Consider the following 55,362-nt stretch of genomic DNA (forward strand, 5'->3'; position numbering starts at 1 on the left):
CAGCATCAAGACCCCTGTTCCAACCATCACGCGAAACGACCAGAAGACCGGCGCAACCGGCGGGTGAAGGACTGTTCCGTCTTCTGCGTAGAAGTCGTTTAGACCCGGAACAACACCTGCAGGATCATGTTTGAGGATTAAGGACGCACCGTTCGGAACACCAATCTCAAACGCGTTCCGGCGCTTTTCTTCATCGGGAATGGCGAACAGAAGCAGAGGTACATGTGAAGAGGTGTCCCAGTTGCCCTCCATCGCGGCGACCTTTTGCGGCTGATGCTCCAGCGTGTTCAGGCCGTGCATATCACCTGCCCAGATCTGCAAGGGGATCAGGAGTGCGGCAAGCCACGCGCCTGTCTTGAGCGTCAGCCGCACGCCCTTGGATCTGTCACCGATCAGGCGGCGATAAGCCGAGACGCCGACAATGAGAAAGGCGACAGTCAGGCCGCTTGCAAGCAGCATGTGAGCAAGACGATACGGCATCGACGGGTTGAAAACGATCGCCCACCAATCGGTCGCATGCACGACCCCATCGCGCAACTCAAAGCCGACGGGCGTATGCATCCACGAGTTCAAAACCAGGATCCAGAAGGCACTCATGGTCGTGCCGAACGCAACGAGAAAAGTTGCCAGCGTGTGCAGCCAGTTGGGCACCCGCGATGCACCGAAGAGCATGATCCCCAGAAACGCCGCTTCCAAGAAGAAAGCTGTCAGAACCTCGTAAGCCAGGAGCGGACCGGCCACATTGCCGACAGTTTCCATGAAGCCAGGCCAATTCGTGCCGAACTGGAAACTCATGGTAATCCCGCTGACAACCCCAAGGCCGAAGGACAGGGCAAATATCTTCACCCAAAACATGTAGGCGGCCAGCCAGCGCTCATCACCCGTCGCGTTAAACCTCAGCTTGAAGAACAGCAGCACCCAACCAAGAGCGATTGTGATCGTTGGAAACAGGATGTGAAACGAAATATTGGCCGCAAACTGGATGCGGCTTAGCAGAAGTTCTTCCATGGCGTCTTCCTGGCTCATGTGCCGTGTCGGTTGATCACTCGAAAGGCATATGGGCCAGGGTTTTTACCTACTCAATATGAAATCGGCAGACTGCGTCCACACGTCCTGCGGCAGGCCGCCACAGGCACTCGCGTGACTGCTCGCCGGCATTGTTTTTTTCTCTGGCATATTCTCTAGCTCGGGATGCATTTCACAATCCAAGACGGAACATCAGTCATTTTTCACAGGGCGCGTGCAAAGTTATTTTCGCCGCTTTGTCAGAACGTTGCGGAAGGCAACAAGTTATTCGACCACTCCAAAAAATTAACAGTATTTTAACACCGGTTTACAAAGCACCGACGCTTTGCTATCTTGCACGCATTCGTTGATTGGAGAGTTGTATAATGTTTCGAACTGGCTGTATTTCTGCCGTTATCGCAGGCATCGCGCTTTCGGCCCTCGCCGTTGTTCCGGCATCCGCAGCAACGTTTTCTTATCTTTTGGCCGACCACCCCGACAGGGCAATCAAAGCAAGGGATTATGGGATAAGACTCGATTCGCTTAGCCCGGATCATTTTTTCAGTTTCGACACCAATGACACAAAACTACATGTCGATACTGTTGCCTCATCAGCATTTATCAACGGGACCGTTCGCGAAAACGGATCTGGAACCGACACTTGGTTCTTGGCCTACAATCTTTCTAGTGCGCTCACGGTAGATGACCCTGCAAAAGGAACATTCACTGCAGATGGCGGCTTTGGTACACTCACAAATCTGAACACTCTTGAAGTGATCAATTTGGTAGGGAAAAGCAATGGCACTGCAGAATTCCTTTTCCTTGACGACGGGCATCGTCTTCCGACAAGCGACGGGCTTGTAGGACGCGGCTGGCTGCAGGGCATGCCTAGCCCGAACGATTTCCTCTTTACGGCCACAACCGTGGTACCTTTGCCTGCCGGTATTGCGTTGCTTGCAAGTGCGCTTGGAGCATTTGGGCTTGTCGGTTGGCGGCGGAAAAAAGCGATTGGCGTCTAAGTAGTCATCTTAGCAACTGTTTATTGCTTGAGAAGCGGCCACACGAGGCCGCTTCTTTTTTGTATCCGTCCGATGGACTAAACCTGCCGACAAGTTTGAATTAATGGCCAATTTTTCAACTTGAGCGCAGTGTCGACGCCACATGCCTGCGCCACTTCAGTTCGCCGCCGCCAACTCAACATCGTTTGACAAAAAGCTTGGTTTCAGTCGCCGTTGATTTAGATCGGTTTTTCGATCACCCCTCATTACCGACGAGTTGGTCGTTACCATTTGCATCGCATCCCTCTTTACGAATTTGTCTCTAGGAGCGCGCGCAGCCGGTCCAGCGCAATTTCTGGAATGGTTGAGAGCGCCACAGTTTCATGTTGTTTCGTGACCGTGGCACAATTCACACGTGCAGGCCAGAGAGGGTCGATCTGCGGCACTTTCGTCTTGATATGTCGGGAAAACCCGCTAACGTGACCAAATCGGACCGCTTCGGCACCAGTGTTGCGAGCGACGTTCGACATCAAAAACTATCACAATGCAAGAGGTCATAATGACGAGACTCGGTCTAAAATAGACCGATACGCAGACCAAGTTCGGTTCACGTGTCGGTATCAACGTTTCATTCGTTCCGCCCGCGATCCGAATTCTTGAAAAGACTCTCCGCGCCGGTACGACTTTTTCGCAAATCTCGAACCTAAGACGGAGCACCGGACCGATGAATGCGGTCTTTTCTTATCTTGAAAGCATTGTTTCTCCCTTCAAGCAACATGACGGAACACCGCCTCCTTCCGATCTGAGCGCGTTTTACTGGCATTTCGTTCGACAGATCTGGAAGCCGCTGGCGTTGCTCATGGCGTTTGGTTTCGTCGTGTCGATCATCGAAGTCGCGATCTTCAACTATCTCGGCCGGATCATCGATTTTCTGAACACGACCAGTCCTGATCAACTGCTCACAGATCATGGTGGCGAACTGTTCTGGATGCTGGTGGTCGTCGTGTTGCTGCGCCCGATGTTCGGCGCCGGTCACGCGATGATCAAGTTTCAAATCATTGAGCCTGCGATGACCAACCTCATTCGCTGGCAGACGCACAAACACGTGATGGGGCAGTCACTTTCCTACTTCAACAACGACTTCGCCGGACGGATCGCAAACAAGATCATTCAAACGGGCCCGTCCTTGCGCGGATCCGTCGTGTCACTGATTGATGCGATCTGGTTCGTCCTGATCTATGTCGCGTCGGCAGTCTATCTGTTTGCCGGTGTCGATGCCTGGCTGATCCTGCCACTTGCGGGCTGGATCGTCATTTATGTGGGGCTTCTGAGCTACTTCGTTCCGAAGATCAAGGAGCGTTCTGCAGTCATGTCCGAAGCCCGTTCGACCCTGACTGGCCGGATTGTGGACAGCTACACCAACATCCTGACGGTCAAGCTGTTTGCAGCAGGCCGGAAAGAGGAAGCCTATTCCCGCGAGGCGCTGGAGGACCATACCCGGAAGTTTCACGATATCCTCCGGCCCCTGTCGCTAATGGTCATTCTGCTTTGGACCGTGAACGGCCTCTTCATCGCATCCTTGAGCTCGCTCGGGATCGGTTTGTGGCAGAACGGCCTCGTGTCCGTTGGGTCACTGACGTTGGCGATCACGCTTTCGGTGCGCATCGTCAACATGTCCGCATGGATCATGTGGATTACCACCGACATTTTCGAAAATGTCGGCACTGTCCAGGAAGGCATGGAGACGATTTCGCAGCCTCACAAGCTGGTGGATCGTGCGAACGCCAAGCCTTTGGCTGTTGCGAATGGCGAGATTGTCTTTGACGGCATCCGCTTTCACTACGGAAAGGACAAGGGCGTCATAGAAGACCTGTCTTTGCGGATTGAACCTGGCGAAAAGGTTGGCCTGGTTGGACGCTCCGGTGCCGGCAAGTCGACCCTCGTCAACTTGCTGCTACGCTTCTATGACCTTGAAGGTGGGCGAATCCTGATTGACGGTCAGGACATCGGCGCCGTCACCCAGGACAGCCTGCGGGCACAGATCGGCATGGTGACCCAGGACACGTCGCTGCTGCATCGTTCGGTGCTTGATAACATCGTCTACGGCCGATCTGGCGCGAGCCGGGAAGACGCTCTGGAGGCAGCTGCAAGGGCGCACGCAATGTCCTTCATTCCCGAGCTTCAGGACCTGAAGGGGCGGTGTGGACTGGATGCGCATGTCGGTGAGCGTGGTGTCAAACTTTCCGGCGGCCAGCGTCAGCGGATAGCGATTGCCAGAGTGCTCTTAAAAGATGCGCCGATCCTGGTGCTGGACGAGGCAACGTCAGCCCTCGATTCTGAAGTCGAGGCTGCCATTCAGGACAGCCTGTTCGACCTGATGAAGGGAAAGACGGTGATTGCCATCGCCCATCGCCTGTCGACCATCGCTGCGATGGATCGATTGATCATCATGGATCAGGGTCAGATCATCGAAGAAGGCTCCCACAAGTCGCTGCTGGAAAAAGGCGGGGTTTATGCGCAGCTTTGGAACCGACAGTCAGGCGGTTTTCTGGACCCGGCCGCCGCAGCCTAAGATAAATCACAAGATCACTCGGTCTTGCGGTTTGCCTCACGCCAACGGGTTGGTGCATTCGCGTCCCGTGAAGGTCAAGCGACTGTCGCGGGACGCACACCAGACGAAATTTACCCTGACCTCTTTCACACGGAGGCCTGCGGCCGGGTAACGGGTGCTCAATAGCCAATGCGCATGGACGACCCTGTCCTGAAGAGCGCCACATTCCGAACGCGCGGGTTTCGTTTCGGGGTCTTGTACTTTAACCTGTCATCAACGACAGAATTCTTCAACGTTTTCAATAGGCAGAAGCAAAGATGGAAAAACGCAAATTGGGTGCGAACGGACCCGAAATCAGCGCAATTGGATATGGCGCAATGTCTTTCACCGACATGTATGGGCCGACCAACGAAGCTGAAAGCCACGCTGTCCTGAATGCCTGTCGGGATCTGGGGGTCACCCATCTCGATACCGCAAATATCTACGGCATGGGGAAATCGGAGAACGCGATCGGTTCCTATCTGAGGGCCAATCCCGCTGCCCGTGACGAGTTTATCATCGCGACAAAGGCAACCATCACCAAAGACCAGGACGGCAACCGGGTCTTCGACAATTCCGCCGAACATCTTGAAGCGGAACTGGACAAGTCCCTCGAGCGGCTTGGGCTGGACCATGTCGACCTGTTTTATGCACACCGCCGCGACACCCGCTTCACACCGGAAGAAACAGCGCAAAATCTTGGGCGGCTTGTCGAAAAGGGTAAAACGCGTGCAATTGGTTTGTCGGAAATTGCCCCTTCGACACTTCGTCGTGCGATGAAGGCATTCCCAATCGCTGCCGTGCAATCGGAGTATTCACTCTCCACCAGAGCGCCGGACCTCGGACTGGTTCAGACGTGTGCGGAACTCGGTGTTGCAATGGTCGCTTTTTCGCCTGTTGGCCGATCGTTGCTGACAGACAATCCCATCCCGCGTGAACGTATCCCTGACCTGCCGTTCCTTGCAGCAAACCCTCGCTTCATGGAACCGAATCTGAGCGAAAACCTGCGCATCATGGAGGGCTTTCGAACCCTTGCAGCAGAGATGGGAACGTCGGCAGCCGGATTGGCAAATGCCTGGTTGCTCTCGCGCGGATCCCACGTGATCCCTATCCCCGGAACCCGATCGGTCGGCCATTTGCGCGAATGCGTCTCCGGCGCGGACATCAAGCTCTCCGAAACCGATCTTCAGCGTATCGAGGAGGTGCTTCCGGTCGGCTGGGCACACGGGGACCGGTACTCGGTTGCGCAATGGATCGGTCCGGAACGCTACTGCTGAGAAGGCCTTTGCAAATATCAAATGGGCTTTTTCAAGGTCGCCGCCTGCACAATGCCGACACTGTCAGAGCACGGCTTTGAGCTGATCCGCGATCCGGCCGGTCCTGGAAAGGTCCTCTCCGCCAACGAAAATAAAGCGAAAGTCGCCGTCCTGCCAGGCTGTAGTGGCAAGTCCGTGCAACATCTCCGAGGTCGCATCGCTTCGTTCATCACCCTCACTTCCCGTGGTGATGCACAGCGCATAGGGCTTGCCGTCGCCATCCGTGTAAACGATCTGAATAAGCGGGGCGTCGTCAAGCCCGAGCACCTGCACCCTGGCGAGCTTCAGCGAGGACGGCGCTTCCAGTGCTGACAGGTCGAGCGGACGGCCGAGTGAATTGGCGGCGGCTCCGATCTGACGAGACAAGGCGTCAGTCGATGCCGTGGTCAACCGAACCGTGTCGGCAACGTACAGCGACTGATATTGAGCAACGCGGCCGCGCCAGTCGTCGGCTCTGGGTGCGCCGAGCCACATCGCTCCGGCACCGAGTGTAACACCAAGAACCAAAACCGCGGCAAGCCTTGCAAGATGGCGGTTGTCACGTCTGCTTTGCCGTGGCGCAAGAGCCGCATCTTCAATGCGCCTCAAAACCTGATCCCCCGGCAACGCCATCATGGCATCGCGCACCGGACCAGCGACCGGATCGAGGGCCATAACGCGGCTTTCCAGATCCTGATCAACGCGCATTGTCTGCTCTATTTCGCCAGCGCGCCGGTCATCCAGCTCTCCATTCAGAAAGGCCAGAAGCTCTTGATCCGAATAGGTCATTTCTGCTCCTTTCTGCTTTCTCCAAGTTTCACGTCTGCGTATTTTCTCAAGACTTTTCGCGCTGCATGCAGGCGGCTCATCACGGTTCCGATCGGAACGTCCAGAATGACGGCCGCTTCCGAGTAAGTGAATTGCTGAACGAATACCAGCTCCACCACGCTACGTTGCGCGTCGGGCAACGCCATCACTTTCGAAATAATCTCTTTGGCAAATAGGTTCTGCTCAATCCCGGGTGCAACATCAGGCAACTGGTCGATATCGACTGTTGCAAAAGCCTTGTCTTGCCGACTTGCGCGGCTGCGCAGTTCGTTCAACCAAATCGACCGGCAGATTTGAAGGCACCAACCTTCAAAGCTGCCAGCTGAACGAAACTGATCCGCTTTCTCAACGGCGCGCAAACACGTCGACTGGGACAGGTCGTTTGTCATTTCAATGTCGCCCGTCAAGCTGAGCGCAAAGCGCCAGATCGATGGCAATGCCCTTGGCAACATATCCCTGACTGAGCGTGGTTTCATATCATTTCCCTGCCAGCCGGCGGCGCGGCGGCCGCCGGCACATGCCGGATCCTATTCCACCGTGATGGTGATGACATCCGAATAGATCGGAGGATCATGCGGAACATGATTGAGGTCGCCAAGGACAAGTTGCAGCGTGTGGGTTCCAGGCGCCAATTCGACCATCGCTTCGGTCTGGCCTCCACCATAGTGAATGTGGTTCTCGTCTGCCGGTATGTTGTAGATGAACTCATCGGCACCGTCTTCACCCTCACCAATCGGGGGGCGGTTGACCAAAAGATGGTGATGGCCGGTGTTTTCCTTTTCAACTCCCGCCGGAGCAACGCCCATACCTGACAAGCCGAAGACGACTTTCACAGGACCGGACACCTTGGCCCCGTCCTCAAGATTGACAAAATAGACTTTGGCGTCTGGATTGGCCGGCGTGTCACCGGCAAGAACCGGCGTTCCGAACATGCCCAGGGCAATCACCATCGGTGCAACAGCAAATTTCATAATAACTTTCCTCCCGTTTTCCAGCGATGCCCTGTAGACACACGGAAACTGAAATTATTCATCTCTTCGAAAAACTTTTTTTGCGGCATCTTTTTCGGGGTCGGGATTCGACGCCTCCAGCACTAATAAAATGCAGCTCCGCCAGGCCGGATGGACATGAGCAACGCCCGTTCCGGCCATGTTTCGCGTCCGCCGCGCGCGCGTATTTCGACAAGTTGAGCGCGCGCAGCTTTCAGATTGCCTTTTTCAGCAAGCCCCATTCCAAGGTAGGCCCGGGCGGATAGATTATCCGGGTTCGCCGCGAGTGCCAGAGCGTAGTAGTGTTCCGCTGCCGGCCAGTCTCCGGACTTGCGTGCAATGTAACCGCGATAAGTCAACACGACGGTGTCCGATTTATCCGTCATCGCGTCGAGCGCCAGCCCTGCGGCGACGTATCTTCCGGCGTAGGCAAGTTCCCGGGCAGCTCGATAGCGATCCAGATCGTTGAAGGAACGTGCGTCCAGATCAATGCATTTTTTGGTCTTCTCGTCCCAGGCTTTACCGTCCGGACACTGCTGCGACGTTGGCGTGGGTTCGGGTGGTGTGGTTTCCCAGTCCCCGGGGTCAACCGCGTGCGCGGACCCGAGCATGACCGCAAAAAACAGAACCGCGACAAAGACTTTCAACAGCGGGATCCTTCGCAAATACCATGTTCATCTCGGTCTCTAATTGATACCCGCACTGCCAGAGTCAACTCAAATCACACTCCGGTTTGCGCTTAATGACAGCTCTGGTCTCCACCGCACGCTACGAAAGATTCTCAACGATGACGGCAATACCCTGCCCACCACCGATACACATGGTTGCGGCGCCAAGCGATTTTCCGGTTCTGCCGAGCTCATAAACAAGTTTCGTCATCAGGATCGCGCCTGTAGCACCAATCGGATGCCCGAGCGCAACCGCGCCACCATTCGGGTTGACCTTCTCTGCCGGAAGCCCGAGCAGATCGTTGACCGCGCAAGCCTGTGCCGCAAATGCTTCGTTGGATTCAACAATATCCAGGTCTTGCGCCGTGACGTTTGCTCTTTTCATCGCGATCTGCATGGCGGGAACCGGGCCAATTCCCATGACGGCCGGGTCGACACCGGCAACACCGTAAGAGCGGACCTTTGCGAGCGGCTTCACACCAAGCTCCGCGGCCTTTTGCGCAGACAACAGGATAACCGCCGCCGCACCATCATTGAGACCCGAGGCATTGCCCGCTGTCACCATCCCGTCGCGTTTGAAGACAGGGCGAAGTCCAGACATATCCTCGATCTTGGCCTCAGGGCGTACATGCTCATCCGTATCGAAGACTTTTTCCTTGCCGCGCCGGCCCACCGTGAGCGGAACGATCTGATCCTTGAAGCGTCCTTCGCGAATGGCCTCACTCGCACGGCGATGGCTTTCAACGGCAAACTCGTCCTGCCGTGCCCGCGTGATGTCATAGCGTTCAGCAACATTCTCGGCTGTCACACCCATATGGCCTATTCCAAACGGGTCGTGCAGCGCGCCGATCATCATGTCGACAACCTGCGCATCGGCCATGCGCTGACCCCAGCGTGCTCCGGGCACCTGGTAACCGGCGCGGCTCATGTTTTCGGCGCCGCCCACAAGTGCCACGTCTCCGTCTTCCATGGATATCGCCTGGACAGCCGACACGATGGCCTGAAGACCGCTGCCGCATAGCCGGTTCATCGTCAGTGCGGGCGCATGATCGGGCACGCCGGCCTGGCGCGCAGCGACGCGGGACAGATACATGTCTCGCGGTTCCGTATGGATCACGTTGCCAAAGAAGGCCTGATCAACCTGTTCTGCCTCAATCCCGGCCCGTTCAATCGCGGATTTCGCAACCGTCGTTGCAAGATCACATGGCGGCGTGTCTTTAAGTGCGCCTCCAAAGCTGCCAACAGCTGTACGTGCAGCACTTGCTATGACGATCTCTTTCATCAGTCCGGTTCCTTTTTGTTCCGGGCGCTCTGCCGAAAACACAGCCCGCCCCGGTCATATGCTATCTTTGCCATTGCAATGTGCCCCGGACCGCGAGCGCACGCAATTTGGCCAAACAGCCAGTCAATCCGAGCGGAGGCGTGTCAAATCGTGAGTATGACAGATCCGGCTCGATCCCCGGCCGCGATCATATCGTGCGCCGAAGCACATTCTTCGAGAGGCAGAACTTTGGAAATCCGAATGTCGAGCGCTTCTTTCTCCAGAAGCGTCGTGAGGTTTTCGACGGCGGCCAAGCGCTCTGCAGCCGACAGGAGGTAAACCAGAACCAGGTCGATTGTGACCGCTTTGAACATCAGGGGATAAAACGGCAGAACAGGTGTCATCTCCCTGGCCGAGCCGAAGGCCGCAATGGTTCCCCTTTCGGCAATGACCTTGGTGTTCGTCTCGACATTCTTGCCGAACTCCACCTCAACGATGCGATCAACCGGAGAACCTGAGGTCGCGTTCAGAATCTGATCTGCCAGATCATTGTCGGAATAGTCGAAGACATGTTCAGCGCCTGCCTCGCGCGCAGCTTTTTGTCCGTCTTCGCCTCGCGCCGTGGCAAGAACCCTGGCCCCGAAGGCAACCGCTACCTGAATAGCAAGGCGGCCGACTGTCCCTGCCCCGCCGCTCACAAGAACGGTCCTGCCCTCAACAGTGCCGCCGCCAAGAACGGAATGACACGCCGTGAGACCTGGTATTCCGAGGACTGCGCCATCTTCAAAACTGACATGGTCCGGCAGTTTGACGGCTTGTTCCGAGGGCAGCGCAATACACTCTGCAGCAGTGCCGAAGGCGCGCTGCCATTGGCCGTTCCAGATCCAGACCCTTTCGCCGATCCGGCTTTGCGTAACGCCCTTCCCGACCGCTTCGATCACGCCCGCTCCGTCACTGTGCGGCACAATCGTTGGAAACGGCGGCTCGGAGACACCCGGACGACCGCCTGCGCGCGCGCGGATATCCGATGGATTGACGCCCGACGTCCTGATCCGCACGAGCACCTCGCCCTCGGCCGCTTGCGGAACCGCAAGGTCCTCCAGTTTCAGAACGTCCTTTGCCGCTCCGAAGCGGCTATATGTGATGGCACGCATTTTTTGTCTCCCGAGATGAGCGAGATCTTTCGGGCAATTTTGATCGCCTGCCAAGACCTGATTTACAGAGTGGTTCGAAAACATCCTGCAATCAGCACAAAACCGACGAAAAAGGCCCACCGGAACAACCGGAGGGCCTGATCTGATGCTTTAAAGTTCATGCTCTAAGAACCGGATTTCACCGGTTTCAGCAATTCGCTCAATGGCAGTCGGGACGCTGTCCCGGCAACAATACTTTGTCGATCACGTGGATCACGCCGTTGTCTGCCTGGATGTCGGCGATAATGACGTTCGCGGTCGAACCGGTTCCATCAGCGATGTCGACGCCGCTGCCGGAGCGCGTGATGCAGGTCCGCTCACTCGTCAAGAGCGGCTTGAAATAGTTGGACCCGACCGGGATCTGGTTGGATGTCAGCTTGCGGTCATCGACATGATACAGCAGCACGTTGGTGAGCTGATCCTTGTTTTCCGGTTTCAGCAGAGTCTCAACTGTACCGTCCGGCAATGCCGCAAAAGCGTCGTTGACTGGTGCAAAGACTGTAAAAGGACCAGGGCCCTGAAGCGCATCCTGCAATCCCGCTGCCTGCACAGCGGCTACCAAAGTACTGAACCGCTCATCACCTGCTGCAATATCAACAATTGTGTTGGCATTTGCTTGACCGGCAAAAAGACACACTGCTCCCGCAAGGGCCATAAGGCTCTTTTTCATGACATCTACTCCTAGTGTCGCTTGATTACAGTGTCACTACGCCGCATTGACTGAGGTAGATCTTATCGATTTGGAAAAAATCGATATTTATTATTGCCGTTCCTACCCCACTCGTGTTGTTGAGCGATGCAGTCGTGCTGCAATTGCGTCGCGACCAACGGAAAGCGGCCTACCAATCAATGGGCTTGCGATCCCTAAAGAACCCGCCCGTCGGACCTTCGCTGCCAAGGGTTGCCAGCCAGATTGCTGTATCAGCGCCTTCTTCGGGAGATCGTGTGGCGCCTTGACCGCCCATCCGCGTGCGAACCCAGCCCGGGCACATGGCGTTTACTTTCACATAGGATGGCAATGTGCGGGCGCTCGCGACCGTTAGTGCGTTAAGAGCCGCCTTGGCAACGCCATAAGCGCCGGGACCGGCGACACCATCTGAAAAGGCACCCCAGCCCGACGAGACATTGACGATACGTCCGTATCCGTTGGCAACCATTTGGGGAACAAGATGGTGCAACAGCTGGTAAGGGCCGTGCACCATCACCGCCATGGACATTTCAAAATCCTGCGGGTCTTCGAGCAACGGTGCGGACCCGAGAACGCCGGCATTGTTCACCAGGATATCGACAGGTCCCGCCTCTTCAAGCGCACGATTGATGCTGTCGGGTTCCGCAACATCAAGCTCCAGCGCCGCAGCTCCGATGCGACGCGCTGCGTTTTCGCCGGATGTCAGGTCGCGCGCCCCGAGCAGAACTTCGCAGCCTTGCAAAGCGAGACCGCTCGCAATTGCAAAGCCGATCCCCCGGTTTGCTCCTGTGACTAAAGCGCGTCTCATGACGTCCTCTATTCCCGTTACTTTGCGAGTCGCTCGGGAACAGGCGCCAGTTGATACTGCGACCAGAAAAAGGTGTTGGCGGTGTCCTGGTCCGCACTCAGGTTAGTCGCCTCAACGATCTTGCCATCCTCGATACGATAGACCAGCCCCCAGGTTGTATCCACGTTCGGCTTGCCATTCACGTTCGACCAGCCGCGATGAATGTCGACGACATGGGTCTCGTCGGCTCCGAAATAGATCGGTTCCGCCTTGAAGCCCGCGCTCCCCAATTGCGAGAAGAAAGCCAGGACTTCGTCACGTCCATGTTTCGTGCCGGACAAGGGGTGACGGCCTGGAATGTGCCATATCACATTCTCGTCCATGACGTCGGCAATGCCATCAAGATCTCCTGCGCCATAGGCTGCAAAGAAATCCTGAACGACCTTGATGTTCTCTTCCGGAGAGGCTGCCATGGCGCTAGGTCCTGTCAACGTAGCCGCAACAACAACGGCGATGCGTGCAAAAGATTTCATCGGTTCCCTCCAACAGATCGTGACTGCCTTGCCGGGGATGAATTTTCGACTGACCTCCACCGGCTACCATCAGCCGCACAATGGGGTCGGTTTGATTGGTGACATCCAAAATCTAATAAAGTGATCGAAAGATGATAATTGCCTCGTTTTTCATCTTATTAGTAGACAAAATCAAACAATAACACTTGAGGAGACCCCATGCGCTTGCCTCTAGCCTTGCTTGAAGTGTTCACCGCGATCGCGGAGCGTGGCAGTTTGCGTGCTGCGGCCGAAGAACTTGGCGTGAAACCCTCCACCGTCAGTCACCAACTGAAGCAGCTCGAGAACCGCTTGGGTGCCGCGTTGTTTGTCCGTACGACCCGTTCCGTGAACCTTACGGAGGCAGGACGCGCCCTGCTACGGGGAACGGCACCGTCGTTCAGGCAACTTGGCGATGCAATGGAAAGCGCGCGCGCAACCGGACACGCGGCAAGAGGCTCACTCAAACTGGCCTTGCCGGAATTTGCCTATCATCTTGTCGTCGCGAAGGTTCTACCGGCGTTTCGAAGAACCTACCCCGAAATCGAGGTCGAGTTGTCGCTGACCGACGCACTGGAAGATATTCTGGAAGCAGGTCTCCATGCGGGCATCAGGCAAGGCGATCTTGTCGCGCAAGATATGATCGCATTGCGATTGACGCCTCCCCTCCGTCTCTCCGTTCTTGGTGCCCCGTCTTACTTCGAGAAACACGGATTTCCGAACCGCCCGGAAGATCTTTTGAACCATGAGTGCATCCGCTACAGGTTTCACAGTTCGGGCAAGCTTGCACCCTGGATCTGCAAAGGACAGAACGGTGAATCGGAGATCAGCGTAACCGGCAGCCTTATCGTCAACGCACTTCCTGTTGCCGTTGACGCGGCAAGCCGGGGCGAAGGTCTGATTAATGTCTTGCACGACTATGTCGCAAGCGAAATAGAAGCTCAAAAACTCGTCCCCGTGCTCGAGGCCCATATGCCGGAAATTCCAGGCTTCTTTCTCTATTTCCCACGCGAATACCGCGCAATGGTGCCGTTGAGGCTCTTCATCGAACAGCTGCAATCAGCGACCGGATAGTTTCGTACCCTTAGCCGTTGAAGACTACTGCGATGCCTATCTTCTTTGCGAAGAAACGGGGACGCTCAGCAACGACTGAAAATGGTCTCGGAATCCACTCAGCTGGACCTATATACTGGCGAGACAGATAGTCTCCGTCCCCTTTCCGCTGCCAGGATCTTCGATGACTGCCACGCCTCCGCTCTTTCAATTCGACAACACATACGCTCGCGAATTGCCGGGCTTCTACGTTGCCTGGGAAGGAGCAAAGGTGCCGTCTCCCGCACTTGTGGTCTTCAACGAGGATCTGTCGGAGGAGCTCGGCCTGAATGCCAATGCGCTCCAGACCGCCGAGGGCGTCGCCGTTTTTGCCGGACTTCAAAGTCCCGATGGAGCGTCTCCCCTTGCACAGGTTTATGCGGGTCATCAGTTCGGCGGCTTTTCGCCGCAACTGGGCGACGGCAGGGCACTCCTGCTTGGCGAAGTGATCGACAGACATGGAAAACGGCGCGACATTCAGCTCAAGGGGTCAGGCCCGACCCCGTTTTCGCGTGGCGGCGACGGCAAGGCTGTTCTTGGCCCGGTCCTGCGTGAATACATCATGGGCGAAGCCATGCACGCGCTTCGCATTCCCTCCACGCGTGCGCTTGCTGCGGTGACCACGGGCGAAACGATTTACAGGGAAGGACCCAAGCCAGGCGCTGTCCTCACCCGTGTTGCGAGCAGCCACTTGCGGGTCGGCACCTTTCAGTTTTTCGCAGCTCGTGGCGACACGGAAAAGGTTCGTCAATTGGCTGACTACGCCATCGCACGTCATGATCCGGACTTGTCTGATGCGGAAGACGGATACCTGAAACTCTTTGTTCGTGTGATGGAGCGCCAGGCAAACCTGATTGCACAATGGGTGCTCGTGGGCTTCGTGCACGGTGTCATGAACACGGATAATACGACGATTTCCGGCGAAACGATCGACTATGGACCCTGCGCATTCATCGACACCTATGATCCGGCTGCCGTTTTCAGCTCGATCGATCACCAGGGGCGCTATGCGTTTGGCCGTCAACCGTCCATCGCACAGTGGAACCTTGCCCGCTTGGCCGAGACCATCCTGGCATTGATCAATCCGGACGATCTCGACAAGGCGGTTGAACGTGTAAGCGACGAGCTCGCACGCTTTCCGGAACTCTACAAATCGGCCTGGCTGGATGGCATGCGCGCCAAGCTTGGTCTCACCGGACGCGATGACGGCGACGAACAACTCGCAGAAGCGCTTCTCACTCAATTGTTCCAACACAAGATAGACTACACCCTGTTTTTCCGCCGGCTGTCCGGCGCTGCAACAGGTGCACGCGAACCGGTGACACAGCTTTTCGCAGAGCAAGATGGCATCAGTGCCTGGCTCTCGAAATGGACCGAAAGACTGGAAAAAGACAGTCGGAGCACTGAGGAAACGGCTGAAGCAATGAACGCGGTAAATCCGGTCTACATCCCCCGAAATCACAAGGTCGAAGAAGCCCTCGTAGCCGCAGAAGACGGCGACCTCGCGCCCACGGAAAAACTGTTGGAGGTACTTGGCTCGCCTTTCGAGGAAAAACCGGGCCTCGCCGAATTCGCCAATCCGGCCCCGAGTGAATTCGGGCCTTATCGGACATTCTGCGGAACGTAAATTACCCTTGACCAGCTCCCTTCCCGGCCAGTCTCTCAACCAGGAACATCATCTCACGATCCATCTCGTCGTCCGGCAGGCCGACAAAACGTTCTTCAAGACTGATGGCCACAAGCCCATGAAGCGCCGCAAAGCATGTCCGCGTTCGAACCGAGAGCTTCGCGTCGTCTAAGCCGGGATCCAGCTGTTTCAACGGTCCTGCGATAAAGGCCAGCAAATCGACTGTTCCCTGAATATGGCTCTCGGGGGCTTCCCGTCCTTCCGGCAACTGATGCGTAAACAGCGTCTTCCACAAATTGCGATGGTTCCGGGCGAACGCCAGATAGGTGCGCGCGAGCGCCTTCAGTTGCTCTATCGGGTCTTCAATCCCGTCGACAGCCTCTGACATCGAAGTCTTGATTCGGCCCAGCGTCACGGTATCGACAGCGGCAATCAGGGCATCCTGATCCTCATAGTGTTTGTAGACAGAGCCGACCGAATAACCAGCCTGCGCCGCGATCTTGCGAATTTGGACCGCCTCCATACCGCCGTTCTCGATTGCACTGATCGCCGCTTCCAGAACCCGTCTTTGGGTCTCTTCGCTTTTTGCCTTCTGTCGTCCCGTCATTAATCATATCTCGCACTTAAAAGTGAACTCAGTTCATTTTTTTCTTGACCTAACGCATTCGATGTGGCTTTGTCAAATAATGAACTAAGTTCACTTTTTGGAGGTAAGATGTTAGAGCCGCTTGTTTCGCACCTGAAGGCGCTGCTGGATGCAGGCGCTGACAAACGTCAACCGTCCCTCGCCTCGCTTGGCGGGAACCTGCGTGACGCTGCCGCATCAGTTCGCGCTGCGCAGGCCGCACTTGCCAAAGCCAAAGCGGAGCAGCAGCAGGATAGAAATCGTCTCAAACAGATTTCAGCATCCATTGAAGACCTGGAAAACAGGGCGCGCATCGCCTTGCTCAAGGGTGTCGACACGCTCGCCCACGAAGCTGCAGAAGCGATTGCAGTTCTTGAGGACGAGAAGTCCGAGCTGGAAACAGCAATCAAACGCTTCGACGAAGACCTTGTCGCTCTGACCGACCAGTTGCATCGCGCACAGGGAAGACTACGCGCCCTCAAGCGCGGCGAACGCACAGTCGCGGTTCGCCAGCAAATCAACAAAGCCCAGTCGCTTGGCTCCGTCGCCGGTCAGTCAGCCCTGACCAGGGCTGAGGACCAACTGGAAGACATTCTTGAACAGCAGGAAAAAGGATACCTGGCGGATAGGGCTTTCGCCGAACTTGCACCTGTGGATCAGCCGCAAGCCGTTATCGAAAAACTGGCGGAGGCCGATTGCGGCGTCCCGGTTCGCGTACGCGCAAATGACGTACTTGAACGGATCAGATCCGAACTTCCCCTTCTCATCGAAACAGACAAGTAGAAAGGAAAGACTCATGCAGGATTCACTTGTAAAGCACTCACACAACTGGATTATTTTCACATGGGCCAGTTTCGGCATCGCCGCGGTCATGATGGCACTCGGTATCTACAACCTTGAAGCCAGTTTTTCGGCCAAGGGTTTCTACACGATGTCCGCAATCATGCTTGTGCACACGGCAGTAACGCTCACCAAGACGCTCCGCGACAAGGACGAGTCCGAAAAACTGCACAACCGCCTCGAAGACGCCAAGACCGAAAAGCTGTTGCTCGACATCAACGGCCCCGAGCAGTCCTGACTTTCAATCGTAGTTCCCGGGTGGCCTTGAAAGGCCTCCTGGAAGGAGGTGACATTTGAGTAAGCCCCTTATCGTCTCGCGCCGGTTCGCACCGCTGTTCTGGACCCAGTTCCTGTCTGCGTTCAACGACAACTTCCTGAAGAACGCGCTGGTCTTCCTGATGCTGTTTCAAATTTCATCGACCGGAACGCAAAGCGGCGATGCCGGCGTGCTGATTGCAGCTGCCGGAGCCGTGTTCATTTCACCCTACCTCTTTCTGTCGGCACTCGGCGGCGAACTCGCCGACAAGTTCGACAAATCGAAAATGGCGCGGATCACAAAGGGGGTGGAAATCGGCGGTGCACTTCTGGCCGCTGCCGGGATGGCACTTACTTCCCTTCCCGTTCTCTTCACCGCTCTGTTTGTGTTTGGCGCAATGTCTGCCTTGTTCAGCCCTGTCAAATACGGACTGATTCCGGAACATGTCGCAGCCTCCGAAGTACCGCGGGCAAATGCCTGGGTTGAATCCGGCACCTTTCTCGCAATCCTCGGCGGAACCATTTCCGCAGGCCTTGTCTTTGCGACGAACGCACCGGTGATGGTGTTTGTGCCGCTCATGATCGCTCTGGCCTTGGCATGCTACGCCTCCAGCCGCCAGATCCCTAGTGCATGGCCGGCGGCGCCGGATCTGAAAATCGATTACAATATTATCACCTCTACATGGCGCATCTTGTCAGATCTCGCCAAAGACAGGCGTCTGTTCCGTGTCGCACTGATGAACGCCTGGTTCTGGCTGATCGGCGCGATGGTCCTCGCGCTGCTGCCTCTCATCGTCAAAGACACCTTGAACGGCCACGAACAAGCCGTGACCTACTTTCTGACAGTTTTCGCCGTTTCAATCGGAATCGGCTCGGCATTGGCCGCGTGGATCTCCGCTGGACGGATAAACCTGCTTCCAGCCCCTGTCGGTACATTGCTGATGGCGCTGTTTTGCCTGGACATCGCCTGGACGCTCTCCACGGTTTCAATTGCAGCTTCGCATTCAGGCCTGCTGGAGTTCTTGAGAGCAGATGGCGTCCTGCGCCTGACGATCGACATGGCGGGCCTTGCCATTTCCGGTGCGCTTCTGGTCGTCCCGACCTTCACCGCACTTCAGACCTGGGCTGCACCTGAAACACGCGCCCGGCGGATTGCAGGCGCAAATGCCTTGGGCGCTGCTATCATGACTGCCGGTGGCGCGTTGCTGGCCGGTGCACAGTCCGCTGGTATTTCCGTGCCTGTGATCATGGTTGCTCTCGGCGCACTCAATCTCGGCGCTGCTGTGCTGATGTACAGGAGCCTTCCGACCAACCCGCTGAGAGATGCCGTTTCAATCCTTTACCGTGCCTTCTTCCGTGTTGAAATCGAAGGTCTCGATAACCTTGAAAAAGCAGGGGAAGCGCCGATCCTTGCGCTCAATCACGTCTCCTTGCTCGATGCAGGGCTCGCGCTGACGCTGACTGAGAAAGTGCCGACCTTTGCGGTCGACTATGAAATTGCCAAGCGCTGGTGGGTGCGTCCGTTCCTGCACCTGGCAAACGCCTTGCCGATCAATCCGGCCAAGCCAATGGCAACGCGCTCGCTGATCAAGGTCGTGAACTCCGGGGAACCGATGGTGATTTTTCCCGAAGGCCGCCTGACCGTCACAGGTTCGCTCATGAAAGTCTATGACGGTGCCGCAATGGTTGCCGACAAGACCGGCGCGATGATTGTGCCGATCCGCATCGACGGCCTTGAAAAGACGCCCTTTTCCTACCTGAACCCATCGCAGATCCGCAAAAGCCTGTTCCCGAAAGTGAGGGTGACCATCATGGAACCGAGAAAACTGGAATTGCCGGACGACCTGAAAGGCCGCAAACGCCGCGCCGCTGCCGGAAGCGAACTCTACGAAGTAATGTCAGACCTGATGTTCGAGACAAGCCTTGCCGAAGACCAAACCATTCTGGACCAGGTGATCGCGACAGCCAACGAGCGCGGCCTGTCGGAGGTTGCCCTGGAAGACCCGCTTTCAGGGACACTGAGTTACGGAAAGCTCCTGACGGGGGTCTCGGTGCTGGGCCGCAAGATCTTGAAGTTGACCGCGAACGAGGAAACGGTAGGTGTCATGCTGCCGAACGCCAACGGCTCGGCGGTAACGGTTCTTGCCGCTATGTCCGCCGGCAAGGTTCCAGCCATGATCAACTTCACCGCCGGTCTGGAAAACGTGCTGTCCGCGTGCCGGACGGGGCAGGTCAGGACGATCCTCTCGTCTCGTACATTCATCAAGCAGGCAAAGCTCGAAACACTGGTCGATGGGCTCGAGCCGCATGTAGACTTCATCTGGCTGGATGAGTTGCGCAAGGAAATCGGTCTTCTGGACAAGCTTCGAGGGCTGGTGTCGCGCAAACGTCCAATCGTCCGGCGTACCGGAAGCGATACGGCCGTTATCCTGTTCACGTCCGGTTCGGAAGGCACACCGAAAGGCGTTGTCCTGACGCACAAGAACATTCTGGCCAATGCCACCCAGGCAGCGGCCCGGATCGACTTTTCGCCCTCCGACAAGGTCTTCAACGTCCTGCCGATGTTCCACTCGTTCGGCCTCACGGCGGGCACGATCCTGCCGCTGATCTCGGGCGTGCCGACCTATCTCTATCCTTCTCCGCTGCATTACCGGATCATTCCGGAGCTGATCTACTCGTCCAACGCGACGATCCTGTTCGGCACCGACACGTTCCTGAACGGTTATGCGCGGGTTGCCCATGCCTATGACTTCCGTTCGCTCCGCTATTGCTTCGCCGGTGCGGAACCTGTCAAACCTTCCACCCGCCAGACCTACATGGAAAAGTTCGGCCTGCGTGTTCTGGAGGGCTATGGCGTCACTGAAACCGCGCCGGTCATCGCGATCAACACCCCAATGTTCAACAAGCCGGGTACGGTCGGCAAACTGATGCCGGGCATGACCGCGCGTCTCGAGCCTGTACCGGGTGTCGAGACAGGCGGCCGGCTGTTCGTATCGGGGCCAAACGTGATGGTCGGTTATCTGAAATCCGATAATCCGGGCGTGATCGAACCGCTGGTAGATGGCTGGCATGACACCGGCGACATCGTTGATGTCGACGAGGAAGGCTACATCACCATCAAGGGCCGTGCGAAACGCTTTGCAAAGATCGGTGGTGAAATGGTGTCCCTGGCCGCCGTCGAAGCCATTGCGGGTCAGGTCTGGCCGGATCATTTGTCGGCCGTCGCCGCTGTCAAGGATCCGCGCAAGGGTGAAAAACTGATCCTCATCACCGAATGTCCGACCGCCAATCGTGCGGACTTTCTGGAAGCCGCCAAGGCACGTGGTGCTCAGGATCTGATGATCCCGGCAGAAGTCAGAACTGTCCCTGCTGTTCCTGTGCTGGGATCCGGCAAGATTGACTTCGCAGGAGTTACGAAGCTGGTGAACGATTCAGATATGTTTCGAGACGCCGCCTAAACCATGAATGGAGGTGCGTCGGGCCAGACCGGCGCACTTCTTTCTTGCCCTTTTCTGCCTCGTGCGACTAGTCTCCGGCAATCAGCCTTAGGACCGAAGCATTTGCTCGCACACAGGAACAGCACCGCATGTCTGCACCAGCCTATGACGACCAGAACGTCTTCGCCAAAATCCTGCGTGGAGAGCTTCCGAGCCACAAAGTATTCGAAGATGAAATGACCCTGGTCATTATGGACATCATGCCACGTGGTGACGGGCATATTCTGGTGATCCCGAAAGCACCTTCCAGGAACATTTTCGACATCGAAACCACCGATCTGAACGCCGTCATGGCAACCGTCCAGAAAATGGCACGCACGGTCGTCAAAGCCTTCGACGCGGACGGAACGACCATTCAGCAATTCTCTGAACCCGCGGGCGGTCAGGTGGTGTTTCATACGCACGTCCACATCATTCCGCGATTTGAAGGCGTGTCGCTGAAGCCGCATACCGGAGAGATGGCGGACAACGACCTTCTCGCGAAACAGGCGGATCAAATTCGCGCTGCGCTCGACTAGAGCGTCCGCCGGCAAATCCGATGCCAGAAGACACTGCGCGCCTGTTCACGTTCCAGAAGACGTGCATGATGGATCTCTTCGATGAAGACGGCTGCTATGTACCGTCCTGGGAAGGCACCGGTGCGCGCGGCAATCATCGGGTCGCTTATGAGTATGTCAGTGAGCACTTGCGCCACATCGGCCTGTCTCAATGTCTGGCACCACCTGTGTGGACCTTCGAAACTGCGCCGGAAGAGCTGGACCTGCTCGCAACAATGCTCTTTTCCGAACACGAGCTGGCCCAGTCAGACTTTGTCACTCTGGAGCTGGCGGTCCCCGAGAAAACCATATTGCGAACGTCTTACGGCGCGTGGTGTGATCTTTACTTCGATTGTCTCGAAACGGGCCGGATTGAAGATGACGGCAAATGGCTCGATTGCGACCCCGCCAATGACGATCAGCCCTATACTGTCCAGGCCATAATCTCCTGCATTCGAAAACAATGGATCGTCAGTGTCGAACCACTCGTCGTGGCGGAAGTCTGAGAGCCATAAACCTGAGTTTCACGCAACGCCTGCAGCCTTTGCCGCTTCATCCTGTTCCTTGGCAAGGTTCTGATCTTCCTGAAGAACCTTCACGGCCGCGGGTCGCTCGAAGAAGCGAGCCGTGTAGTCTTTGAATTCATCGAATTCGGGCACAATGCCGAACATCATGCCCCATCTGAGACCCATCGCCCAAAGGACATCGAGTGCTGTGATCTTTTCGCCCAGAACGAAGGTCTTGCCCGTAAGTTGCGCACGCATGTTCTCCACGACCGTCTCAAAACTGCCATAGGGTGACATGGACTGCGGCGGCTCTTCCCGCTTGAGCGCCCGGTCCACCAGTGCCGGTTCGAAACACGATGCCATATAGACGAACCAGCGCAGGTAAGGCCCGCGCAACGGGTCGTCGAGACCTGGCGTGAGCCCTCTTTCCGGAAAGAGATCCGCCAGGTAGAGATAGATCGCGACCTGTTCCGTGACGACGGCATCGCCGCGCCGGACAGTTGGAACCTTACCGGCCGGATTCAGTTTCAAAAAACCGGGTTGCCGGTTTTCTTCCAGTTTGACGTTCAGGACATTCAGGGTGTACGGCGCGCCGAGTTCTTCCAGGAGAACACGAACACCCGTTGCACGGGTCTGGGGCGCGTAAAAGAGTTCGACCTGTTCTGCCATGTCACTCTCCAGTGCTCGGTGAGACAGTCGATCTCTAGCCTACCCTATCAACCAGCCACCAGCCACCGATCAAGAAGGCTTCTGCGGCCAGGACGCCGACAATGACCTTCTGCCGGGACAGGAAAAAGGCCGCAAATCCGGCACAAGCAGCAGCGATACGCAGCCACATGGGTGTTTCCCCCAAGATCCCTTGCGGGAACAGGATCAGCTTGGAGATGAGGCCGGCTACCAGCGCTGTTGCAACGCAGCGCACCCAGATCAACAGCTCACTGTCTTCGCGCAGACGCCCGCTGGCAAAGACACCGATCCAGCGCCACACGTCCGTCGCCAGCCAACCGGCTACCAGGATCATCACATAAGGCCACCACCAGGTTTCCATCATGATGTCACCGCTCATCACAGGCCTCCGCGGAGGATTTTCATCCCGAAGAATGTCGCTGTGCCACCAACCAACCCTGTCCAGAGAAGATCAAGGCCCGGCAGAAAGAGGAAGAACAAGGGCCCAAGCACAAGACCGACCACCATTGCCGCCTTGTCGACAGTCAGGCGCGCCGCGCCCCAGAGCGAACAGAGAAAATAGACCGGTGTCAGAAGCACCAGCGCGCCGGCAACGACATCGGGCAGCCGTTCAACTGCCAGATAGGCAATCCCCGTCATGCAGAAGACGAAGGACGTCACAGCAGAACCGAACCCGGTAAAATAAGGAAGGCGTGCTTCGCGCGGCAGCTCCGGAAGGGTGCGCATGGCAAACACCCAGGCGGTGACCGCCACGAAATGCGAGGCAATCAGAAGATGCCAGTTCTTGGTCTTTCCAGGAACCTTCACCATGGGCATAAGGGCCATCGTCATCGGCATGAGACGAACGGAGGCAAGCGCCACGGCAATGGACGCAGGGATCAGCCCCATGCCCGACGAAAGCGCTCCGGTCAGAACGACAATAGACGGTAGAGCCCAGATGAAACCGGTCATTGCAAGAGTTTCTGCGAGCGACAGGCCGGTCTCCCGCGCCAACCCTGCAAACCCGACAAAGGCCGCAGTGAGGATCAGAGCCGGGATTGATATGGCTGCACGTGCACCCAGCAGAAACCACTCTCTGCCGGATTTGGGCGGATCTTCAGACGGCTTTGACTGCGCGGTCCCTTTGGGAACGGTCATTGGAAGAGAACTCAGACTTCAGATAATAAGGCAGCCTTACATTTTTCGGTGTTTTGTGTCCAGAGCCGGACAGCTACAAGCGAGAATTCAGCACCGCTTGAAGACGCTATTACTTTGTCAACGATGGCAGCACGGCACCACAACCCCTGCCCGCATTTCGCCTAAATTACCACACTAGATTGAGATTACTGAATGGTGACTAGAGGGTTTCAAAGTGGCAAAAAGTTTCTTGATTCAGTTTCTGTATTTCACGGTGTTTTTGGCAGTCGCGAGTGGTACGGAGGCCGAGGAACCGGTGTTGGTTCCAAATTGCGGAGGAGCGTACGATCTGTGCGGCTATGTCGAACAGCGCTCCAAAGGGCTTCGAATTCCACATTCGTTTCAGGATGCAGGACAGTTCAGCGAGGGTCTTGCAGCCGTCAAGATCGACGAAAAATACGGCTATATCGACCGCACCGGCAAAATGGTGATTTCTCCGCGCTACGACCTTGCCGGGTCGTTCGAGAAAGGACTTGCGGAAGTCTTCACCGGTCAACTGGCCGGTCTGATCGACCAAAGCGGGAAATATGTTGTCGAACCGCAGTTCGGGCGTCTCTTCCGCTTCACTGGCAACACCTTTCTTGTCACAGACTCACCCCGGTGGCGCGATACCGATGCGGCATATAAGTTAAGTCAGCAAATTTCGGTATATCAGGAGCGCGAGAACCGCTTTGGACTTTATCATATTGAAAACGGCCGGATTTCGGACAAACGCTATTTCATCAAAAAGTTTGACGATTTTTCCCGTGGCTTGATCTGGGCCTCTGAAAACGAGCTCAAGGACGCCAAATTTGGTTTGCTGCGTTCAGACGGGACATGGCAGATCACACCACGATACCGCTCGGTTTCGCAGCCGTTTAATGGCCTCGCCACCGTCAGCGGTTATCCCAGAAAGGATGGCGACCCCACCCTGTTTGGAGCCGTGGACGAAACCGGAGAACTGGTAATCCCGCTGAAATTCGGTGGTGTTGGATACCCTAATGGTCAATATGTATCGGTACGCAAGCCAGGAACGGAAAACAGGTACGGCCTCGCTTTGCGCAACGGAAATCTGCTTTCCGGGCGCTACTTCGAGAAGGTTTCAATTCCAAGAGACGGCCGGCTTCCGCGTGTCCTAGAGGGAAACCGGTGGTACAGCGTCACCCCGGACGGCGAACTCGTCACCGACGAGCGAAACGGATATGTTCACAAAACCTGCCCGGGCGGGCTGAAACTGTTCGAACAACATGGGTTTCTTGCCGTTTCCCATCCGAAAGTGCCGAAGACGTTTGTCACCAGGCAATGGGGCGATCATGTCTTGCACTCAGACCGTGGGTGTAAAAATCCTTGGTCGCTCACCTTCGGCAAAGGGCAACACAAGATCATCACACAGGATGGCCAGATATTTCCACCCACAGGCTGGTTTGACGGAGAAGTCAAGTTCCACGACGAAATGGCTGCCGTTTCGTTGAATGATAAAAAGGGGCTTATAGACCAGGCGGGCGCTTACGTCATTCCTCCGGTCTACGATTTCGTCGCTGAGGAACGCGCGAAAAAGCCGGTCGCTGGGAAAGAAAGCGGCACTGGTGAAAGTTCCAGGATCTACATGGTTCGCTTGGACGGGCGCATCTTCTGGATCGATTCCAACAACAACGAAATCGAGGTTTATGAGGAACCGCCGATATTACCCGAGAGGGAGAAGATCCTCATTTGCGGGGGTGCGCTTCAAAGATTCGAGGAAAAGGGACGATGGGGCATGAAAGGGCCTGACGGCGAAACACTGATCGGACCACGATATGTCGCTCTGACATGTTTCAAGCGCGGTTTAGCCTGGGGTGTTCCTTTCGACCTGAACAAATGGTGCCCGATAGCCCCGGACGGGGAGGAAACGGAGCGTTCCCTATGCCGTGACCACATCAAGGTCACTGACGGTATGAAGTCCCGCCCGGAGGATCTTTCGAGAGATCCCTTTCTCAATAGTCTTCTGTGGCTGCGCGCCCAACTCGACTACGCCCAGGGCAAGCGGCTTGTCCCGCCGCGTGAGTTAAGCGCCTCATCGTATTAGACCAGCCATAGGAGCGAAAATCGCACCTCGCCTTTGACACCTATTGTTGCTCAGACACAAAAGTGATGGGTCGGCATTGGCGTTGACGAACAAAAAACCCCGGACGTGTTGTCCGGGGTTTTGCTTATCAGAACCTGCTTGGGCTCAATCCGCCAGCGGCACTTTCGGTACGAGGCTTTTCTTGGAGGAACCGCCCTTCCCGCCACCTGACGACTTGGACTGCTTCGCTGCCGTTGCTTTCGCGGCAGGTTTGCGGCGCCGTTTCGGTTTTGGCTTGGCTTCCGTCTTAGCTTTGGGCTTGGGCGGTGTTGCCCGCTCCTCGACGCTTTCAAGCAGCAGCCCGTTGCCATCTTCAGAGACGGACACCTTGACCATGCCGCCCTTTTTGAGCTTTCCGAAGAGAACCTCGTCCGCAAGCGGCCGTTTGATATGCTCCTGGATGATGCGCCCGAGTGGCCGTGCGCCCATCTGGTTGTCATAGCCCTTGGTCGCCAGCCATTTAACGGCATCTTCGGTCAGCTCGAAGGTCACGTTGCGGTCCGCAAGCTGAACCTCAAGCTGCATGACGAATTTCTCGACCACCTTGTAGACCACTTCCATCGGCAGGTTGCCGAACGGAATGATGGCATCGAGGCGATTGCGGAACTCCGGCGTGAACAGCTTGTTGATCGCTTCCGTGTCATCCCCTTCTCGCTTGATGCGGTTGAAGCCGACCGGCATTTTCGCCATGTCGGACGCACCCGCATTGGTGGTCATGATCAGGATGACATTGCGGAAATCGACCTGCTTGCCGTTGTGATCGGTGAGCTTGCCGTGGTCCATCACCTGCAGCAGGATATTGAAGAGATCCGGATGAGCCTTCTCGATCTCGTCAAGCAGCAGCACGCAGTGTGGATGCTGGTCGACGCCATCGGTCAGAAGCCCGCCCTGGTCAAAACCGACATAGCCCGGAGGTGCACCGATCAGGCGTGAGACCGTGTGGCGTTCCATGTATTCCGACATATCGAACCGGATCAGTTCGACACCGAGTGAAGATGCCAGCTGCCGCGCCACTTCTGTTTTACCAACACCGGTCGGGCCGGAGAACAGGTAGCTGCCGATCGGCTTGTCAGGCTCGCGAAGGCCAGCCCTGGCGAGCTTGATTGCAGATGCAAGCGTTTCGATCGCCGAATCCTGGCCGTAGACAACCCGTTTCAGATCCTTGCCGAGATTTTCCAGAACTTCTGCGTCGTCCTTGGAGACAGACTTTGGCGGGATCCGAGCCATGGTTGCGATTGTATTCTCGATCTCCTTGACCCCGATCGTCTTGCGGCGGCGTGCCTCCGGTACAAGCATCTGCGACGCACCGGTTTCATCAAGCACATCGATCGCCTTGTCCGGAAGCTTCCGGTCGGAGATGTATTTCGCCGACAGTTCCACAGCCGTCTTGATGGCGTCATTGGTGTAGCGCACCTTGTGGAAGTCTTCGAAATACGGCTTCAGGCCCTTCAGGATATCAATTGCATCCGGAATCGTGGGTTCGTTCACGTCGATTTTCTGGAACCGGCGAACAAGCGCCCGATCCTTTTCGAAGAACTGACGATACTCCTTGTAGGTCGTCGAGCCGATGCAGCGGATGGCACCTGATGCCAGCGCAGGCTTGAGCAGATTGGACGCATCCATAGCGCCCCCTGACGTGGCCCCGGCACCAATGACCGTGTGGATTTCGTCGATGAACATGACGGCGCCCGGAAAATCCTCGATTTCCTTGACGACCTGTTTCAACCGTTCCTCGAAATCGCCCCGATACCGTGTTCCCGCCAAGAGTGCTCCCATATCGAGGGAGAAAATCGTAGCGTCCATCAAGACGTCAGGCACATCTTCATTGACGATCCGGTGCGCAAGTCCTTCTGCAATCGCTGTCTTGCCGACGCCAGGGTCGCCAACGAAGAGAGGATTGTTCTTGGAGCGCCGGCACAGGATCTGGATCGTGCGCTGAATTTCGCTATCGCGGCCGATGAGCGGATCGATCTTGCCGCTAACGGCCTTTTCATTGAGGTTGACGCAGTAGGCCTCAAGAGCATCGGTCTTCTGATTGGATTTCTTTTCGCCTTCAGAACCGGGAAGGATGTCTTCCTCGTCCGCTCCTTCGACGGGCCGGGCTTCCGACATTCCAGGACGCTTCGCGATGCCATGCGAGATGTAATTGACGGCGTCGTAACGCGTCATGTCCTGATCCTGCAGGAAGTAGGCAGCATGACTTTCGCGTTCGGCAAAGATCGCGACGAGCACATTGGCGCCCGTCACCTCTTCTCTGCCCGACGACTGGACGTGGATAACCGCGCGCTGAATAACGCGCTGGAACCCGGCTGTCGGCTTTGAATCTTCGTCACTGTCCGTGACCAGATTGTCCAGTTCGGTTTCGATATACTCCAGCAAATTGCGCCGGATCGTGTCCAGGTCCACGTTACAAGCCCGCATGACGGCTGCCGCGTCCTGATCGTCCAGCAGCGCCAGCAGAAGATGCTCTAGCGTGGCGTATTCCTGCTGACGTTCGTTCGCGAACGCCAGTGCCTGATGAAGGGCTTTTTCAAGACTGCGTGAGAAAGAAGGCACGTACGTAAGTCCTCACTTTTTTTCCATGACGCATTGCAAAGGATGCTGATGTTTGCGAGCAAAGTCCATCACCTGTGTCACTTTGGTTTCGGCGACCTCGTAGGAAAAAATCCCACATTCTCCGACACCATGATGATGCACATGCAGCATAATGCGGGTCGCTTCTTCCCGATTCTTCTGGAAGAAGTTCTCTACAACATGAATGACAAATTCCATCGGCGTGTAATCGTCGTTCAACAGCAGCACACGATAGAGATTTGGCCGCTTTGTGATCGTTTTCGTACGGGTAACGACAACGGTTCCGGCGTCATCACCGTCATCGTTGTAGTCTGAACCCGCCGACATTGCCGTATCTATCGCCTCTATCATTCCGGCTATTACCAGTGTCTTCAGGCCGGTACGTGTGACGCATGACACCCGAACCGGTTGTTGGTTCCGCAGAATGTTGCCCTGCGGGATTTACGTCTTAATGGGTAATCCTGCCGCGCAAGCCTCGCTGGCGCAATGGTCGATTTCATCAAGATTAAGGTGAACGCCCTGTTTGAAGCAGAAGCGCTACCGTCATTGACGAATGTAGGTGTCTGAAAAACGATTAAAAGGTGGGACCGAAGGCCAAATCCGCGTGATCTGGAATTCAATTCCTGTCGGACGTCAAAATGTGGGCATATCTGTCCAAATACGAAAAAACCCGGCTCGCCTGAACCGGGTTTTAGCAAAGAAACGTCGTTTAACGGCGTGAAGAGGCTTACTTAGCCATTTTGCCGAGAACGCCTTCATACGGCTTGTATGCATCTTTGGACATGTCGGTGACCATTTCGCCGAGCTTGGTCATTTCACCGACAAAACCTTCGTAGCTGGTTTTGACATAGTCAGCCTGAGCTTCGAAAGCTTTGTCCAGAGACTTGGAAGCAACCAGCTTTTCCACCGCAGCAGTACCTTCTTCGAAGGACTTCTTCTGGTAATCGGCTACTTCAGCTGCAATCGCCTGGAAACCTTTGCTCATCGTACCGAAAGATTCCATGGCCATGTCCATGTTGTCTTTGCTCAACTTCTGGAGATCTTCAAAGCTGTTCATCATCTAACTGCCCTCATCCGGCGGACCGGGTGCCAGGGCCTGTTTCAACGACCCTAATAGGCTGCCGGCGCGCGCATCGCGTTACCTACGGGAAATCGTCGTAATGCACTGCACAATAACTGTCAAGATGATTTTGCATTGCAGCAACAACCATTACGAGAAATTAATTTTTACAATCCCATAAGGCGAAAATTGTACTGCTTACACGCCCCCGGAGCACCGTCATTCTCATATGTTTGCGACACATGACCTAGAGCCTTTTGAAGCTGCTCACTCTATTCAAAGAAGGCACATCATGTTACAGCGACTCCGCGATACGGCGCGTTAACATCCTGTTTAGCAAAAAATCCAGATTTCCAATGTATCTAGTGAGGAAATACTATGAGCGTAGAATTTTTTACTTTACAGCCGATTTTAACCATTAGTTAACTCTAACAAAAAACACTTTTTTAAAGTGCTTTTTCAGCAATCCATTTACACATTCGTAACCGTGATTCCATCAAATGGGACTTACGACGAGGGGCGCCGATTTGAATCGCAGGGGGATGATTCAACGGGCAAACCTTCAGACAGAAACGTGTGACCCGGAATGGGATAGTAACTGTGTTTGGTATGCGTTTTCTTCGCAAGACAAGAATATTCGCCAGAGCGGGCAAAATACTGGTCCTCAGCGCTCTGGCGCTCAGTCTCCCTGCAGCAGCCTTAGCCAACCCCAAATACGCGGGCATTGTCGTCGACGCCAAGACCGGCAAGACGCTTTATGCTTCGTCCGCTGATGCTTATCGCTACCCGGCTTCGCTGACCAAGATCATGACACTGTATGTGGTCTTCGAGGAACTCGAAGCCGGCAGGCTGTCCCTCAGCTCACGCTTGAAAGTTTCAAAATACGCCGCTGGCAGGCCGCCGTCGAAACTGGGCCTGAAGGCTGGTAAGACCATCAAGGTCAAGGACGCTATTCTCGCGCTCGTCACGAAATCGGCCAACGATGTTGCGACGGTCGTTGCTGAGAACATCAGCGGATCGGAAAAGAAGTTCGCTGAACGCATGACGCGCACAGCACGCTCGCTCGGGATGAAAAAAACAACATTCCGGAACCCTCACGGACTGCCAAACTCCGGACAGCGCACCAGCGCGAGGGACATGGCGACCCTGGGCCGCGCGATTCAGGAACACTTCCCGCAATATTACGGGTACTTCAACACCCGTTCTTATAAATACGGCGGACGTACCTACGGCAACCACAACAAGCTGCTTGGCCGCGTCAAGGGTGTGGATGGAATCAAGACCGGTTACATCAGGGCTTCCGGTTTCAACCTTGTCACGTCGGTAAACCGGAACGGACGTCAGATTGTTGCAGTGGTGATGGGCGGAAGATCAGGTGCCTCCCGCAATGCGCAAATGACAAAGCTGATCAACCGCTACCTGTCAAAGGCGAGCCGCGGCAAGAAAACCGTGCCGGCGATCGCCAAAGGTGGCGCGGCGCCGATTTTTGTTGCAAGTGCTCTGAAGAGCCCGCCTCTTCCGCAAGCCAAGCCGGGAAGCCAGCCTGCACCCGCCACCGGGTCACCGATGGTGCTCGCATTCAACTCCTCGGCCAAACCAGCCGCAGCAGTGCCCGCACCGGCTCCTACGCCACAGTCGGCAACGTCAGCAGCGGCACAACGGCCAACAGTTCCAGGTTTCGGCGAAGCCGTTCCCTTGCCCCCGAAACTTGTCAAACAGCGCTTTGACGAGACCTTCGCTGTGGCGACGGCACTGCCTCCGATCCGGCGCGAAAACCAGGATCTTGACCTGACCACGAATTCAGTCTCCAGCAAGGTGTTGCTTGCGGCGGCACAAGAAAAGACGACGCGTAGTGCAGGTGCCGCGAGCGCACGGCAAAATCAGCCGGCGCCGCCCAAAACGATCACGGTCAAAACCGTTGCCATTGAGACGGTACCTGCTCCCGAAGTTGGTTCAAAACCCGTCAAAATCGCAACCGCTTCCGCAGCATCTCCGATCGCGGAAAGCCGTGGGGATACGGTCACGGTTGCCACCAGCGACAGACCCGACATCGAGCCGGGCTGGCAGGTTCAGATCGCCGCATCAGAAACGGAAAATCAGGCTGTGGCTCTCCTGAAGAAGGCCAAGGCCCGGACAGGTGCAGCCCTGCGTGGCCGCTCACCCTATACCGAACCTGTTGAAGCAAACGGACAGACGCTATACCGCGCGCGTTTCGTTGGCTTTGATACGAAATCGTCCGCCCGAAGGGCATGCAGAACACTCAAAAAGGCAAAATTTGCCTGCTTCGCCATCTACCAGTAACTGCGTAACGGATGCCGTCAATGTCTTCTGAGAAGCGTGTCTTTAGCCTCGTTGATTTTCGCCGCGAGGAAACCGGATCCTCCCTTGTCGGGGTGAACCCGCAGCATAAGCCGGCGATGCGCGGCTCGAATTTCCGCGTCCCCGGCATTGGGCGAAAGCCCCAGGATCTCGTAGGCCTCCTCATCTGTCATGGGGCCAGAGCTCGGCGCGCTTCCTTGCCCCTCTGTTCCATCAGACTGGAAGTGTTCACGCCATCCGGCAAGCCGGCGGTCGAGATAAGCTTCGACTAGTTTACGGCTCTGTTCGTCCTGCGCGCATTCCAGCCAGAATGAATGCAGGTCTAGCTCGGACAAATCGTCCAGCATTCGGCCTTGGAACCCGCCGGCCAGAACACTGCCGGTCATTGCCCCGGTGTCGTGGTCCAGTTCCATTTCAACCATTGCTGTGCGAACGCGGGAACGTTGACCTGATGCCTTGTTTGGCTTGTATGTACCCGTAAGTCCTCCAAGGCCCGCAACACCCAGCAGAGATAATCCAAACCCGATGAGCGGTATTGCGAACATGAATCGGCCGGTGAGCATGAAAATGCCGCCGAGAACCAGCAGCAAAATACCACCATATCTGCGCATCTTACGCGCAAGATCGGCCGGGTTGGCTTGCACGAAACCGCGTGCACCAAACACAACGGCCAAAAGCAATATCAGTCCAATCAGAAAATAAAACATCAGCCAGGCTTGATTTGCTGCAGCAGCAAGCGGGCGCCCTGCCCGCCTTTCTTTTCAAGTGCCTTGAGCGCCCCGTGACCACCGCTTGCAAACACAGCAACCGCTTTCAGAAGCTCGGCGAGCTGCTGCGCCGACCCGGCATCAAACGGACAGTAGGCACCATTCGTCAGGCGCGCCATTTCGCGGAAAGCCTGTTCGGCGACGCCGTCGCGGCCCTCCTGGAACAGGAACATCGGCACACCCAAGAGCCCGAGTTGCCCGGCCCTGTCACACAAAACGTCGACATCTTCTTCCATGCAATCGCCGACATAGACAAGCGCAGCGACCTTGTCTTCTGCAGCAGAGTTCAAAGCGGCAGTGAGCACTTTGCCGATTTGGGTGCGACCGCCCTGTACCGAGATGCGGCTCATGGCCTTTGCAAGCTCGTCGCTGCGTTCGAACCAGCGCGAGGCGCGGCATTCACCGAAGCCTCGAAAATACACCAGCTTGATTTTCAGGCCACCGATCTGTCCCGCTTCCTGAAACATTTCAGCTTGGATGTGACACGCCCTGTCCCACGTGGGCTGGCGGCTCATTGTCGCGTCCAGTGCGAAAATAAGCCGGCCACCGCTTCCCGATTGCGGTTTGATTTCCTTTGCTTTTGCCAGAAACGCCGAGATGTCGTCGGATGCAGACGGAACCTGTGCGTTCCGCCTGACGAGCGTCTCCTTCATGTCGTCCCGGTCTTTTGCCATCCCGCCTGGTCCTTGTCGCAGTCTCTGAAACTGAAAGTGGGCATGTGAGCACTTTTTGGCAAGTTTGATGCAGGACCCTAAAGGAGGCAAAGCTCAACAAGGTCGCGGCGCATACCGTCGGGCATCGCCCGCGAATCCCCCGACATTCGCATATCAGCAGGTGCGTCGGCTGCCTTTAGGTAACGCCAGCCTTGAAACGGCCGTTTAGGCTGGTACCGCGTCGTGATGAGCCTGGGCTCAAGTACGAGGTCGCATCTCTTGACCCCGGCGTCGTCGGTGAATGGACGAATGTCGATCAGGTGCTGCCGAACCTGTATCTTGCCCTTGATCACCCAGTAGAGAGACCCGCCGTCCAGAAGCTCGTCCCTGCGCGTGGGGACCATGCGTGTTGTGTGCGTGGTCACCTCTTCCCGTCCGGCAAGCCGGGCCTGCTCGACGCGGTAATCAATCCATGCCTGAAGCGATTCCGCGCTGTCAGCGCCCACGCAAAGTTTCACGAGATGCAAGGTCATACTACTGACCTAGCAGGCCTGACCACCGCGTCAAGAACGCCAAGGCAAACGGTGGTGGATTGTACACAGGAGCGCACAGCAAAAACTTGCGCGCACCTTCAGAACAGGGTTCTCTTTGAAGATGGACGTGTTCGTGACCGGTGGCACGGGTCTGATCGGTGCCGCTGTTGTGAAAGAGTTGCTTTCGAAAGGTGTCCGTGTCGTTGCACTGGCGCGGTCCGAGGCTTCCGCTGACAAATTGCGTGCGCTCGGCGCAAGTGCCTTTCCGGGAGATCTCAAAAGCGCGGAAAGCTGGGTTGGCCGGGCCGCGTCCTGTGACGCTGTCATTCATGCTGGTGCGATTTTTTCAGAAGACATGGGGCGTGTCGACCGCCTATCCATGCTGTCTCTCAAACAGGCTGCAAAGCACAGGAAACAGCCGTTAAAACTGATATATACCGGCGGCATCTGGCTCTTTCCATCCTTGGGAGACAACCAGACCATTACGGAAAAGACGCCTTTCGAACCGCTGACGGCCTTCCGTTTCATGGCGGAAACAATCCGGACCCTGTCTCATGGAACGGATCTTAATCTTGTCGTGATCCATCCGGCGCTTGTCTGCAGCCTGTTGGCTGGCCCGATTGCTGAGATGACGACCGCGCTCAAGAGCGGCACCCCTTTCAGAACGCGCGCAAAGCCGGAAACGCTTTGGCCATTGATTGAGGTCAATGATCTGGCAGCCCTTTATGTCCAGGCGCTGCAGCACGCCCGCTTCAGAATGACCCTTATGGCGGGCAGCATCTCAGGCATTCCGGTTCGTCATCTGGCGTCGCATGTGTCCGCAAGGCACGGACTGCCATTGGAAATCGAAACGGTGAAAGCAGATAGTTCAATATCGCCCGAGACCGACTGGAACGCAGGCTACGCGCTCTCCCAAAAGATCGATGTCAGTCACGCGCAACGGGCAACAGGCTGGCAACCCTATTTCTCAACGATTGAGGATATGATCGTTTCATTGTCTCGATAACGGTCAGAAAGTTCTTCCGGCAGTTTCGTCGCACGCATCAGTTTCTTTAAGAACCTGACTTAGACTATCGCGAATGACAATTGGGTACCAAGAATGAAAAATCTTGTCGTCGCACTCTTTGCTTGCGTGATCCTTGCCTGGCCCGCAGCAGCTGACCAGCTCTTGCCGGGCGGCGAATTTCAGATCGTCAATACGACGGGCTTTATCGAGAAAGACGGACGTCGGACGCCGCTTCCAGCGGACACGGGGACAGCCAAAGTCGATGTCACCCATCGCGCCAACGGCACATTGTCGCTACGGATAGGCGAAACGGAAGCCCTGTTATATCCGGTTGAGGCGGGCCTTGCCGGGCTGACCTGGAACGCCGACGACACAAACGTGCTGCACGGAACAGATTTTCAAGCGCTGAACGGATCACAGCCGCTTGAAACCATACCGGTGTGGGGTGCCGATCTGGCGTGGCCGGGACTTGGTCTGGCACGGCTCGTCGTAATGCCACACGGTCCGGAGGGGTATGCGGGTTTCCTGATCAGCTATCCAGAAGGAAAGACTGTCGTTCGACAGATGGAATTGCAGCAGGTTTTCGGTCCACTGAACCGTCCGCAATAAGCGAGCGCCTTGCGTTGAAATCCTGAAGGCTGTCGCAGAAACACAAAAGGCGCCGCCGGGGGCTGCGCCTTTTTCTGAAAGTGTCCCGTTGCCTTTATTTGGCGACGGCAACCGCCTGTTGAGCGTTTTCAACGTCGTTGAAGAGAAGGATCATCGTCAAGGCGACACCCACCGCAGCGACAGTCCAAAGAGTGACGCTCCAACAAGATTTCTGCACGTTTTCGTCCATTAAAGCCCTACACTTTTTCTGGCGCCGGTCCCCTGCACTTTTCAAATATGGCGCCTTTGAGGCGTCGAAGTAAACGAACCCTTACCAATTCGCAAGCGCAAAAATGGAGCAGCTGCCACGTCATTTTTGCAGAGCAAAATTCTTTTCATTTTTTCAGCTGCTTATGCTTTGTAGCAGGAACGGAACACCGCAGAGAGTTTACCATGCACGCCCTTTCGCACCTGGACATCGCCGCAGCCGTTTGGTTTCTGGTTGCCTGGTTCGGCTTCAATCTGATCGTGGATGTCAGCCCGCTGCGGACAAAAACGTTATCAAGTGTAATGGACACTTATCGCCGCGAGTGGATGATCTCGATGTGCCAGCGCGAAGTTCGTATCATGGACACCGCCATCATGGCTGGCCTTCAGCAGGGTACGGCCTTCTTTGCCTCCACGGCACTCCTTGCGATCGGCGGCGGGTTCGCGCTTCTTGAGGCGACCGACAGGATTGTCCAGATCGCTGGAGATCTCTCGATTCCGGTCGAAAGCAGCCGGACTCTCTGGGAAATAAAGGTGCTCGGTCTGATGCTGATCTTCGCCTACAGCTTCTTCAAGTTTGGCTGGGCGTACCGCCTGTTCAATTACGCAAGCATTGTGATGGGTGCCGTGCCCGAACAAGGGGCGGCGGATGACGATAAGATCCGGGAAATGGCCCTTCAGGCCGGCGCTCTCAACATGCTCGCCGGCCAACATTTCAACAGAGGTCAACGTGCGCTCTTTTTCGCCATCGGTTTTTTGGGCTGGTTCGCAGGACCTTTCATGTTCGCATCAACCACTTTGGCCGTGCTGTTGGTCCTGCTTCGCCGTCAATTCGCCTCTCGTTCCAGAGCAGCCGTGCTTTCGGGGCAATATCCGAACTTAGCGTCCCCGGACAGATCCGGCGAATAAACCGCCACCGGGTCGTCGAAACCTTTGACCTGATACCGCCCATAAAGACCGGACCGGCAGCCCATGATGTCAGAAAGAGCGTCGGAGACGAGCACTTCCCGGCGCAGGTCTTTCGCCAATTCCGCAATGCGGGCGGCGAGGTTCACGACCGGGCCGACAACCGTGAAGTCAAGCCGGGTTTCGCTGCCGACATTGCCGTAGAAGACATCGCCTGCGTGCAACGCAATACCCACGCTCAGATCCGGGGTTTGTGCGCAGGTGTTCGAGCTGTTGATACCGTCAATGCGCTTGAGCGTATCGCGCGCAGCCAGAAGCGCTCTTTTCGCCGCGTCGCGTGCCTGGTCTTCGGTTTCATAGGGAAAGATCGCCATCACCTCGTCGCCGATGAACTTGAGCACTTCACCGCCATGGGCTTCGACAGCCGCGGTCATTGCGCCGAAATACTTGTTCAGAAACTGAACGATCATGTCTGCCGGGAGCGTATTCGAAAGGCGCGTGAAACCGCGAATGTCAGCAAAGCTCACAACCGCCTTGATCCACTCACCCTGCCCGCGGCGTGTCGTTCCGTCCAGCACTTTCGAGCCGGCACGAGGGCCGACATAGGTGTCAAGCACCGTCTCAGCCGTTCTGCGAAGCGTTTTCAGCTCACAAACGAGAGCGAGCGGCCGGATAAGAGATTCGAATACGCCTATGTGTGCACCGCTGAAACCTGTTGGAGCCCTGGTAGCGAATGTAACAACTTTGACGGAGCCATCGGAAAACGGCATCGGCAGCGCGATATAATCCTTATAGCCTTCCTCGCGAAGATCGACTGTAACCGGGAATTCTTCCGCTTCATTGGAATGTGCAAGCCTGACGCGCACCGCGGCCTTGGTCTCATGTACACGTTTGATCGGACTGATCTGGTAGTCTTCGTCTGAGCTGTTGTCAGCCGTATAGAGCCTGATTTCGCGCGTGCCGTCGCTGGCCCAAACGGAGGCTTCTGCACGCACGTTCGGATGAACGATCCAGATCCCGGTCGTTGCCCTGTCGACAGGCACTCCGCCGTCACGCAGGCGCACGGCCATTTCGCTTACAACCTCCAACGTATCGCTGAGATACGAGGCATCACTATATAACCATTGAACAATGTCTGCCGAAACGAGCGGCGCTTCGAGGACCATCTGCCCACGTCCTTTTCATACCCTTGATAGAACCTGATATGGTGCGTCGCAGCGTCCTGTAAAAGAGGTGTTTTCAAACCAGCCTTAACGCGCCGCCTGGTTCACGGTTTCCGGGCCCGGCAACCAGGTCGTGCTCCGGCCTGTTAGCTTATAGGCAGCCAGTCCCACCCATTCCCTGAAAGCGAGGTCAAATCGCCTCAAACCCTTTGAAACGCCTGAGAACCCTAGTGAAGTGTCTTCTGGTCCACGCGTCCTGTAGTCGACCGGATAGGCGGTCACGCCCTCCCAGCCCGCTTTTTCGAAGACGCCCATGGCACGTGGCATATGATAGGCGGACGTAACCAGGAGCCAGGTCTGGCCCGGTTCTGGGTCCACAAGCTGTTTCGTGAGGACAGCGTTTTCCCAGGTGTTTCTGGATTTGTCCTCCAGAACAATCCGCTCTGATGCGATTCCGAAGTCTTCAAACAACCGCGCTGCGCCCTCTGCTTCTGTAGCCTGGGAGGAAATGACGAATCCCTTTCCTCCGGAATGGATCACCTTTGCATTTGGAATGAGCCCGGCGAGGCGCGCCGAAATGGTGATTCGCTCACCAGAGGTTGTAAGTGCGGTGTCCCCTCGCCCTCCGGTGACCACCGTATCCACAGCACCGCCTAAAACAATAATTCCATCGTACGCGACAATTTGTTCCGGACGAGGAAAACGCTCCTCCAACGGAAGGATGAGCCAGTTCGCTACCGGCGACAATCCGCAAATCGCCAGACCCAGAATTGCCAACCATACCAAGCGCATACCGGTACGCCGTCTTTTTGAAAACGTCAGAAGGGCCAATCCAACCAGCGCGACTGAAATGAGTAAATTTGAGGGCTGGAGAAAAAAATAGGCGATTTTCGAAATATAAAAAAGCACGGCGTAATTCCAAGAGCGGCAAATCAAACAAGACAATGAGAATTGTTTAAGGCGTCTTTTTTATGGCCATAGTGGAATCCAAACTCAGCCGAAAATTCGACATGGAAACACTCACAGTCTCTATCCCAGTAAAACTGACTCATGTGATTCTTGTAGGTTAATCTTCCTGATTACACAGAAGGAATTAGAAAGAGCTGAATTAACCCAGATACATAACATCCACATTATCGAAACAAAACTGTAAATCAAATGTCACATTTTGCGGCGAAGCTGCGCGCGCTCGCGGCGGGACCTGTCGTTTAATCCATATGTGAGTGAGTGTTCATACGGCGACAAAAACCTGTCTGTTTTCACAAAGGCAATAACCGTGATCGAGGTCACAGGGGCGTGAACAGAACTGCGGCATGGTGTGTGTGCATTAACAAAGGCACAGTCGAGGGTAACCAAATGACACTCTATTTGAAGCTTGGCGGACGTGATGCGGTTGTACGCGCAATGCCACGATTGCAAGCAAGACTGGAACAGGATCCCTGTTTCGATGTCGCACGGTTTCGCAAGGAATTCGAGCGCTCGGACGACCTGATGGAATTCCTGATTTTCCTGTCGGGCGGCGCACCGTTCTATGACGGCAAGTCAATCTGCGACCTGCTTGCACCGATCTGCACATGCCATGACGTTTATGACAGGTTTGTCGATCACCTTGTGATGGTTTTCTTCGCCGGAAGAAGAAACGAAAGCGACGAGGCCGAACTTCGGCACCTGATGGCGACCCTTCGCCCGCAAGTGCTCGATCCCAAGCCGATCGACCCAATCATGGTCTATTCCGTCGAACAGGAACTCATCAGCGCGTAACACCTGTCTACTTTCCAAACAAAAACGCCGGCGCATCAACACCGGCGTTTTGTTTTTCTGGAGAAGGCTTTCTCAGCCCAGCTCTTCAACGCTTGTTACGACTTTCCCGACAAGCCCGTACTCAATTCCCTCTTCAGGACTCATCCAGTAGTCGCGGTCAGTATCCTTCTCGATACGATCGATCGGCTGGCCCGTCGCGTCGGCGAAGATCTTGTTCAGCCGGTCGCGCATCTTGATGATCTCTTTGGCCTGGATCTCAATGTCCGTCGCCATACCGCCAGCACCGCCAGACGGCTGGTGTAACAGAAACCGGGTATTTGGCGTGCAGAAGCGGTTTTCCTTCGGAACCGAAACGTAGATCAACGCACCGGCGCTTGCGACCCATCCCATCCCCAGAATGCGAACCTCGGGTGCGATGAACTTGATCGTGTCATGGATCATGTCGCCTGATTCGACGTGTCCGCCGGGCGAAGACACGATCACCGTAATCGGATCGTTGGAGACCTGTGCCAGTGCGAGAAGACGGGCACAGACATCACGTGCCATGTCCTGCGTGACCGGACCGGTAATCAAAACCGTGCGCGCCTCGAACAGGTGTTTGTCGACCTGGATCGAAGGTTGGCTCTTTGGCTTGTCGTCGTCCTCTTCATCAAGGCGTGCGGGCACTTTTGTCGAGTAGTTTTTCATGCGCAGGATTAAGCTCCCTTGGCTGTTGGGCCGGACAGGCCGGCGTTATTTAATCGGCAGGCAGTTCGTACCCTGCACCGGTTTTGTCCATGTGTAAGCGAACTATCGGTCACTCGCAAATCATGAAGTCTGAATAGCGCGAAAAGTGTTATCAGAATGGGAACAACGCTATTTTGCTGGTGATTATTTTCCGCTGCCGGGGCTGCCACCAACGGATTCGTTCTTGCGCCCTACAAGGAAATGCCAAACCAGCATCGCGACGAACGGCAGCGACGGCCAAACGAACCAAAGCGTCGACAAGCCGGATGTCAGAAGGTTCAGCACGAAGAACAAGCCGACAAAAAAGACGCACGTTCGCACTCTGCGTGGCTGCACGCGCAGCCATTGGCGCGCCTGTTCAAAACCGTTTGCAACGGCTTGCGTGTCTCTTTCCCAGTTTGGTGGGCCGGAAGGTGGTTCAGGTGACTCTGCAGCTTCCTCGCGCTCAGAACCGGAATTTGCTTCCTGGGGTGCGTTGCGGCCACCAAGACGGATGGAATAGGTCTCAACCGGTTCGCTGACATTCTTGACCTGTTGTGGGCCGAGCGGATCGAAGCCGAGCGCAACTTTCGCCTTGACCTGATCGTAGACGGATTGAGACAGCATGATGCCGCCCTTGGGCGAGAGCTCCTGAAGACGCGCCGCGACATTGACGCCATCTCCATAGATGTCATCACCCTCAACCATGATATCGCCCAGGTTGATGCCGATCCGGAAATCCATTCGGTTGAGTTCCGGCAGGTCCGCATTGCGCAGGGAAAGTTCATTCTGGATTTCAACGGCACATTGAACCGCCTCGATCACCGAAACGAATTCGATGATCACCGCGTCGCCCCAGGTATTGACGATACGCCCGTTATGCCTTTCCGTCAGCGACGACATAACGTCTCTATACGCCTTGAGCCGGTCCAGCGTCCCGTCCTCGTCGCGTTCCATCAACTTGGAATATTGCGCAACGTCTGCGCACATGATCGCCGACAGACGCCGCTTCACCCGTTGCATGCTACAAACCCCTGACTGCACATGCTTAGGAATGGGAAGTCGGACCCCAAATTGCAAGGAAAAAGGCCGCTTAAACTGACACTGACGGTTACTTATGGCCTGCTTTCTGCAAGTTCCCTCAGCGTCTTGAGCGCCTCATCGGCCTTTTCTTCCGGTACGAAAACATGATCGTGAAAGTAGGCTGCGACAACGTTGGCTGATATTCCCTTTTCGGTCAAAGCCGCAGAAATTGCGGCGGTGAGGCCGACCGCCTCCAGCGAAGAATGGACCGTGAGGGTTATCCTGCGAAACCATTCGGCATCGCCCAGGCCAAGCTCACGTGCGCGTTCAACGGGCAAGATGGCTGTCGTGCCTTCGGTTTCTGCAAAAAGACCGACAGGTCCATAGTCTGCAAGGTCCTGAAAGTTCTTCGCAGCGAACGTGCAAAACACATACGGCTCTGGATCCAGCATTGGCCGCATTTGAGAGATCAGCGTCTTCAGATCTGTTTCGCCTGTCACGGTGAAATCCTTAAGTCAGCCTAAAATCAAGCGCTTCGTGCCTTGATGGCAAGCGCCATGTTGCACAGAATTTCAAACATGATGGAAACGCCCAGAAAGGCGGTTCCGCCACTCTGGTCAAAGGGGGGCGAAACCTCGACAAGATCCGCACCAACAATATTGACACCTTCAAGCAACCGCGCGACTTGCAAAGACTGGTAAGAATTCGGTCCGCCAACCTCCGGGGTACCGGTTCCGGGCGCAAAGGCGGGATCGACAAAGTCGATATCGTAGGACACATAAGTTTCGCCGGGACCGGCAATCTCCCGCGCTTCGCTCATGACATCTTCCGGCCCGCGCGCATGGAATTCCTCGATCGGGATCACCTTGATCCCGACGCTGTCAGCGAAATCCCGGTCCTCACTGTCGTAGGCCGTTCCGCGGATCCCGATCTGCACAACGCGCTTGGGGTCCAAGAGCCCTTCTTCAACCGCACGCCTGAACGGTGTTCCATGGGTGTACTGCATGCCACCGAAATAGCTCTTGAACAAATCGGTATGGCTATCGAAGTGGATCATCCCGACAGGATTGTTCCGTGCAAGTGAGCGAAGGATCGGCAGCGAACAAAGGTGGTCGCCACCCGCGGACAGTGGAACAATCTTTTGCGCAACAACCTCGTCATAAAATGAGGTCATGCGGTCCAGGCTGTCTTCGACGCTTGCCGGATTTGGTCCGACATCCCCGAGATCAGCGCAGTTGACCAGGTCGAAGGGGCGAACACCGGTCGCCCCGTTCTGAGCCCTGATCATGGTGGACATGTCCCTGAGTTGCCGTGGCCCGTGACGCGGACCCGGCCTGTTGGTCGTCCCGCCATCCCACGGCGTGCCGATCAGGCCGATATCAACGTCCGAAATCCGCGCGTCACCGAGCGCTACATGCGGCAGCCGCATGAAGGTGGGCACGCCTGCAAAACGGGGCAGGTCAAGCCCAGATACCGGACGGTAAAAGGAATCGGTCATGTATGGCACCCCGTTCTTGAAGTCATGGGATTGGGACAATCCCGGTTCCTATTTCTTGCACATACTCCGGCCCGATCAACAAAAACCGGCCTACCAGGGAACTTCATCACCCCGATAGTCGAAAAACCCGCCGGAATGAACGGGCGACAGACTGTTGATCACTGAGAGCAATCGTTTCGCGGCAAGATCAGGTTCCTGGACATCGAGACCCGATTTGGAAAACCCGTCAGTCAAGGGTGTGCGTACGGTGCCTGGATGCAGCGCAACGCAGATTGCCTCTTTTCTTTTGCGCATAAGTTCGACGGAAGCTGTGCGCACAAGCTGATTAAGGGCGGCCTTGGAAGACCGGTAGGCATACCAACCACCCAGCCTGTTGTCGCCAATCGAACCGACGCGCGCGGAAAGGGTTGCAAAAACGCTTCTCCCTTCCTTGGGCAGCAACGGCAAAAAATGCTTGAGAAGTAACGCGGGGCCAATCGCATTGATCGCATAGGATCTGGCCAGATTGACCGGATCCAGATCCCTCAGGCTCTTTTCCGGGCGTGTTCCTTCCAATACAAGCGCGCCTGTCGCATCGAATACGAGCCTTACATGGCCTGGGAGGTTTCTGATCCAATCAGCGCATTTTTCGATCGACGCCTCATCCAGAAGGTCAAGGGTCGGTGAAGACGAGCGACTTAAGCCAACGACCTCATCATATTGACCGGATGATTGCAGAGTGTCTCGCAGTGCGGAGCCAATTCCGCCACTCGCCCCAATGACAACAGCTATGTCTCTTTCCATATCCAATCCCGTTTCTGACGGGGCTTGATACGCGTTACAGAGCTGGCAGGATTATGTCGGCACCACAAAAGTTAGGCGCTGTCACACGGTTGGTTGCCAGGCGCCGGGGACGTATTCGGCTTCATCATCGCCCGGCCAGGGCGGCATCGAAATGCAAATGAACTTCAGCGGCTGCGGGCCGTTACTTCGATACTGGAAGGCGGTGCCGACAGGGATGTCGATCGAAACACCGGGCTCCAGGTCAACGGTGCTTTCTCCGGAACCATCGGAGCGCCAGATCTGCCCCTTCCCTTCAAGCACATACCAGAATTCGCTGACGGTCTTGTGGCGTGTGGCCCGGTTGATCTGGCCGACAGGGACCGTGGAATGGATCATGTTGCCGGTCGGGCCATCCATGATGAACCGTATATCCGCACCGGCTGGTGATTTGGCATCGTAGCTTTCCGGCAAGGTGGTCTGCTTCACGTTTGTCCCTTTGCGCGTCTAATGGATTTCGAAGCCCGGAAGATGGTGCTCTATCATGTCGTTTTGTTGAAGATCTCACGGCCGATCAGCATCCGCCTGATTTCGGAAGTGCCGGCGCCGATTTCGTAGAGCTTTGCATCACGCAGCAAACGCCCGGTCGGGTACTCGTTGATATAGCCATTTCCACCAAGCAACTGAATCGCATCAAGTGCGATTTTCGTTGCGTTTTCGGCCGCGTAGAGAATGGCTCCCGCAGCATCTTCGCGCGTGGTTTCCCCCCTGTCACACGCTTTTGCTACGGCGTAGACGTAAGACTTGGTGGCGTTCATCGAGACATACATGTCCGCGACCTTGCCCTGCACCAATTGGAACGTCCCGATCGGCTGGCCGAATTGCTCGCGCTCGTGAACATAGGGTATGACGACGTCCATTGCCGCCTGCATAATCCCGACGGCACCGGCCGCCAGAACGGCCCGTTCGTAGTCGAGACCTGACATCAGCACGTTGACACCCTTGCCGACCTCGCCGAGCACATTCTCTTCGGGAACCTCACAGTCCTGAAAAACGAGTTCACCGGTCTCCGAGCCGCGCATTCCGAGCTTGTCGAGTTTCTGGGCGACCGAAAATCCGGGAAAATCCTTCTCAACCAGGAACGCGGTGATGCCTTTTGGCCCGGCATCGGGATCAGTCTTTGCGTAGATAATCATCGTGTCCGCGGAGGGCCCGTTCGTGATCCACATCTTGGACCCGTTCAAGACATATCGGTCACCCTTTTTCTCGGCGCGAAGCTTCATTGAAACAACGTCTGACCCAGCCCCGGGCTCGGACATTGCGAGCGCGCCAAGATGTTCGCCGGTTATGAGCTTCTCAAGATAGCGCTCCTTCTGGCTCTGATTGCCCCATCGGCGCAACTGATTAACGCAAAGGTTGGAATGCGCGCCATAGCTGAGACCGATCGAGGCAGACGCCCGGCTCACTTCTTCCATCGCGATACAATGCTCGAGATATCCGAGACCCGACCCGCCCCATTCTTCCTCAACGGTAATGCCGTGAAGTCCGAGTTCTCCCATCTCCGGCCAGAGTTCGCGCGGAAACCAGTCTTCGCGGTCAATCCGTTCCGCGAGCGGTGCGATCCTGTCCTGACTATAGGATCGAACCGTGTCCCGCAGCATGTCTGCTGTTTCACCGAGATCAAAGTTGAAGCCTGGAAAGTCGTTTCGAATCATTTTCTTGTCTCCCAAAGCGCCGGCTTGCTAGCGGCGCACATAGCGAATGGAGTCGCTCAACTCGCCAATACGGTCGTAAAGCAATTGCGCACGCTTGTTGTCTCGATCGGTGTGCCAATAGACCTTGCCACTCGCCTCTGGCTCCTTGTCCGCGGCTTCATAAACCGCTTCGATGAGCTTGCGGCCGGCACCGCTCCCCCTTGAGGAAGAGCTCACATAGAGATCCTCCAGGTAACAGACCTTCTTCAGCGACCAGGTGCTGTCGTGAAACAGATAATGAACAAACCCGATGACCTCGCCGCCAGACATGGCCACGAACGCGCTGTGCGAACCGGCCTCAAGCAGCCGTTCGAAGATGCCGTCAGTGACTGCGGCATCAAGATCCTGCTCATAAAATGCGAGATAATCGGCCCAGTGGATTTCCCAGGAAGGCCGGTCCGAGCGTGCGAGCGCACGAATTGTCACTTCAGCCATCTTCTAGTCCTTCACGCCTGAAACGCTCATGAGTGTGAACAGGCCGGTTGCCACATGAACTTGGGTTCCTTCATCCAGTCCGTAGACATCCGCTTTTGCGATTGTGAGTGTCCTGCCCGGCTTAATCACTCTGCCCCTGGCAAGCAGAACGTCTTGTTTCGCAGGATTGAGCAGATTGATCTTGTACTCGCACGTCAACACGCCAGAATCCGCCGCAAAGAGCGTCAGTGCAGCATATCCGGCCGCACTGTCGGCAACAGAGGAGGTCGCACCAGCATGAAAAAACCCGTGCTGCTGGGTCAGGTCTGGTCGCATTTTGAGTTCGATATCCACTGCGCCAACAGACACATGCGCAAGCGTGGCACCAAGGTGACGCATGAAAGACTGCGCGGCAAAGCTCGCCTCAACACGGGTTTCCCAATCAGGATCTCTTGGAGACAGATCCATCAGCCGCTCTCCTCACGAACCTTCCCACGCAGTTCGGCAATCCGCACCCGTGCCCCCTCTTCAACTTCGTCAAGCTCAAGCAGCGTCAATTCGATATCCCGCTGTTTTTCGAGCAGTTCTTCGCGGCGGGTATCGATCTTCTCCAGAAGCAGGTTCAACTGTCCCGCTTCACCGGGCGAACTTGCATACATTTCGACCAGCTCTTTGATTTCATTCAATGAAAAGCCAAGCCGCTTGCCTCGCAAGATGAGTTTGATGCGGGTTCTGTCTCCAGGCGTATAGAGCCTTTGTCTGCCTCTGCGCTGTGGCGAGACCAGGCCCTGCGCTTCATAAAAGCGCAGCGTTCGCGTTGTGATGTCAAACTCGTGCGTCAGTTGAGTAATCGTGAAAAAACGCTGCATGCCCGCTCCTTGTCGGCGGCACCATCAAGCGTTTTTACGTTAAAGTCAATATATCTCGTTTTAACTATAAAAAACAAAATATTAGACACTATGACTGCAGATCTTGAACTGCAATTCCAGTGCCCAGGACATTCAAATCCACGTTGCCCGCCACCCCTTCAACCATGCCGCTGTCTTGGTATTGCCAGAGGGTCCAGTCTTTGGTGTAGGATGGGGAATGCCAGATCGACCGGGTCCATAACCGCCTGTTGAGCCCCTGCCCCTTCAGGTAAGCCCGATAGAATTCCTCCGGCGCATACAGGATCACCTGTTTTCCCGCCGCCTGTTCGACCATAGCGACAAAATTCGAGATTTCCCGCAGAACGTCTTCAACAGGCGGCCTTCGGGCACAATTGCCCGTAAATTCAAGGTCGAGCGCAGGCGCCAGCATTTGCGGATCCTCGGGAAGGACCGCGAGGAAGTTTGCCGCCTGCTCGCGCCCAGGCTTGCACAAACTGAAAAAGTGGTATGCGCCTCTGGCGAGCCCGACCGCACCCGCGCCGGCCCAGTTCCGGGCAAAGGCGCTGTCTTTGAAGTCTCCGCCTTCACTGGCCTTCATATAGGCAAACGCGACGTCGTCGCCCGCGACCTTTGACCAGTCGATTTCACCCAGATGGTGAGAAACGTCTATGCCGCGAATGGGAAACTCGTCCCTGTCCGGTTCCCAGTTCATGAAGAAAAACGCAGCCCCCGCGATCGAAATGACGCAACCGACGACAACGTAAAACACCGTGCGAAAAATTGCCTGCAAGAACTTCATTCTGCCACCCATCCCCTCGGCAAGGGGAATGTGACGGAAAAGTCTTAAGATTCAGGCTAAAAAATTCGGCCAGAGCGGCGGTGCAGCCAATTCCAGAACGTTTCCGTCCGGGTCGTTGAAATAGACGCTTGTGCCTCCTGCGGGCCAAACGACTTCGCTCGTGATCTCGACGCCGCTCCTTGCCAGATAGTCGCGCCAGGGCTGCAACTGCTCGACGTCAATTCGAAAAGCAAAATGACTGCGCCCTGTAGTGTCGTGTCCGGGCACGGTACCGCCGGGCGTCTCGACATCATCGCCGGTGTGGCCACGATGAAAGACAAGCAGCGCCTGTCCAGGGCCGGCGTCGTAGGCATACAGGCGCTCTCCCGCCACCATGCGTTTGAGCCCAAGACAATCTGCATAAAACGCATGAGCAACGGCCATGTCGTCAACATAAACCGCTGTTTCCAGGATGCCGGCGATTCTGGGTCTGTCCATTGCACTACACTCGTCTGGATCCGTCACCATTGTATATTCCAACCATAATGGCCGTGACAAATCGCAAGTATATTTAACAATATCAACTAAAAGGTGCAGTTTTAAAAACAAACACGAAGATAAACTAAAGAATTAATTCAAATCTGATTGGAAAAATAATTCTTGTATGGGACACTTGAGGGGAAAACTGCAGAATCATTTCAGTGCATACACTCAAAAAAGTGCGAAGACCGGACAAGTCCCCTTGGCTATCAAGAACAAACTCCCACTCTACTCTGTCGTATCGGCAGTTCTGGTGTGTTTTCTGATTTGGAATGCCCCTTCCAAGGCAACCACGATCGTGACGGTACAGGGTCCTGAATCCCCCACCGACAAACGATATGAATATGACCGCGCCGTCATTGAACTAGCGCTGATCAAGACGCGCGCGAAATACGGCGAATTCGTCCTGCAGGAAACATCGATTGGCCAGAACTCCCGGCGAGCCCTGTTGGACGCGGCGAACAACAAGTACGCAAATTACATCATCAAATATTCAATGCACAGCGATTTGCCGGACACCCTTTCGGCCATTCCCTTTCCTGTTGACCTGGGCATTGTCGGCTACCGTGTGGCTTTTGTTTCGAACAAAACAAAAGCCGAGCTTGCAAAGGTCAAAACACTAGAGGATCTCAAGCAGTTCGAAATCATTCAGGGCCTTGGCTGGCTGGACACGCGCATCCTCGAACACCATGGCTTCAAGGTCAGAACCGCGGCGGAATACCACTCCATGTTTTCAATGGTGGCGCTCAACCGTTCCGATCTGTTTTTAAGAGGCGCGAATGAGCTGCTCGAAGAGTGGAAGACACACCGCACAATTCCACAATTGACCTACGACGAAGCCGTCAGCATCTATTATCCATTGCCTCGTTTCCTGGTGACTTCCAGTGAAAACGAAGACCTTCTCAGGAGAGTTCACGAGGGGTTGCTCAAGGCCTATGAGGACGGGTCCCTATTGGAGCTTTGGGACGAGAAATATGGGGCGAGCATCGACTTTGCGAAGTTGAACACACGCAAGGTGTTTCACCTGAGCAATCCTTACATCGAGGGGCTCGACCCCTCTTGGCAGAAATACATCTACCAGGTCGGTGCCGAGCTCACTCAATAACCATCGCCATTCAAATTTGTTCAAGGCGGAGGAAACCGTCCTTCTGCTGCTACGCGATTGAGAGCTTCACGTCAATGTTGTTTCGCGTCGCATTTGAATACGGACAGACCTGGTGCGCCTTTGCCACGAGATCTTCTGCGGCCGATCTTTCCATGCCTGGCAGAGACACTTCCAGCGCGACTTCAAGCCCGAAACCGCCCGCAGATCGTGGGCCGATCCCGACCGTTGAAGTGATTGAGGTGTCCGCAGGAACCGAGACTTTTTCCTGACCTCCGACAAATTTCAAGGCGCCAATGAAACAGGCCGCGTAACCGGCGGCAAAGAGCTCTTCCGGATTGTTGCCGGCTCCGCCGGCACCACCCAGTTCCTTCGGCGTTGCAAGCTCGACTTTGAAAGACCCGCTCAGCGTTTCGGCTGTACCGTCACGGCCACCAGTGGCCCGCGCCTTGGTCTCATAAAGAACATCAACCGTCATGTGTTCACTCCATATCTTTTTGTAACAAAGAGGATTTTCAGCTTTTCTTTCATATTTTATATCGTGCACGATATAATTACACACATAAACCTGCGTGGAGCGCACGTCAACAGCTTGCGACCATATCGTGCGCGACTTATAAGGTGAGTTATGAATGAGACGACAGACCAGATGTCCCTGCTCGACGCGATTGATTTCGGTGCGTCGGAGGGGACCCAAAAACCCAAAAAAACCACCCGCAAGGACACAGCGACACCCTCCGGTGAGATGGCGGTTTCAGACGCTTCTGCCGAGCGAAACAATGTCGCCGCGTCAGGCGGACGACGCAAAAATCAGACGACGCCGAAGACAGCTGAAAAAGGCACTGAAATCCAAACCGGCCAGGTCGCCCTGGACGAGATGTCGCCGCTGACGCTCGACCGTTTCCTGTGTTTTGCACTTTACTCCGCCAACCACGCCATGCATGGCGTTTACAAAAACCTTTTGAAAGAAATCGGCCTTACCTACCCTCAGTACCTTGCGATGACAGTCCTTTGGGAAACCAACAATGTTCCGGTGGGCGCCATCACGTCGAAACTGCAGCTCGATACAAACACCCTTACGCCACTTTTGAAACGGCTTGAGGCAATGGGTTTTGTCACAAGGACCCGCAACACCAAGGATGAGCGGCAGGTAATCTTGAAGCTGACCCGAAAGGGCCGCGCGCTTCAGAAGAAAACCGAGCATTTCAGTCAGTGCGTTCTTTCAGCAACCAACGCACAGATGGACGAGATCATGGATCTGCAAAGCAGGATCATGACATTGCGTGATAACCTGCGGAATGTCGGCACAAAGTCTTGAACGATCCGTTTGCAAGTGGGATCCGGCAAGGTGCGTTGGGCGACAATAGCCCGGCACCGGCAGCAACCGCGCGACACAATGGCCACAACGGGTTTTCCGGACTAAAGCGGCAAGCCGAACCAAAGTGCCGCGATCCCCAGAAACGCGAAAAACCCGACGACATCGGTCACTGTCGTCACGAAAACGCTTGAGGCGATTGCAGGGTCGACTTTCAGTCGGTCCAGGGCAATCGGAATGAGCAGTCCGGACAGGCCGGCAAAAAGCATGTTGATGATGATTGCACCCGCAATCACGACACCAAGGCCCGGGCTGGCGAACCAAAGCCACGCCGTTAGCCCGATAAGGATCGCAAGCGCCACTCCGTTGACCGCGCTCACCAGGACTTCGCGATTGAGAACGCGGAGCATGTTGCGGGCGCTGAGTTCCTGCGTTGCAATACCGCGGACCGCAACAGTCATCGTCTGCGTTCCGGCATTACCGCCCATCGACGCCACGATCGGCATGAGTACCGCAAGCGCAACCATCGCCTCGATCGTGTCTTCGAAGAGCGCAATGACCACCGATGCCAGGATCGCGGTGCCGAGATTGACGACGAGCCACGTAAGTCTTGAGCGGGCAATCGTCACGACACTGTCAGAAATTTCTTCATCACCAACACCGGCAAGCGCACGAAGGTCTTCTTCGGCCTCTTCCTGGATCACGTCGACGATATCGTCGACGGTAAGAACGCCGACCAGCCGCTCGTTTTCGTCGACAACAGCCGAAGACACCAGATTGTAGCGTTCGAACCGGCGCGCAACTTCCTCCTGGTCTTCGACCGCGAGAACCGCCTGGCGGGTTTCCTCCATGATCGAAGTGACTTTCTCCGCACGCTTAGTGCGCAGGATCTTGTCCAGATGCACCGAGCCAAGCAGCTTGAAAGCCGGATCGACCACGTAAATTTCATAAAAACTATCCGGCAGGTCCCGCGCTTCACGCATGTAGTCGATCGTCTGACCGACCGTCCAGAAGGGCGCAACGGCGATAAATTCGCTTTGCATACGCCGGCCGGCGCTTTCTTCCGGGTAATCCAGCGCCTTTTTCAGCTGGGCGCGATCGGAATACGGCAGCTCCTCCAGAATCGCCGCCTGGTCAACCTCGTCGAGGTCTTCCAGAATGTAGACCGCGTCATCGGAATCGAGATCCCCCAGACCTTCCGCGATCACTTCATTGGGAAGGTCTTCCAGAACCTGCAGTCGAACAGCCTCATCGGTCTCCGTCAGAGCCGTGTAGTCAAACTCTGCCCCTAGAAGCCGGATAAAGGCGGCGCGCTCATCAGCATTGAGCGTTTCCAGAAGATCACCGGTGTCGGCTTCGTGCAGATCCCCCGCAAGGTCTCTCAGCGAAGTTCCGTCGTCGGCCTGGATCGCCTCTTCAACGGCCGCGATGAAATCGGGATTGAGCCGCTCTTCCTCGTCTCTAACCGGTATGTGCGGTTCCCGGGAGGCTGTGACGTCAAGCTCAGCTGCTTCGCTCATGCTCTGCCTCCCGCGCCGGATGTTTGAGGTTCTACACGCTCAGAACTAGCCTTTAGCGACCAAAAGTGCCACCGCTAAAACGGTCAAAGTCCACAGCGCCATACTGTTCTACCCGATGGGATCTAAACTCGTTTTTTTCGCAAAGTCTGCATCTGTTCAAAAACCGGCACATCCCTTGTTCCGGGCCACACTGCGAAGGTTTTCCAGATAGCCACGCGTCTTTGCCGGTAAGATGGATTCGCTTGACGCAATACATTTATCGGAGCGCCGGAACGCCCGTTTTGCGCGCTCGCTTTGCAGGCACACCCGACCTTCAGCGAGCGTTTGCTGTTCCACAAACCAGAGCTGCTGACACGTCATGGCCCCGAAGCGTGCGGGATCCGTCGACTGCGCTTGAACGAGTGACGCAGATACCGCGAAAAACGGCAAAAGGCCAAATGGGGCAAGGAATGCCTTAAGTCTGGTTTTTCTCATGCGGCGCTGACACAACTCAATCCGGCAAAGACGCTCCTAGGTGCAACAAAAGGCGCTCTTTACGCAAATGATTTCACGCGCTGCCGGCGCGCGCTTCATCAAGGATCTTTGGCGGCCGGGACATCTTGTAAAGGTGGGCTACATGCGCGCGCAAAACGTCCCATGGGGCCAGTATGTTGAGCGGGACGCCGAACTCTCTCGCAGTCCTGATCACCATCCTGCTAAGTGCCCGATTGTGCGAATGTGCGAACCGGGGGAAAAGATGGTGTGCGCTGTGAGCATTTGCTCCGCCCGTCAAGGCGATCGCCAGTCTCGAAGTCGGAGCCCAGTCGACCGCAGTCCGTATTTGATGATGTGCCCAATCGAGTGGAAGGTCACCGTCGCTGCCGGGATCGAAAAACTCTGCCGCATCACTGATATGACTGCCAACATTTATCGCGACAAACAACAAGGACGCGGAAGAAACGAACGCGATGTAATAGCACGTCAGAAACCCGATCCCGTGCTCCGTTAGAACAAGCGGCAGAACCAGGAAAAGACAGATGTGGACGATCTTTGACGCCACGAATTCAACAATCGGCCAAAGGCCCGAAAACTTACGCGGCCAGGCGCGTTTTGCTTTGCGAAGATGGTCAAAGTCCTCCACAAACGCCAGGTGTGGCAATACGAGCGCATAGAGGAAAACGGCATACCAGCATTGAAACTTGTGCCATTTGCGCCACGGTTTCGACGGTGACAGCCTGAGTAAACTTGATCCGTCCGCATCAATGTCGGTTCCGGCGATATTCGGATACATATGATGGAGCCTCAGGTGCCGTTCAGCCCAGAGCTTTCCGGAGACCCCGATGAGCGAAAATCCGGCAAACAGGCAAACCGCGTTCACCCATTTTGAAGTGGCAAACGAACCATGAGCTGCATCATGACAAACTGTTGCGATCAGGGTGTAGATACCTGCCCCCAGGACGACGGCAGAAATCAAGAGAACCCAGGGGTTTAGACCCGCATAGATCAAGCTATAGACCGCTGCGCAGAACAGAAACAGCATACTGGATCTGAACCATTGGCCGATACCGGCAAACCGACCGGTTTTGCTGCGGGACAGATATCTGCCTGCACGAGCATTGAGCCGCGAAGAAAACGCACTTTTAGGCTGGTAGTTGGGCATTGTCTCACATCACTTGGTGATTTTGATTTATTAGAACGTCATACTCCGCAATCATGGATTTTTATAGTCAAAAACTTCTCGTAAAACGGGAAACTCAACGCGTCATATCTATTGGTCAAAAAAACTCAAGCGAATTCAGATATGTGTACGCCGCGCCTTCACCGCAATGGTGAGTGCGTCCGTTTCCGCGAGCATTGGAAGGACTGACCGCACCCAGAGCGACAGGATCGGACCGGCATTTTCGGATGGAATCTGTGTGGACGCAACGAGGGCTTCTTTTTGGGACGAACCAATTGGTGCTCCGGTCGCTCCCGAAAGTCAGGAAGCAGAACATTCCTGGGGCTGCGTATCCATCGTCCAGTTCTGAACCGGCAAGGCCTTAAGCGAAGCCCGGAAGGGCTTGTCCTTGTGAATGCCTTTGCCGGTGAGAAGATTGACGTCACAGGTCCCAGACATGGCCTCATCCAGGGTGTCGTAGTAAGAAAGCGTATAGCCGGCCACCACAAAAATGCTGTTCCGGTAAGCGATTGTCAGCACTTGCTCCCAGCGGCTCCGGCCAATCGCGGAGTTTTCCGAATAAACCTTCAGCGACCCGTTCCCGCTTGCTTCAAGCCACGGCGACTGGCCATATGCGCCGCCGCGCCAGGCAATATCCGGCGCATAAGCGGCCTTGACCCAACCGTCGCCCGCGTCTTTGAAAACATAGAGATCCGAGCCGCCGTCCGTATCAACCAGAACGGCCTTGTAGCGAAAAATGTCGCCATCGACCGGCACGATCTCAACACCAGAGACATCGCCAGGCGAAACTGCGGCGTCATCCGCGTTTAAGTCGGTGGAAGCGCTAAGAAAAACGCCCGCAAATGCAATCAAAGAGGCAAAGCCTGACAAAAAGTTCTTCATTTTGAACTCCGTGGTTTCAATCGAATTCTCTTCCGGCAGCAAGGGGGCAAAGGCACGACTATCGCAGAGGCCTGAATTACGGGCAATCGGATGCGGCTTTCAAAGCGTTGCAGTCTCAGAGGCAGAATGCCGAATATCACTTTTGTTCTTGCGTCTTTGAAAGACGACCTTGGGCACTTTTTCTGCGCAAATGCAGGTTCAAACAAGCCATCCTGGACCGCACCTGATAACGAATAAATCTACAATGAGATGCTGCTCCTCACGAAAGAAGTGAGCAAGATGCGCCCTGCTTCGACAGTGACGCTTCTGGACGGGAAAAAGGAAACGGTTGCCACTAGGGAATACCAACTCCTGCGCCTACTTTTTTAATCAGCTCGTCTCGGAACGAACTCTAACAAATAGCACCTTTCACGCAGCTCATGGCCAATTTAAATGCGGTCGCGAGTTGTATCACAATACCAGAATTCAAAGCCTGTGTACCGAAGCTAGATGACCAAAAGTAAGCAGGAAACTGCACAAAGCTAAAAAACGTCGATCTGCAATTTTATCATTATGGTTTGAATAAATTTTTCGGCAAATATTTCTTCATGTCGGTTCGAGGCGTTCAACGCACCCGAAAAATCTTAATCACGCTTGACCACATGTCAGGACTGGTGAATTCTAGACTTAATAAAAACGATCATTCGCTTCGAAGCCACCAATCGAGTGAGCATTCACAAATCCATATTGGAGATTATTGTGGGGTTGCAGACAAACGCAAAAGCCTTGGGAGCAGACGTTGAAACAGGCAAGGCTGGTTTTCCGGAAAATATTGTTTCTCCCCTGCCTGAAGTTCTAACGCAGCGCGCTTCAGGAGAAATCATCTCCTGTAACGGTCTGCATTTTGATGTCCGGTGGGCCACTCAGACCTTGTCCGCACGCCGTGCGGTGTCTTGCCTTCTCGATCCCGAACCAGGTGATGTGGTTGCACTGCTGGAAACGCGCGAAGGACTGTTTATCACGGACGTGCTTTTGCGGACCGGCAGCGCTTCGGGAGAGATCACACTCAATGCGCGCGCGGAAGATGGGACAGCACGGGACCTTAAGCTGGCCGCCGGAAATCTCAGGCTAGAGGCAGGTGGAAAGGTGGAAGTCTCCGGCAAGAGCATGGCTTTGCGTTTCGACACCATTCT

At 55.6% G+C, this 55,362-nt stretch carries 59 protein-coding genes (2 of these 59 only partly in view); 20 read left to right on the plus strand and 39 right to left on the minus strand.

Annotated features, from left to right (window positions below; all coding sequences use genetic code 11):
- Nucleotides 1-1,008, minus strand: the 5' portion of a protein-coding gene (locus tag ABVF61_RS00775) for a cytochrome ubiquinol oxidase subunit I (RefSeq protein ID WP_353991640.1). It extends 369 nt beyond the left edge of the window; the window shows 1,008 of its 1,377 coding nt (coding positions 1-1,008); its start codon is at nucleotides 1,006-1,008; its stop codon lies off the left edge, out of view.
- A 383-nt stretch (nucleotides 1,009-1,391) separates the two neighbouring features.
- Here ABVF61_RS00775 and ABVF61_RS00780 point away from each other — a divergent pair, with 383 nt between their 5' ends.
- From ABVF61_RS00780 to ABVF61_RS00790, 3 genes are all read left to right on the plus strand, one after another.
- Nucleotides 1,392-2,024, plus strand: a complete 633-nt coding sequence (locus tag ABVF61_RS00780; protein WP_353991641.1) for a VPLPA-CTERM sorting domain-containing protein — start codon at nucleotides 1,392-1,394, stop codon at nucleotides 2,022-2,024.
- Nucleotides 2,025-2,727: 703 nt separating this feature from the next.
- Nucleotides 2,728-4,575 carry an ABC transporter ATP-binding protein gene (locus ABVF61_RS00785; RefSeq protein ID WP_353991642.1) on the plus strand — a complete coding sequence of 616 codons (1,848 nt, stop codon included), beginning with the start codon at nucleotides 2,728-2,730 and terminating at the stop codon, nucleotides 4,573-4,575.
- 296 nt (nucleotides 4,576-4,871) lie between these two features.
- Entirely contained in the window at nucleotides 4,872-5,870 is a 999-nt protein-coding gene (locus ABVF61_RS00790; protein WP_353991643.1) for an aldo/keto reductase, read from the plus strand.
- Between the two features lie 63 nt (nucleotides 5,871-5,933).
- Here ABVF61_RS00790 and ABVF61_RS00795 read toward each other — a convergent pair whose 3' ends face one another.
- The 9 genes from ABVF61_RS00795 to ABVF61_RS00835 form a co-directional block, all read right to left on the minus strand.
- Nucleotides 5,934-6,677: a hypothetical protein gene (locus ABVF61_RS00795; protein WP_353991644.1), complete on the minus strand. Its 744-nt coding sequence runs from the start codon at nucleotides 6,675-6,677 to the stop codon at nucleotides 5,934-5,936.
- On the minus strand, nucleotides 6,674-7,192 hold the full coding sequence (locus ABVF61_RS00800) for an RNA polymerase sigma factor (protein WP_353991645.1): 519 nt from the start codon (nucleotides 7,190-7,192) through the stop codon (nucleotides 6,674-6,676). Before ABVF61_RS00800 ends, ABVF61_RS00795 begins: the two co-directional genes overlap by 4 nt.
- A gap of 51 nt (nucleotides 7,193-7,243) precedes the next feature.
- Nucleotides 7,244-7,687, minus strand: a complete 444-nt coding sequence (locus ABVF61_RS00805; protein ID WP_353991646.1) for a DUF4399 domain-containing protein — start codon at nucleotides 7,685-7,687, stop codon at nucleotides 7,244-7,246.
- A gap of 122 nt (nucleotides 7,688-7,809) precedes the next feature.
- Nucleotides 7,810-8,352, minus strand: a complete 543-nt coding sequence (locus ABVF61_RS00810; protein ID WP_353991647.1) for a tetratricopeptide repeat protein — start codon at nucleotides 8,350-8,352, stop codon at nucleotides 7,810-7,812.
- A 121-nt stretch (nucleotides 8,353-8,473) separates the two neighbouring features.
- Nucleotides 8,474-9,655 (minus strand): beta-ketothiolase BktB, encoded by a 1,182-nt coding sequence (bktB, locus tag ABVF61_RS00815; RefSeq protein WP_353991648.1) that lies wholly within the window; start codon nucleotides 9,653-9,655, stop codon nucleotides 8,474-8,476.
- A 143-nt stretch (nucleotides 9,656-9,798) separates the two neighbouring features.
- Complete coding sequence (locus tag ABVF61_RS00820) at nucleotides 9,799-10,788, minus strand: NADPH:quinone reductase (protein WP_353991649.1); 990 nt, start codon at nucleotides 10,786-10,788, stop codon at nucleotides 9,799-9,801.
- A gap of 199 nt (nucleotides 10,789-10,987) precedes the next feature.
- A complete protein-coding gene (locus ABVF61_RS00825) occupies nucleotides 10,988-11,497 on the minus strand; it encodes a fasciclin domain-containing protein (RefSeq protein WP_353991650.1) in 510 nt (169 codons plus the stop codon).
- Between the two features lie 169 nt (nucleotides 11,498-11,666).
- Entirely contained in the window at nucleotides 11,667-12,323 is a 657-nt protein-coding gene (locus ABVF61_RS00830) for an SDR family NAD(P)-dependent oxidoreductase (protein ID WP_353991651.1), read from the minus strand.
- Nucleotides 12,324-12,340: 17 nt separating this feature from the next.
- Nucleotides 12,341-12,775 (minus strand): nuclear transport factor 2 family protein, encoded by a 435-nt coding sequence (locus ABVF61_RS00835; RefSeq protein ID WP_353991652.1) that lies wholly within the window; start codon nucleotides 12,773-12,775, stop codon nucleotides 12,341-12,343.
- Between ABVF61_RS00835 and ABVF61_RS00840 the strand changes: the two genes are divergently transcribed.
- The 3 genes from ABVF61_RS00840 to ABVF61_RS00850 all read left to right on the plus strand — a co-directional run bounded on the left by ABVF61_RS00840 (nucleotide 12,774) and on the right by ABVF61_RS00850 (nucleotide 15,572).
- Entirely contained in the window at nucleotides 12,774-12,959 is a 186-nt protein-coding gene (locus tag ABVF61_RS00840) for a hypothetical protein (RefSeq protein ID WP_353991653.1), read from the plus strand. The genes ABVF61_RS00835 and ABVF61_RS00840 overlap by 2 nt on opposite strands.
- A 74-nt stretch (nucleotides 12,960-13,033) precedes the next feature.
- Entirely contained in the window at nucleotides 13,034-13,927 is an 894-nt protein-coding gene (locus ABVF61_RS00845) for a LysR family transcriptional regulator (protein WP_353991654.1), read from the plus strand.
- A 163-nt stretch (nucleotides 13,928-14,090) separates the two neighbouring features.
- Entirely contained in the window at nucleotides 14,091-15,572 is a 1,482-nt protein-coding gene (locus ABVF61_RS00850; RefSeq protein ID WP_353991655.1) for a protein adenylyltransferase SelO, read from the plus strand.
- A gap of 1 nt (nucleotide 15,573) precedes the next feature.
- On the opposite strand, the gene ABVF61_RS00855 is transcribed toward ABVF61_RS00850, so the two are convergent.
- Nucleotides 15,574-16,179 (minus strand): TetR/AcrR family transcriptional regulator, encoded by a 606-nt coding sequence (locus tag ABVF61_RS00855; protein ID WP_353991656.1) that lies wholly within the window; start codon nucleotides 16,177-16,179, stop codon nucleotides 15,574-15,576.
- 108 nt (nucleotides 16,180-16,287) lie between these two features.
- Here ABVF61_RS00855 and ABVF61_RS00860 point away from each other — a divergent pair, with 108 nt between their 5' ends.
- The 5 genes from ABVF61_RS00860 (at nucleotide 16,288) to ABVF61_RS00880 (ending at nucleotide 21,831) form a co-directional block, all read left to right on the plus strand.
- Complete coding sequence (locus tag ABVF61_RS00860; RefSeq protein WP_353991657.1) at nucleotides 16,288-16,980, plus strand: PspA/IM30 family protein; 693 nt, start codon at nucleotides 16,288-16,290, stop codon at nucleotides 16,978-16,980.
- 13 nt (nucleotides 16,981-16,993) lie between these two features.
- Complete coding sequence (locus ABVF61_RS00865; RefSeq protein ID WP_353991658.1) at nucleotides 16,994-17,275, plus strand: YiaA/YiaB family inner membrane protein; 282 nt, start codon at nucleotides 16,994-16,996, stop codon at nucleotides 17,273-17,275.
- 55 nt (nucleotides 17,276-17,330) lie between these two features.
- Nucleotides 17,331-20,750, plus strand: a complete 3,420-nt coding sequence (locus ABVF61_RS00870; RefSeq protein WP_353991659.1) for an acyl-[ACP]--phospholipid O-acyltransferase — start codon at nucleotides 17,331-17,333, stop codon at nucleotides 20,748-20,750.
- Between the two features lie 128 nt (nucleotides 20,751-20,878).
- A complete protein-coding gene (locus ABVF61_RS00875) occupies nucleotides 20,879-21,307 on the plus strand; it encodes an HIT family protein (RefSeq protein ID WP_353991660.1) in 429 nt (142 codons plus the stop codon).
- Between the two features lie 20 nt (nucleotides 21,308-21,327).
- Nucleotides 21,328-21,831 carry a hypothetical protein gene (locus tag ABVF61_RS00880; RefSeq protein ID WP_353991661.1) on the plus strand — a complete coding sequence of 168 codons (504 nt, stop codon included), beginning with the start codon at nucleotides 21,328-21,330 and terminating at the stop codon, nucleotides 21,829-21,831.
- Nucleotides 21,832-21,849: 18 nt separating this feature from the next.
- On the opposite strand, the gene ABVF61_RS00885 is transcribed toward ABVF61_RS00880, so the two are convergent.
- The 3 genes from ABVF61_RS00885 to ABVF61_RS00895 are packed head-to-tail and all read right to left on the minus strand — an operon-like array spanning nucleotide 21,850 to nucleotide 23,655.
- The gene (locus tag ABVF61_RS00885) at nucleotides 21,850-22,500 is read right to left on the minus strand and encodes a glutathione S-transferase family protein (protein ID WP_353991662.1); all 651 of its coding nucleotides are present in this window, start codon (nucleotides 22,498-22,500) and stop codon (nucleotides 21,850-21,852) included.
- Between the two features lie 34 nt (nucleotides 22,501-22,534).
- Nucleotides 22,535-22,897 carry an AzlD domain-containing protein gene (locus ABVF61_RS00890; protein WP_353991663.1) on the minus strand — a complete coding sequence of 121 codons (363 nt, stop codon included), beginning with the start codon at nucleotides 22,895-22,897 and terminating at the stop codon, nucleotides 22,535-22,537.
- On the minus strand, nucleotides 22,897-23,655 hold the full coding sequence (locus ABVF61_RS00895; protein WP_353991664.1) for an AzlC family ABC transporter permease: 759 nt from the start codon (nucleotides 23,653-23,655) through the stop codon (nucleotides 22,897-22,899). Before ABVF61_RS00895 ends, ABVF61_RS00890 begins: the two co-directional genes overlap by 1 nt.
- 229 nt (nucleotides 23,656-23,884) lie before the next feature.
- Between ABVF61_RS00895 and ABVF61_RS00900 the strand changes: the two genes are divergently transcribed.
- Nucleotides 23,885-25,738, plus strand: a complete 1,854-nt coding sequence (locus tag ABVF61_RS00900) for a WG repeat-containing protein (protein WP_353991665.1) — start codon at nucleotides 23,885-23,887, stop codon at nucleotides 25,736-25,738.
- 144 nt (nucleotides 25,739-25,882) lie between these two features.
- Here the strand turns inward: ABVF61_RS00900 and clpA are convergent, their stop codons facing one another.
- The 3 genes from clpA to ABVF61_RS00915 all read right to left on the minus strand — a co-directional run bounded on the left by clpA (nucleotide 25,883) and on the right by ABVF61_RS00915 (nucleotide 29,411).
- Nucleotides 25,883-28,333 (minus strand): ATP-dependent Clp protease ATP-binding subunit ClpA, encoded by a 2,451-nt coding sequence (gene clpA / locus ABVF61_RS00905; protein ID WP_353991666.1) that lies wholly within the window; start codon nucleotides 28,331-28,333, stop codon nucleotides 25,883-25,885.
- A 12-nt stretch (nucleotides 28,334-28,345) separates the two neighbouring features.
- Complete coding sequence (gene clpS, locus ABVF61_RS00910; RefSeq protein WP_353991667.1) at nucleotides 28,346-28,678, minus strand: ATP-dependent Clp protease adapter ClpS; 333 nt, start codon at nucleotides 28,676-28,678, stop codon at nucleotides 28,346-28,348.
- 400 nt (nucleotides 28,679-29,078) lie between these two features.
- Nucleotides 29,079-29,411 carry a phasin family protein gene (locus ABVF61_RS00915; RefSeq protein ID WP_353991668.1) on the minus strand — a complete coding sequence of 111 codons (333 nt, stop codon included), beginning with the start codon at nucleotides 29,409-29,411 and terminating at the stop codon, nucleotides 29,079-29,081.
- 609 nt (nucleotides 29,412-30,020) lie between these two features.
- Here ABVF61_RS00915 and ABVF61_RS00920 point away from each other — a divergent pair.
- On the plus strand, nucleotides 30,021-31,712 hold the full coding sequence (locus ABVF61_RS00920) for a serine hydrolase (RefSeq protein ID WP_353993650.1): 1,692 nt from the start codon (nucleotides 30,021-30,023) through the stop codon (nucleotides 31,710-31,712).
- A 17-nt stretch (nucleotides 31,713-31,729) separates the two neighbouring features.
- Here the strand turns inward: ABVF61_RS00920 and ABVF61_RS00925 are convergent, their stop codons facing one another.
- From ABVF61_RS00925 to ABVF61_RS00935, 3 genes are all read right to left on the minus strand, one after another.
- Nucleotides 31,730-32,437, minus strand: coding sequence for a DnaJ domain-containing protein (locus ABVF61_RS00925; RefSeq protein ID WP_353991669.1), 708 nt, complete (start codon nucleotides 32,435-32,437; stop codon nucleotides 31,730-31,732).
- The gene (locus tag ABVF61_RS00930; RefSeq protein ID WP_353991670.1) at nucleotides 32,437-33,171 is read right to left on the minus strand and encodes a vWA domain-containing protein; all 735 of its coding nucleotides are present in this window, start codon (nucleotides 33,169-33,171) and stop codon (nucleotides 32,437-32,439) included. Before ABVF61_RS00930 ends, ABVF61_RS00925 begins: the two co-directional genes overlap by 1 nt.
- Before the next feature lie 77 nt (nucleotides 33,172-33,248).
- Nucleotides 33,249-33,683 (minus strand): DUF1489 family protein, encoded by a 435-nt coding sequence (locus ABVF61_RS00935; protein WP_353991671.1) that lies wholly within the window; start codon nucleotides 33,681-33,683, stop codon nucleotides 33,249-33,251.
- Nucleotides 33,684-33,816: 133 nt separating this feature from the next.
- Here ABVF61_RS00935 and ABVF61_RS00940 point away from each other — a divergent pair, with 133 nt between their 5' ends.
- Together ABVF61_RS00940 and ABVF61_RS00945 are read left to right on the plus strand one after the other, a co-directional pair.
- Nucleotides 33,817-34,689, plus strand: coding sequence for an NAD-dependent epimerase/dehydratase family protein (locus tag ABVF61_RS00940; RefSeq protein ID WP_353991672.1), 873 nt, complete (start codon nucleotides 33,817-33,819; stop codon nucleotides 34,687-34,689).
- A 93-nt stretch (nucleotides 34,690-34,782) separates the two neighbouring features.
- Nucleotides 34,783-35,298, plus strand: a complete 516-nt coding sequence (locus ABVF61_RS00945) for a hypothetical protein (protein ID WP_353991673.1) — start codon at nucleotides 34,783-34,785, stop codon at nucleotides 35,296-35,298.
- Nucleotides 35,299-35,392: 94 nt separating this feature from the next.
- On the opposite strand, the gene ABVF61_RS00950 is transcribed toward ABVF61_RS00945, so the two are convergent.
- On the minus strand, nucleotides 35,393-35,515 hold the full coding sequence (locus ABVF61_RS00950; RefSeq protein ID WP_299481790.1) for a hypothetical protein: 123 nt from the start codon (nucleotides 35,513-35,515) through the stop codon (nucleotides 35,393-35,395).
- Between the two features lie 215 nt (nucleotides 35,516-35,730).
- Here ABVF61_RS00950 and ABVF61_RS00955 point away from each other — a divergent pair, with 215 nt between their 5' ends.
- Nucleotides 35,731-36,453, plus strand: a complete 723-nt coding sequence (locus ABVF61_RS00955) for a DUF599 domain-containing protein (protein ID WP_353991674.1) — start codon at nucleotides 35,731-35,733, stop codon at nucleotides 36,451-36,453.
- Here the strand turns inward: ABVF61_RS00955 and ABVF61_RS00960 are convergent.
- Entirely contained in the window at nucleotides 36,372-37,616 is a 1,245-nt protein-coding gene (locus ABVF61_RS00960; RefSeq protein ID WP_353991675.1) for an adenylate/guanylate cyclase domain-containing protein, read from the minus strand. The two genes, ABVF61_RS00955 and ABVF61_RS00960, sit on opposite strands and share 82 nt — an antisense overlap.
- 84 nt (nucleotides 37,617-37,700) lie before the next feature.
- Entirely contained in the window at nucleotides 37,701-38,405 is a 705-nt protein-coding gene (locus tag ABVF61_RS00965) for a YdcF family protein (protein ID WP_353991676.1), read from the minus strand.
- Nucleotides 38,406-38,969: 564 nt separating this feature from the next.
- On the opposite strand from ABVF61_RS00965, the gene ABVF61_RS00970 reads away from it, so the two are divergent.
- Nucleotides 38,970-39,374: a globin family protein gene (locus ABVF61_RS00970; RefSeq protein ID WP_353991677.1), complete on the plus strand. Its 405-nt coding sequence runs from the start codon at nucleotides 38,970-38,972 to the stop codon at nucleotides 39,372-39,374.
- 72 nt (nucleotides 39,375-39,446) lie between these two features.
- Here ABVF61_RS00970 and ABVF61_RS00975 read toward each other — a convergent pair whose 3' ends face one another.
- The 12 genes from ABVF61_RS00975 to ABVF61_RS01030 form a co-directional block, all read right to left on the minus strand.
- Complete coding sequence (locus tag ABVF61_RS00975) at nucleotides 39,447-40,061, minus strand: ATP-dependent Clp protease proteolytic subunit (RefSeq protein WP_353991678.1); 615 nt, start codon at nucleotides 40,059-40,061, stop codon at nucleotides 39,447-39,449.
- Nucleotides 40,062-40,244: 183 nt separating this feature from the next.
- Complete coding sequence (locus tag ABVF61_RS00980) at nucleotides 40,245-41,102, minus strand: adenylate/guanylate cyclase domain-containing protein (RefSeq protein ID WP_353991679.1); 858 nt, start codon at nucleotides 41,100-41,102, stop codon at nucleotides 40,245-40,247.
- A gap of 92 nt (nucleotides 41,103-41,194) precedes the next feature.
- Nucleotides 41,195-41,602 (minus strand): ACT domain-containing protein, encoded by a 408-nt coding sequence (locus ABVF61_RS00985; protein WP_353991680.1) that lies wholly within the window; start codon nucleotides 41,600-41,602, stop codon nucleotides 41,195-41,197.
- A 26-nt stretch (nucleotides 41,603-41,628) separates the two neighbouring features.
- Nucleotides 41,629-42,600, minus strand: a complete 972-nt coding sequence (locus tag ABVF61_RS00990; RefSeq protein ID WP_353991681.1) for an agmatinase — start codon at nucleotides 42,598-42,600, stop codon at nucleotides 41,629-41,631.
- Nucleotides 42,601-42,690: 90 nt separating this feature from the next.
- Nucleotides 42,691-43,383, minus strand: a complete 693-nt coding sequence (locus tag ABVF61_RS00995) for an SDR family NAD(P)-dependent oxidoreductase (RefSeq protein WP_353991682.1) — start codon at nucleotides 43,381-43,383, stop codon at nucleotides 42,691-42,693.
- Between the two features lie 81 nt (nucleotides 43,384-43,464).
- A complete protein-coding gene (locus tag ABVF61_RS01000; protein ID WP_353991683.1) occupies nucleotides 43,465-43,848 on the minus strand; it encodes a cupin domain-containing protein in 384 nt (127 codons plus the stop codon).
- Nucleotides 43,849-43,901: 53 nt separating this feature from the next.
- Complete coding sequence (locus ABVF61_RS01005; protein ID WP_353991684.1) at nucleotides 43,902-45,074, minus strand: isovaleryl-CoA dehydrogenase; 1,173 nt, start codon at nucleotides 45,072-45,074, stop codon at nucleotides 43,902-43,904.
- Between the two features lie 27 nt (nucleotides 45,075-45,101).
- Entirely contained in the window at nucleotides 45,102-45,548 is a 447-nt protein-coding gene (locus ABVF61_RS01010; protein WP_353991685.1) for a GNAT family N-acetyltransferase, read from the minus strand.
- 3 nt (nucleotides 45,549-45,551) lie between these two features.
- The gene (locus ABVF61_RS01015) at nucleotides 45,552-45,995 is read right to left on the minus strand and encodes a PaaI family thioesterase (protein ID WP_353991686.1); all 444 of its coding nucleotides are present in this window, start codon (nucleotides 45,993-45,995) and stop codon (nucleotides 45,552-45,554) included.
- Entirely contained in the window at nucleotides 45,995-46,396 is a 402-nt protein-coding gene (locus ABVF61_RS01020; protein WP_353991687.1) for a MerR family transcriptional regulator, read from the minus strand. Before ABVF61_RS01020 ends, ABVF61_RS01015 begins: the two co-directional genes overlap by 1 nt.
- An 88-nt stretch (nucleotides 46,397-46,484) precedes the next feature.
- Nucleotides 46,485-47,195, minus strand: coding sequence for a glycoside hydrolase family 25 protein (locus tag ABVF61_RS01025; RefSeq protein WP_353991688.1), 711 nt, complete (start codon nucleotides 47,193-47,195; stop codon nucleotides 46,485-46,487).
- A gap of 51 nt (nucleotides 47,196-47,246) precedes the next feature.
- Nucleotides 47,247-47,672: a VOC family protein gene (locus tag ABVF61_RS01030; RefSeq protein ID WP_353991689.1), complete on the minus strand. Its 426-nt coding sequence runs from the start codon at nucleotides 47,670-47,672 to the stop codon at nucleotides 47,247-47,249.
- A gap of 244 nt (nucleotides 47,673-47,916) precedes the next feature.
- On the opposite strand from ABVF61_RS01030, the gene ABVF61_RS01035 reads away from it, so the two are divergent.
- On the plus strand, nucleotides 47,917-48,819 hold the full coding sequence (locus tag ABVF61_RS01035) for a transporter substrate-binding domain-containing protein (protein ID WP_353991690.1): 903 nt from the start codon (nucleotides 47,917-47,919) through the stop codon (nucleotides 48,817-48,819).
- 49 nt (nucleotides 48,820-48,868) lie between these two features.
- On the opposite strand, the gene ABVF61_RS01040 is transcribed toward ABVF61_RS01035, so the two are convergent.
- Entirely contained in the window at nucleotides 48,869-49,294 is a 426-nt protein-coding gene (locus ABVF61_RS01040) for an organic hydroperoxide resistance protein (RefSeq protein WP_353991691.1), read from the minus strand.
- Between the two features lie 150 nt (nucleotides 49,295-49,444).
- Here ABVF61_RS01040 and ABVF61_RS01045 point away from each other — a divergent pair, with 150 nt between their 5' ends.
- Nucleotides 49,445-50,134 (plus strand): MarR family winged helix-turn-helix transcriptional regulator, encoded by a 690-nt coding sequence (locus tag ABVF61_RS01045; protein ID WP_353991692.1) that lies wholly within the window; start codon nucleotides 49,445-49,447, stop codon nucleotides 50,132-50,134.
- Between the two features lie 101 nt (nucleotides 50,135-50,235).
- Here the strand turns inward: ABVF61_RS01045 and mgtE are convergent, their stop codons facing one another.
- The 3 genes from mgtE to ABVF61_RS01060 form a co-directional block, all read right to left on the minus strand.
- Nucleotides 50,236-51,651 (minus strand): magnesium transporter, encoded by a 1,416-nt coding sequence (gene mgtE, locus ABVF61_RS01050; protein ID WP_353991693.1) that lies wholly within the window; start codon nucleotides 51,649-51,651, stop codon nucleotides 50,236-50,238.
- 547 nt (nucleotides 51,652-52,198) lie between these two features.
- Entirely contained in the window at nucleotides 52,199-53,290 is a 1,092-nt protein-coding gene (locus ABVF61_RS01055) for a fatty acid desaturase family protein (protein WP_353991694.1), read from the minus strand.
- Between the two features lie 318 nt (nucleotides 53,291-53,608).
- Nucleotides 53,609-54,190, minus strand: a complete 582-nt coding sequence (locus tag ABVF61_RS01060; RefSeq protein WP_353991695.1) for a hypothetical protein — start codon at nucleotides 54,188-54,190, stop codon at nucleotides 53,609-53,611.
- Nucleotides 54,191-54,928: 738 nt separating this feature from the next.
- On the opposite strand from ABVF61_RS01060, the gene ABVF61_RS01065 reads away from it, so the two are divergent.
- Nucleotides 54,929-55,362 carry the 5' portion of a DUF3540 domain-containing protein gene (locus ABVF61_RS01065; protein ID WP_353991696.1) on the plus strand. Its footprint extends 271 nt past the window's final position, so 434 of the gene's 705 nt are visible here — the first part of the coding sequence; its start codon is at nucleotides 54,929-54,931; its stop codon lies beyond the right edge, outside the window.

The organism is Roseibium sp. HPY-6 (assembly GCF_040530035.1).
Taxonomy (GTDB): Bacteria; Pseudomonadota; Alphaproteobacteria; order Rhizobiales; family Stappiaceae; genus Roseibium.

What these genes read in the sequence shown, in the direction of transcription:
- ABVF61_RS00920 (WP_353993650.1), top strand. Translation starts at nt 30,021, where the DNA reads ATGCGTTTTCTTCGCAAGACAAGAATATTCGCCAGAGCGGGCAAAATA.
- ABVF61_RS00895 (WP_353991664.1), bottom strand. Translation starts at nt 23,655, where the DNA reads ATGACCGTTCCCAAAGGGACCGCGCAGTCAAAGCCGTCTGAAGATCCG.
- ABVF61_RS00930 (WP_353991670.1), bottom strand. Translation starts at nt 33,171, where the DNA reads ATGGCAAAAGACCGGGACGACATGAAGGAGACGCTCGTCAGGCGGAAC.
- ABVF61_RS00855 (WP_353991656.1), bottom strand. Translation starts at nt 16,179, where the DNA reads ATGACGGGACGACAGAAGGCAAAAAGCGAAGAGACCCAAAGACGGGTT.
- ABVF61_RS00960 (WP_353991675.1), bottom strand. Translation starts at nt 37,616, where the DNA reads ATGGTCCTCGAAGCGCCGCTCGTTTCGGCAGACATTGTTCAATGGTTA.
- ABVF61_RS00965 (WP_353991676.1), bottom strand. Translation starts at nt 38,405, where the DNA reads ATGCGCTTGGTATGGTTGGCAATTCTGGGTCTGGCGATTTGCGGATTG.
- ABVF61_RS00790 (WP_353991643.1), top strand. Translation starts at nt 4,872, where the DNA reads ATGGAAAAACGCAAATTGGGTGCGAACGGACCCGAAATCAGCGCAATT.
- ABVF61_RS01025 (WP_353991688.1), bottom strand. Translation starts at nt 47,195, where the DNA reads ATGAAGTTCTTGCAGGCAATTTTTCGCACGGTGTTTTACGTTGTCGTC.
- ABVF61_RS01060 (WP_353991695.1), bottom strand. Translation starts at nt 54,190, where the DNA reads ATGAAGAACTTTTTGTCAGGCTTTGCCTCTTTGATTGCATTTGCGGGC.
- ABVF61_RS01055 (WP_353991694.1), bottom strand. Translation starts at nt 53,290, where the DNA reads ATGCCCAACTACCAGCCTAAAAGTGCGTTTTCTTCGCGGCTCAATGCT.
- ABVF61_RS00980 (WP_353991679.1), bottom strand. Translation starts at nt 41,102, where the DNA reads ATGCAACGGGTGAAGCGGCGTCTGTCGGCGATCATGTGCGCAGACGTT.
- ABVF61_RS00825 (WP_353991650.1), bottom strand. Translation starts at nt 11,497, where the DNA reads ATGAAAAAGAGCCTTATGGCCCTTGCGGGAGCAGTGTGTCTTTTTGCC.
- ABVF61_RS00835 (WP_353991652.1), bottom strand. Translation starts at nt 12,775, where the DNA reads ATGGCAGCCTCTCCGGAAGAGAACATCAAGGTCGTTCAGGATTTCTTT.
- ABVF61_RS00840 (WP_353991653.1), top strand. Translation starts at nt 12,774, where the DNA reads ATGGCGCTAGGTCCTGTCAACGTAGCCGCAACAACAACGGCGATGCGT.
- ABVF61_RS00945 (WP_353991673.1), top strand. Translation starts at nt 34,783, where the DNA reads ATGAAAAATCTTGTCGTCGCACTCTTTGCTTGCGTGATCCTTGCCTGG.
- ABVF61_RS00970 (WP_353991677.1), top strand. Translation starts at nt 38,970, where the DNA reads ATGACACTCTATTTGAAGCTTGGCGGACGTGATGCGGTTGTACGCGCA.
- ABVF61_RS00860 (WP_353991657.1), top strand. Translation starts at nt 16,288, where the DNA reads ATGTTAGAGCCGCTTGTTTCGCACCTGAAGGCGCTGCTGGATGCAGGC.
- ABVF61_RS00845 (WP_353991654.1), top strand. Translation starts at nt 13,034, where the DNA reads ATGCGCTTGCCTCTAGCCTTGCTTGAAGTGTTCACCGCGATCGCGGAG.
- ABVF61_RS00995 (WP_353991682.1), bottom strand. Translation starts at nt 43,383, where the DNA reads ATGGAAAGAGACATAGCTGTTGTCATTGGGGCGAGTGGCGGAATTGGC.
- ABVF61_RS00885 (WP_353991662.1), bottom strand. Translation starts at nt 22,500, where the DNA reads ATGGCAGAACAGGTCGAACTCTTTTACGCGCCCCAGACCCGTGCAACG.
- bktB (WP_353991648.1), bottom strand. Translation starts at nt 9,655, where the DNA reads ATGAAAGAGATCGTCATAGCAAGTGCTGCACGTACAGCTGTTGGCAGC.
- ABVF61_RS00780 (WP_353991641.1), top strand. Translation starts at nt 1,392, where the DNA reads ATGTTTCGAACTGGCTGTATTTCTGCCGTTATCGCAGGCATCGCGCTT.
- ABVF61_RS00795 (WP_353991644.1), bottom strand. Translation starts at nt 6,677, where the DNA reads ATGACCTATTCGGATCAAGAGCTTCTGGCCTTTCTGAATGGAGAGCTG.
- ABVF61_RS00975 (WP_353991678.1), bottom strand. Translation starts at nt 40,061, where the DNA reads ATGAAAAACTACTCGACAAAAGTGCCCGCACGCCTTGATGAAGAGGAC.
- ABVF61_RS00850 (WP_353991655.1), top strand. Translation starts at nt 14,091, where the DNA reads ATGACTGCCACGCCTCCGCTCTTTCAATTCGACAACACATACGCTCGC.
- mgtE (WP_353991693.1), bottom strand. Translation starts at nt 51,651, where the DNA reads ATGAGCGAAGCAGCTGAGCTTGACGTCACAGCCTCCCGGGAACCGCAC.
- ABVF61_RS00990 (WP_353991681.1), bottom strand. Translation starts at nt 42,600, where the DNA reads ATGACCGATTCCTTTTACCGTCCGGTATCTGGGCTTGACCTGCCCCGT.
- ABVF61_RS01005 (WP_353991684.1), bottom strand. Translation starts at nt 45,074, where the DNA reads ATGATTCGAAACGACTTTCCAGGCTTCAACTTTGATCTCGGTGAAACA.
- ABVF61_RS00800 (WP_353991645.1), bottom strand. Translation starts at nt 7,192, where the DNA reads ATGAAACCACGCTCAGTCAGGGATATGTTGCCAAGGGCATTGCCATCG.
- ABVF61_RS00820 (WP_353991649.1), bottom strand. Translation starts at nt 10,788, where the DNA reads ATGCGTGCCATCACATATAGCCGCTTCGGAGCGGCAAAGGACGTTCTG.
- ABVF61_RS00805 (WP_353991646.1), bottom strand. Translation starts at nt 7,687, where the DNA reads ATGAAATTTGCTGTTGCACCGATGGTGATTGCCCTGGGCATGTTCGGA.
- ABVF61_RS00915 (WP_353991668.1), bottom strand. Translation starts at nt 29,411, where the DNA reads ATGATGAACAGCTTTGAAGATCTCCAGAAGTTGAGCAAAGACAACATG.
- ABVF61_RS00935 (WP_353991671.1), bottom strand. Translation starts at nt 33,683, where the DNA reads ATGACCTTGCATCTCGTGAAACTTTGCGTGGGCGCTGACAGCGCGGAA.
- ABVF61_RS01020 (WP_353991687.1), bottom strand. Translation starts at nt 46,396, where the DNA reads ATGCAGCGTTTTTTCACGATTACTCAACTGACGCACGAGTTTGACATC.
- ABVF61_RS00890 (WP_353991663.1), bottom strand. Translation starts at nt 22,897, where the DNA reads ATGAGCGGTGACATCATGATGGAAACCTGGTGGTGGCCTTATGTGATG.
- ABVF61_RS00880 (WP_353991661.1), top strand. Translation starts at nt 21,328, where the DNA reads ATGCCAGAAGACACTGCGCGCCTGTTCACGTTCCAGAAGACGTGCATG.
- ABVF61_RS00925 (WP_353991669.1), bottom strand. Translation starts at nt 32,437, where the DNA reads ATGTTTTATTTTCTGATTGGACTGATATTGCTTTTGGCCGTTGTGTTT.
- ABVF61_RS01030 (WP_353991689.1), bottom strand. Translation starts at nt 47,672, where the DNA reads ATGGACAGACCCAGAATCGCCGGCATCCTGGAAACAGCGGTTTATGTT.
- ABVF61_RS00785 (WP_353991642.1), top strand. Translation starts at nt 2,728, where the DNA reads ATGAATGCGGTCTTTTCTTATCTTGAAAGCATTGTTTCTCCCTTCAAG.
- clpS (WP_353991667.1), bottom strand. Translation starts at nt 28,678, where the DNA reads ATGTCGGCGGGTTCAGACTACAACGATGACGGTGATGACGCCGGAACC.
- ABVF61_RS00830 (WP_353991651.1), bottom strand. Translation starts at nt 12,323, where the DNA reads ATGAGACGCGCTTTAGTCACAGGAGCAAACCGGGGGATCGGCTTTGCA.
- ABVF61_RS00875 (WP_353991660.1), top strand. Translation starts at nt 20,879, where the DNA reads ATGTCTGCACCAGCCTATGACGACCAGAACGTCTTCGCCAAAATCCTG.
- ABVF61_RS01015 (WP_353991686.1), bottom strand. Translation starts at nt 45,995, where the DNA reads ATGGATCTGTCTCCAAGAGATCCTGATTGGGAAACCCGTGTTGAGGCG.
- ABVF61_RS01045 (WP_353991692.1), top strand. Translation starts at nt 49,445, where the DNA reads ATGAATGAGACGACAGACCAGATGTCCCTGCTCGACGCGATTGATTTC.
- ABVF61_RS00955 (WP_353991674.1), top strand. Translation starts at nt 35,731, where the DNA reads ATGCACGCCCTTTCGCACCTGGACATCGCCGCAGCCGTTTGGTTTCTG.
- ABVF61_RS01040 (WP_353991691.1), bottom strand. Translation starts at nt 49,294, where the DNA reads ATGACGGTTGATGTTCTTTATGAGACCAAGGCGCGGGCCACTGGTGGC.
- ABVF61_RS00865 (WP_353991658.1), top strand. Translation starts at nt 16,994, where the DNA reads ATGCAGGATTCACTTGTAAAGCACTCACACAACTGGATTATTTTCACA.
- ABVF61_RS01010 (WP_353991685.1), bottom strand. Translation starts at nt 45,548, where the DNA reads ATGGCTGAAGTGACAATTCGTGCGCTCGCACGCTCGGACCGGCCTTCC.